This is a genomic window from Streptomyces dioscori (assembly GCF_003024195.1).
GTDB classification, from domain to species: domain Bacteria; phylum Actinomycetota; class Actinomycetes; order Streptomycetales; family Streptomycetaceae; genus Streptomyces; species Streptomyces dioscori.
In genome coordinates this window covers 229,530-286,524 of sequence record NZ_KZ679045.1, presented here as the reverse complement: position 1 = coordinate 286,524, position 56,995 = coordinate 229,530, and the positions used below count along the sequence as shown (strand labels likewise).

Sequence of the window (56,995 nt, the reverse complement as noted above, 5' to 3'; positions counted from 1 at the left end):
CGGTGGCGAGGAAACGGCCGAGACCACTCGAACCGACAGCTCCCGCGGCCGTTCGCACGCGCCGTGGGCGCTCAACAGGCGCCATGTGAAGGGGAGTTGACACGTATGCCGGACAACACCACGGCAGGACCTTTCAAGGACCGGCGGGACGAGCGCGAGGAGCGGGGCGAAGTGACCAGGACGCCGGGAACGGGTGGCGCGGCGCACGGCGGCGGGTCCGCGGCCGGGCGGCTCACGGGCAACGCGGGTGCGACGGGGCCCGAGGCCTCGGCGCGGACGGGCTCCGCGGCGCGTGACGATGTGCTCGGCGGCCGGGACACGGCGGCCCAGGAGCGGGTGCGGGACGGCCAGGACACGATGGTCGGCGGGCGGATTCCGGCCGCCACGGGCCCGCGTACGCCGGAGCAGGAGCGCTCACCGGCGCGCGAGGGCATCGCGGGCAGCGGGGGCAAGGCCGCGGCGGGCACCCCCAAGGCGGCCCCGGCGGCCGGCCGGAGCGGCGCGTCCCGCGAGGGCGTCCTCGGCGCCGAGGCGCGGGTGAACGCCGGGAGCAGGACCGGTACGGACTCCGGCGGGCGGCTCATGCCGCACGACGAGGGCGACAAGTGGTCGCAGCAGCTGCACCACGCGGTCGCCGGGTTCGTCGACGGGCCCCGCGGCTCGGTCGAGGAGGCGGACCGGGTGCTCCAGGAGGTCGCCGAACGGTTCACCGAGGCCGTCACCCAGCGGCGCCGCGCCCTGAGCACGTCCTGGCAGGGCTCCGCCGACGACAAGGCCGACACGGAGCAGTTGCGGCTGGCCCTGAAGGACTACCGCGAACTGACGGAACGGCTGCTGAGGATCTGACCCCGGCGTATCCGCGCAACTGGCTTGCGTGGTCGGTCGGTCGAGCTGAGCTGACTGAGCGGACAGGCCCCGCCCGGCACATGTGCCGGGCGGGGCCTCACTCATGGGCGCACCCGCGCGCTGGATGCGCGTCGCGGGTCCGGGGCGCCGCGAGGGCCCACGACGGGCACGGCGTGCCCACCTCGCCGCTTGCCGCTCGTTCCGGCGCATCGGAGGGCGTGACGGCGGCCGGGCGCCGGGCCGCCCGGTGGACGGGCTCCGGCGGCATTGGGCGTGTGGTGGTGGCGGGCGGTCGGTGAGCCGATCGGCCGTGGCCGTCGGAGGTCAGGCCGCCCGGCGCTCGTGCCACGCGCGGACGATCTCCTCCACGTCGTACGGCTTGAGACCCAGGGGCGGCCCCGGTGGCGGCTTGAACATCATGTCGCGGATCTTCGCGTTGATCTCCGTGACGATCCGCCGCACCACCCGCTCCGACGGCGCCGCGGCGGCCTGCTCCAGCGCCTCCTCCGCCTCCTTGCGCAGCGCCAGCGTGGGAGGCAGCACGGACATGCCCTCGCGCGCCATCTTCTGCTTGATCCACCACAGTTCGTCGTACGACGTGTCGGGGCCGCTCGGCAACGGCTTGCCCGCACCGACGAGTTCGGTGAACTCGCCGCGTGCCTCCGCCTCGCGGATCTGCCGGTCGACCCAGGACTCGAAGCCGACCCCGGGAGGTTTGCGCTCGGTCATACGTCCATTGTGCCAAAGCCGTTCGGGAACCCCGTTCCGGAACCTCGTCCAGGAACCCCGTTCGGAGGCCGCGCGCGACCGGCGAGCGGTATGCAACCGTGCCGCACGGTATGGACGGTGCGGAGCGGTATGCGACTGTGCCGGACGCCGTACGTCTCGGCGCTCTATCATTCGGCGGCGATACGTCGCCGGGAATCGAACACGTCCCGGCGCGGGACAATCGGTACGTCGGAACGCGGAACGCGGGACGCGCGGGAACGAAGGAGCGCACGTGCTCGAACTCACCATGGCCTCGGTGTCCGGGACGGACGCCGGCGCGACGGCCGGAATGCAGATGGCCGACGCGCCGAGCGACCCCGGCGCCGTGCTGCGGGTGGGGCGCGACCGGGGCGCGTGCCGCCTCGCGACGCCCGACGACTGGCTGTTCGTCTCGCGGGTCCACCTGGAGTTCCTGTGCGGGCCCGAGGGGACCTGGCAGGTGACCTGGCTGCGGGGCACGCACGACGACCCGTCGTCCGAGGTGCGGTTCTCGCTGGTGGGCGGAGGCGGCGGAGTCCAGCAGCCGCTGCCGTACGGCGGGACGGCGCAGCTGCCCAGGGGCGGTTCGGGCGAGCTGGTCATCCACGACCGCACCGGCCCGCGCAGCGTGAACGTGGGCTTCTACCACGAGGTCTGACGCCCCCGGGTGCGCGCCGGGTACGCGCCAGGTACGCGTCGGTACGCATGCCGCTCGTGGCGCCTGCACCGGGTCCGCAGCTCGCGGCGCCTACGGCAGTACGCGTGCCAGCGCGAACCCGTCGTACCCCTTGACCCCCACCGTCTGGATCGCCGTGGCGCTCACCTTGGGGTGCGCGGCGAAGAGGTCGAGCGCCTCGCGGGTGCCGCGCACGCTCGGGTCGTCGCTGGTGGCGTCGGTCACGGCGCCCTCGCGGACGACGTTGTCGAGGATGATCAGGCTGCCCGGCCGGGTGAGCTTCAGCGCCCACTCCACGTAGCGCGGGTTGTTCACCTTGTCCGCGTCGATGAACACCACGTCGAAGGGTGCCGGGTCCTCGTCGGCCAGCGTCTGCAGGCCGATCAGGGCCGGCCCCACCCGGACCTCGGTGATCTTGTCCAGACCGGCCCGTGCGAGGTTGTGCCGGGCCACTTCGGCGTGTTGTTCGCTGTACTCCAGGGTGATCAGCCGGCCGTCCTCGGGGAGGGCGCGGGCCAGCCAGATGGTGCTGTAGCCGCCGAGCGTGCCGATCTCCAGGATGCGGGTCGCGCCCTGGATCACGGCGAGGAGATGCAGCAGTTTGCCCTGGTTCGGGGCGACGTTGATCTGCGGAAGTCCGGCGGCGTCGCTGTCGTGCAGCGCCTCGGTCAGGGCGGCGTCCGGCGGGGCGAGGAGCCCGGTGAAGTAGTCGTCCACATCGCGCCAGAGCTGCGGCTCGGTCATGCGGCAAACCTTTCGTTCATCTAGTTAGACGTGCTAACTAGTTCCGTAGCCGAATATAGCCGGTTCCCGGCAAGTCGGGTGGTTGTATTCCCGTCACGGCCTCGCGTGGCGACGTGACGGGCACGCTCTTCGGCCTTACAACACCTCCATCGGGACAAAAGAATGGAGGACGTCAGGTGAAGAGGGGGTTGCCCGCGTCTCACATCGGGGGTGGTGCGAGCCTCTTAGGGTTCGAACAGGAAACAGACGCACGGGACCCCCGGGACTCTTGGGGCTCATGGGGCGTAGAGGACGAACGGGGCGGGAGGGCCGACGGCACGTGGCAAATGTGGAGCACGGCGGACGACCAGGTGATCCCTTCGGGGCGACGGCGCCCGAGGCGGCCAGAGCGCGGCTGGGCCTGGTCCGCGCGGGCCTGTGGCTGATCGCCGCAGTCCTGGCTGTACGACAGGTCGCCGTCGTCCTGAGTACGCCGAGGGGTGAGCGCCTGACGGATCTGGAGACCTGGGTCGGGCCCGACGGCGTGCTGCATGTGAACGGTTCGCTGTACGACTCGACGCGCTTCACGGGCACACCCTTCGGCGGACTGGTCCTCAAGCCTCTCACCAAGGCGGCCGAGCAGGCCCTCGGCTGGGGCTGGACCTTCGGCACCCTGCTGCTGGTGGTCGCCCTCGGTCTCGTCGCCGCCCGCGCCCTGCCACACCCCGTGAGCCGCCGTACGGCGTTGCTGGCCGCCCCCGTCGCGATCAGCCTGCTGATGCTGTCGCTGCCCGTGCGCAACACCCTGTACCTCGGCCAGACCAGCATCATCCCGGTCCTCCTCGTGCTCCTCGCCTGCTTCGCCGTGCGCGGGGAACGGGCGAGCGGGGTACTGATCGGCCTCGCCGCCGCCCTGCAGCCCACCGTCCTGCTGTTCGCGCCGCTCCTGTGGTTCACCGGCCGCCGCCGGGCCGCCGTCTCCTCCGCGCTCACCTTCGCCGCGCTCACCGCCCTCGCGTGGGCGGCGATGCCGCACGACTCGTACACGTACTGGGTGCATCACCTGGCCGGGGTCGGGCTCGGGCGGCCCGCCGACGATCTCGCCAACCAGTCGCTGCACGGCGCGCTGCTGCGGCTCGGCGTCGAGGGGCCGCTGGAGATCGGGCTCTTCCTGGTGCTCGGCACCGCCGTCGCCGTCCTCGGTCTGCGCCGCGCCGTGCGCTACGCCCGCGACGGGCAGCTGCTGCTCGCCGTCGCGGTCACCGGCTGCGTCGCCGTGGCCGTCGCGCCGACCACCTGGCAGCACCAGCTGCTGTGGGTACTGCTCGCACTGGTCGGCCGCGTCGGCAAGAAGGCGGGCGACCGGTACGTGTGGCCGGTCGCCGTCATCCTGGTGATGACCCTGCCCGCCAAGATGATGCTGCCGAACATGGAGTCGCTCTACCCGCTGCGCGACAACGTCGTCCTGCTCGCCGCCCTCGCCGCCGCGACCGTGGTTCCGTTTCTGTCCCGTACGTCGGAGTACTACCGCTCACCGGTCCCGACCGAGTACGCGCGGCCGGTGCCCACCCGTTGGAAGCGCGTCCCCCTGCTGCCTTTCCTGCGCCGGGTCCTCACCCGGCCGAATCTGCTCCTCGAACTGCTCCTGATCCGCGTCGGCTACTCCGCGTACCAGCAGGTCAGGCTGGCGGCGACCGGTGGTACCAACACCGGGGGCCGGGCCACCGCCGAACAGCACGGCGAGCAGATCCACTCGATCGAGAAGTTCCTCTTCATCGACATCGAGCACTGGGTCAACCACGCGGTCGTGGGGATCGGCTGGCTTGAGGACTTCTTCAACTTCTACTACACGTCGTTCCACTTCGTCGTCCCGCTGACCGTGCTCGGTGTCCTGTACGCCCGCAGGCCCGCCGAGTACCGCTGGGCCCGCTCGGCGCTCGGCTTCGCCACGCTGTTCGCGCTCGTCGGCTTCTGGCTCTACCCGCTGGCTCCGCCGCGGCTGATGCCGGGCCTCGGGTTCATCGACACCGTGCACGGCGTGCAGGACTTCTCCCAGCCCGACTACGGGACGCTGACCGCCCTCACCAACCAGTACGCGGCGATGCCCTCGCTGCACTTCGGCTGGTCCCTGTGGTGCGGGCTCGTCATCGCGATCATCGCCCCCAAGTGGTGGATGAAGGCCCTCGGTCTGCTGCACCCGCTGTTCACGGTCTCCGCGATCGTGGCGACCGGCAACCACTGGGTGCTGGACGCGGTGGGCGGCGCGGCCGTCGTCGGCGCCGGCTTCGGGCTGACCTACCTGCTCCAGGGGCCGAGGCCCCGGCCGCACACACTCACGAAGACCGCGACAGTCTCCTCCGGGGAAGCCGCGAACGCGGAGAAGGACGAGGAAGGCGGGGACGCGGAGAAGGGCGCGAAAGGCGGGGACGCGGAGGCGGTCAGCACCGCGGGGCCGGGCCCGGCGAAGGGCCGTACCCCGAGCTGATCCGGTACTCGCCCGGCTCGGTCACCGTCAGCCGTGTGAACTCGCCCTCCTTTTCGAGGCAGCCCCCCTCGGCCCACAGCCAGGGCGAGAACGCGACACGCACGGTCACCGGGCCGGGGCGCGGGACCCGCACCACGACCGCCGCGCTGTCGGCCCGCACGACCGAGGCGGGCGCCGACACCAGCGGTACCGCCCCGCGCACGCGGTAGACCCGCCAGTTCGGGTCGCGCCACACCGGCTCCAGCCACGGCGTGCCGTTCCTGACCAGGCGCGCCTCGTCCTCCGCGAAGCCGTCCGGCTTCCCCGAGGGCAGCACCACGAAGCCGACGGCCCACCGGTCGAGCCAGGCCCGGTACGTCTTCTCCGAGAACGTCCCGTCGTAGAAGAGCCGGCCCCGCTCCATGTCCAGCTGCCGGTTCCAGCCGCGGGCCAGGTTCACGTGCGGGGCCAGTGCGGTGGCCTCGCGGTGATTGCGGGCCGGGACCACCTCGACGCGCGTACGGTCCGCACCGAGCCGGTCCAGGGCCTCCACGACGCTGGTGGTGTCATGGGCCCAGGCGGGCACCACGGTCGACACCGCCAGATCGTCGACGGTCTTCTTGCCGACCCAGCCCACGGAGAACACCAGCGCCATGGTCAGCGCGACACGCCGCCGGCCCTGGGTCGGCCCCGACCGCGGCACCGCGAGCAGCGCGGCCAGCAGCGCCGCCGGGGCGAACAGCTCCGCCAGCCGCTCCACGTTCGTGCCGACCGGCGAGGGCACCAGGTAGGTGAGGACCGTCCCCGCCGCGTACACGACCGCGCCCCAGCGCAGGACCCGCCAGCCGCGCGGGGCCAGCGTCAGCACGACGAGACCGATCAGGACCGGCGGCCAGATCCGGGAGGCGGGCATCAGCTGCTCGCCGGTGAACGGGAAGAGCAGGGTCGTCGCGCCGACCACCAAAACAGGCGGTGCGATCAGCGCGGCGGCCCGCGCCCGGTCCCGTACGAGGGCGTGACCGGCCCCCGCGACGACCAGGAACAGGCCCGCGACCGGGCTGGCCATGGTCGCGAGCGCCGCGTACGCCCACGCCAGCGGCAGGCGCCGCTCCCGGGTCAGCAGCACACAGGCGGCGAGTCCGAGGGCGACGCCGAGCGCGAACGTCGTACGCCCCGACGCCACGTTGCACCACAGGGCCAGCGACGCGAGCAGCGCCGGGCCCAGGGGGCGGCGGATCCCCGTACGGACGATGAGGGCCGCGGCCAGCCAGGCGGCCAGCAGCCCGGCCGCCACGGTGACCGTCCGGACACCGAAGGCGGCCATCAGATACGGCGAGATCAGGCTGTAGTTGGCGGTGTGCATCCCGCCGTACCAGAACAGGCTGTACGCCGAGCCGCCGTGCCGGGACGCGAAGTCGGCCCAGGCCTCCTGCGCGGCCAGATCGCCGCCGCCGGTGGCCAGGAACAGCCACCACACCACGTACAGCGGGACGGTCGGGAGGGTGGCGAGGAGCGGCACGCGGTGGCGTGTCCACACCGGCCCCCAAACCGGTCGGAGGCCCCGCTTCCGGGCGGCCCGTGCGCCCTCCTGTCGGACGGGGGACAGTTCGGCTGGGACCACGGCTCGGCGTTTCCGTTCGAAGTCTTCGAAGGTGTGGGTTGGCTGTGCCACCTGTGAAGACGCTCGGCGGATCGAAATCGTTCACCGAGTCCCGAAATGTTCGCCGATCGGGGGGAGGTCGGGTCGGGTCCGGTCCGGAATGATCGGCTCAGCTCGATCGGTTCAGCTCGGTCGGCTCGGCGGGATTCTTCGGCCGGCACTCCTCAGTCGACGCCGACCTGGAGTTCCTTCACTCCGTTGATCCAGGCCGAGCGCAGCCGGCGCGGGTCGCCCGCCAGGTGCACCCCGGGCATCGCGTCGGCGATCGCGTTGAAGATGAGGTCGATCTCCAGGGTGGCCAGGGACTTGCCGAGGCAGAAGTGCGGGCCGCCGCCCCCGAAGCCGAGATGCGGGTTCGGGTCGCGGTCGACGTCGAAGACCTCCGGTGTGTCGAAGACCTCCGGGTCGTTGTTGGCGGACGAGTAGAAGAGGCCGACGCGGTCGCCCTTCCTGATCTGCTTGCCGCCCAGTTCGGTGTCCTGGGTCGCGGTGCGCTGGAAGGCGACGATGGGCGTGGCCCAGCGGACGATCTCCTCCGCGGCGGTCGCCGGGCGCTTCCGCTTGTAGAGGTCCCACTGGTCGGGGTGGGTGAGGAAGGCGTGCATGCCGTGCGTGATGGCGTTGCGGGTCGTCTCGTTGCCCGCGACGGCCAGCATCAGTACGAAGAAGCCGAACTCGTCGGAGGCGAGGTTGCCCTCGTCCTCGGCGGCCACCAGCGTGGTGACGATGTCCTTGGCGGGGCACTGCTTGCGGTCGGCCGACATGTTCATCGCGTAGGCGAGGATCTCGGTGGCGGCCTCCTGGCCGATCTCCTCGGTGATCGCGTACTCCGGGTCGTCGTACGCGATCATCTTGTTGGACCAGTCGAAGATCTTGGCGCGGTCGTCCTGCGGGATGCCGATGAGTTCCGCGATCGCCTGCAGGGGCAGTTCGCTGGCGACCTGGGTGACGAAGTCGAAGGAGCCGCCGGGGCCGGCGCTCGCGAGGGCGGTCTCGACGATCCGGGTCGCGCGGTCGTGCAGGTTCTGCTCCAGGGCGCGGATGGCGCGCGGGGTGAAGCCGCGCTGGACGATCTGGCGGACCCGGGTGTGCTCGGGCGGGTCCATGTTGAGCAGGATCAGCCGCTGGGCGTCGATCGCGTCCCGCTCCATGTGCGGGCCGAAGCGGATGATCGCGGTGTTGAGGGTGGAGGAGAACAGCTCCGGGTGCGTGGAGACGTACTTGACGTCGGCGTGCCGGGTCACGGCCCAGTAGCCCTCGTCCTGGAAGCCGGCGACGTTGGCCGGCTGGGGGATCCAGCGGACCGGCTCGGCCTGGCGCAGCTCGGCGAACTCCGGGAGGGGTACGCGGTGGTGCAGCAGATCGGGGTCGGTGAAATCGAACCCGTCGGGCAGCGCTGGACAGGGCATCGGCAACTCCAGGTCGTGAAGTCCAGGTCGTGGAGTCCAGGTCGTACGGCGGTCAAGAACTGACGGTCCATCAGCACCGGGAATTGCCGTGAAGGTAGTAACGGGTTCTACAAGAGGCAAGAGGTGCGGCACCCCGAATCTCGATGTGTGCCGCCTTTCCGTTCGGGGTCCACTTCTGTGCAAGGTCCGTGCAGATCGCGACTTCGGGAGCTGCACGACCCTTGCGGTGGCGGACGACGGGTCAGCAGACTGCACACAGAACTAGAACGCGTACTAGTTCAGCGTGGCGGGTGGGCCGGGACGCCCGCGCCGCGCGGGTGACCCGAGGAGAGGAACTCCCCATGGCCGCGGAACCCGTGATCGTCGAAGCCGTACGCACCCCCATCGGCAAGCGCGGTGGCGCGCTCGCCAACCTGCATCCCGCCTATCTGCTGGGCGAGACCTACCGTGAACTCCTCGGCCGCACCGGCATCCACGCGGACTGCGTCGAGCAGATCGTCGGCGGCACGGTGACGCACGCCGGTGAGCAGTCCATGAACCCCGCCCGCACGGCCTGGCTGACGATGGGACTGCCGTACGAGACGGCGGCGACCACGGTCGACTGCCAGTGCGGGTCCTCGCAGCAGGCCTCGCACATGGTCGCCAACATGGTCGCGGCCGGCGTGATCGACGTCGGGATCTCGTGCGGCGTCGAGGCCATGTCACGGGTGCCGCTGGGCTCCGGCTCCAAACACGGGCCGGGCAAGCCGTTCCCCGACGAGTCGAACGTGGACCTGCCGAACCAGTTCGAGGCCGCGGAGCGGATCGCCCGCCATCGTGGCCTGACGCGGGAGAACGTGGACTCGCTCGGGCTCATCTCCCAGGAGCGCGCGGCCGTCGCCTGGTCGGAGGAACGCTTCAAGCGCGAGACGTTCGCCGTGCAGGTGCCCACGACGGAGGACGAGCAGCGCGCCGGGCAGGGCATGTGGCGGCTGGTCGACCGCGACGAGGGCCTGCGTGACACGTCCATGGAGGCGCTGGCGAAGTTGAAGCCGGTGATGCCCACGGCCGTCCACACCGCCGGCAACTCCTCGCAGATCTCCGACGGCGCCTGCGCGATCATGTGGGCGTCGAAGCGGATGGCGCGGGCGCTGAAACTGCGCCCCCGCGCCCGGATCGTGGCCCAGGCGCTGGTCGGCTCCGACCCGCACTTCCACCTCGACGGCCCGATCGACGCGACGAAAGCCGTCCTGGGCAAGGCCGGGATGACCCTGAAGGACATCGACATCGTCGAGATCAACGAGGCCTTCGCCTCCGTGGTGCTGAGCTGGACCCAGGTCTTCGACCAGGACCTGGCGAAGGTGAACGTGAACGGCGGCGCGATCGCACTCGGGCATCCGGTGGGCGCCACAGGGGCGCGCCTCATCACCACGGCACTCCACGAACTGGAGCGCAGGGACAAGGAGTTCGCACTGATCGTGATGTGCGCGGGTGGGGCGTTGTCCACGGGGACGATCATTCAGCGGCTCTGAGCGGGGGCTCGGAGCGGAGGGAGCGTCGGTCGCTGGGACCAGGTCCCGCGCCTCATGCGGACCGCGGGCCCCCTTGGTTAGGGTCGGCAGCCATGCGGATCATGGGAACGGAGCCTCGCCGGACGCCGGAGCGCACGCGCGACACGCTGGAACGCCTCCGTACGGAACGGGACGTCTGGGTGTCGACGGCTCATCCGGAGCGCGGGCCGCACCAGGTGCCCCTGTGGTTCTGGTGGGACGGGCGAGCGGTCTGGATGTGCACCGGCGCGACCTCCGTGACCGCCCGGAACGTGAGTGCGGAGCCGCGCGTGCGCCTCGCCCTGCCGGACACCTTCGACGTGGTGCTGCTCCAGGGCGAGGCCGAGTGCTTCCCCGGCGAGCGGGTGCCCCCGGACGCCGCGGAGGGGTTCGCCGGCAAGTTCGGCTGGGACCCGCGCGCCGAGGAGGGGCCCTTCGTGTACGTACGTGTGGTGCCGAGGACCGTGCGCGCCTGGCGCGGCGAGCCGGAACTGCGCGGCAGGGTCGTCATGCGCGACGGGACATGGGTGGGTCACCCCCGCCCGGGCGAGGGTGACCCACGGACCGGCGGCCAGGTCTCGAATCCGGCCTAGGCGCGTGGCAGTGAGGTGTTGATGACGGGGAGGGGCTCGGTCGTGCCGGAGACGTACATGTCCCTCGGGGCCGAGTGCAGTGTGAACGTGTCGTCGTAGTCGCGGACTCGTGCGAGCAGCATGAAGGTGCCGTCGGCCCTGGTGGTCGTCTTCACGCGGTACTGACTCTCCCAGTAGGTCTGCAGAAAGACCTCGGTGCCGCCGGGCCCGACTCCTTCGGGGAGGGCGACCCTGCCCTGGACGATCAGGATGTCGCCTGCCTTCAGTCTCTTCCTGTTGACCGTGTAGGTGACGGAGCTGGGCCTGGCGTCGGTGGTCACGGTGGTGTCGGCGAAGTAGCCGTCCTGCGGGGTGTTCAGGTCGCCGTCCTCGTCGTAGAAGGCCGTGATCTGCACCCCCTGCTGGACGTTGAGCAGACTGCTCGCGCCCACGTGGTCGATGGCGACGTCCGGGATCGTGAACCTGCCGTCGGCGTCGCTGACCGGCCTGCCCAGCTCGCGCGGCTCGTAGTAGGTGGGGTCGATCGGGTCGCCCCACGGGTTCCAGGTGGTGAAGCGGACGACCTCCTCGACGGTGACGGGGATGTGGGGCGCCGGGGTGCCGTCCGCCTTCGTGACGGTGCCGGTGACGTCGACACGGCGGTGGTCGTGGTCGGTGGTGGCCGGGTCGGTGCTCACGGTCAGCACGTAGGCGTCGCCGGGAGCGGCGTCCGCGGCGTTCGCGGAGACGGTGGGCGCGGACAGGGCTCCGGCGGTGAGCAGGAGCGCGGCGACGGTGGCGAGCCGCGTCGGCAGGGACTTCCTGGGCACAGGTCAACTCCTGGTTCGGTCGGGACAGCGAGAACGGTCGGGGCTGCGGATCGGGGCTGCGGATCGGGACTGAAGGAGTCGCGCCGGGCGGCACCGGTTCCGCCACGGCGCAGTTGTGCGACGCACCGGGTTCGACCGGCCGGGCGGAACGGGAGTTGTACCTGTGCGGGGCCCGTTACAGGGCTGTCGCAGGGGGCTGATTTGTACGGGTTTCGAGTTCACCTGGATGACGGCTGCGGGACGCCGGGCGTGCCCCGGGCGCACGCGGGGCGCCGAGGGTGAAATCCGGCAGGCGTGTTCCTGCGAATGCCCAGGGGTGGCGGCGAGGCGCATGGCTGACATGGGCATGACCCGCTGCCGGGAGTCACGGCAAGGGTTACGGCAGGAGCTACGCAGCCTACGGAGGAGCGATCGTGCGGGATGATTTCGAAATCCCGGAGACCCCGGAGACCCCGGAGACCCCGGAGACCCCGGAGATCCTGAAGAGTTGGGTCACGGAGAACGCCAAGAACGCAGTCGAGATGTACGCGAAGGAACTCCCCGAACACCACCGCGCGCGCAATGACGCGAGACTCTACGACGCGATCATGGAATTCGCGGTGTCCGTCCGCCGCCGCACCACCTCCCTCACCCGGGAGGGATCCCCGCTCTCGGACGACGACCTCTCCCACATCTCGACGATCGGACAGGACCGCGGGGCGAAGAGGTTCTCCGAACCGTCCCAGCGGAGCGCCCTCACACCACACACCGGCTCCATGCTGCGGGAGATCGGCGAGGCCCCCGCCACCCACGACTTGGACGGCCTGCTGCGGATGGTCACCTGGTTCTCCGCGCAGGCCGGCACGGCTCGCGGCGCCTATGCGCTCGCCTTCGAGAAGGGGCGCTCGCGCTCCCCTGCGCTGTCGGCGGTGGCGCGGGTCCAGGCGTGCGCGAAGCTGCTCCTCGCCGACGACCCCGCGGCCCCCGAGGCCACCCGGAACCTGGGGCTGCCCACTCCAGGCCGCTACGCCGTCACCGTGCTCCGCTTCCCGGCGTCAGGCACCCTGCCGGACAGCGGGGCGCGTGGCGCGCTGCTCGAACCGTTCCTCCTGAGCCATCGGGTGCCCATGATCTGGCGGCGGCCGGAGGAGTTCGTCGCGCTGGTCCCGGCCGACGACACCGACCCGGCCGCGGTGGACCGCCGCGTGCTCGCGCTCGCCCGGGACTTCGCGGCGGCCGTCGGACTGCCGTGCGCGGTCGGCACGGCCACCGGGGCGGTCTCCGCGCTGGCCGAGACCGCGCGGACGGCCCGGCTGGTCAGCAGGGCCGCGCCCGTCGCCGGTTCCCCCGACCGGGCCTGCACGGCCGCCGACGTGTTCGTCGAGATGGGACTGGTGCAGCTGCCCCAGCTCGACGACTGGTTACGCGACCTCACCGGGCGTCTGGCGGAGGGGCCCGATCTCGTGGCGACGCTGGACGCCTACTATCGCGCCGACATGAACCGGCTGCGGGCTTCTGCCGTGCTGCACGTCCATCCGCGCACCCTGGACTATCGGCTGCGCCGGGTGCGGGCTCTGACCGGTGTGGACCCCGGTTCCACCAGGGGTGTGCGTCTTCTCAGCAGCGCTGTGGCGCGGGTGCGGGCTGGGGCTTGGGGCTGAGTTTGGCGCGGGGCGCGGAGCGCGTGCGCGGGGCATGCGTGGTGCGGCGCGGCGCGGCGCGTGCGTGGCGCCGGGCATGCGTGGCGCCGGGCGTGCGCCGGGCATGGCGGAGGCGGCGGCCCGGGGATCGGGGTCGCCGCCTTCGCGTACGGGGGTTTTGCCTTGCCGGGCGGGCCGGTGTCGGCCCCGCGCCCCGCTGGGAGGCCGGTGGTGTGGCTGCGGGTGCGTCGTGGCTGGTCGCGCAGTTCCCCGCGCCCCTGACGGGGCGCCCGTGTCGGGCCGGGACCCATGATGGGCCGGGACCCTGATGGGGCCGCGCGACTCTGACGGGCTGCGGCCCTGACGGGTCGGGGCGCTGACGGGCTGCGGCCCTGACGGGTCGGGGCGCTGACGGGCTGCGGCCCTGACGGGTCGGGACGCTGACGGGCCGCGGCCTTGACGGGTCGGGGCGCTGTCGGGGCGGGATCTAGTGGGTTGGGCTCAGTACCAGCCGTTGGCCTGCCAGAAGTTCCATGCGCCCACCGGGCTGCCGTAGCGGTCGTTCATGTAGTCGAGGCCCCACTTGATCTGGGTCTTCGCGCTCGTCTTCCAGTCGGAGCCCGCGGAGGACATCTTCGAGGCGGGCAGGGCCTGGACCAGGCCGTAGGCGCCGGAGGAGGAGTTCGTGGCGTCGACGTCCCAGCCGCTCTCGTGCTCGACGATCTTCGAGAACGCCTTGTACTGGGCGTCGTCGTGGATCATCTTCTGCGCGATCGTCTTGGCCGACGCGGAGGAGGCCACCGTGGGGGTCGCGGCCTGGGCGGGGCCCGCCGCGACGACCATGCCGGCGGTGGCGGCCGCCACGGCGGCGCCGGTGAGGGCCTTCTTCGGGGTGGCGATGAGACGAATACGGGTGGAGAAGGACACGGAGAACCTTTTCTTCGGGGACGGGACGGTCGCTCGTACGCCCTGACGTCCAGCCCTGGCATGCGGCGGCGCCGAGGCCCTGAGGGGCACGTCGGCGCCTTGCGACTCCACCAATGAACCAGGCCGGAAGCCTGTCCGCAATGACCCCTTTTGCTAGTTGTGGTCGTACCCGTCGCGAAAGGTCCCTCTGTGATGTGGCTCTCAATCCGCAGGTCAGAGGCGGTTGGACCGTGGGCATGACAAGAGTCGCGGTCTACGGTCGCCCGTAGTGGAGGACCAAGGTCCTGTGGGCCGCCTCACGAGCTGAGCACGGTCCGCGTGACAGCATGTAGTTGCTGTTTCTACAGAGTGCGGCCGGGTGGTGTGACCGGCGCCGCACCATCGTGCTCGCCGGCGTTGGTGCCATCATGGTCACCGTCGCGGTCACTGTCTGGGGCCGCGAACGTGACCGGCGTCTCGAAGGCCGCCCTGCGCGTGGCCCGGCGGAGCGCCTTGAGGACCGTCGCGCCGAGAGTGAGGGTCAGGACGACCGTCACCGTGGCCCGGCCCAGGTCCCAGCCGAGCGAAGTGGCCAGGCAGTACGCGACGAACCGGGCCAGATTCGTGTGCATGGCGTCGTGCGCGTCGAAGGCCACGTTCGACGACAGCGCGTCCATGAAGGGCCAGCCCGCCAGATTCATGAAGGTGCCGTACGCGAAAGCCGCCACGAAGCCGTACGCGGCCAGCATCGCCAGCTCGCCCCGGCCCCGCAGCCGGTCCGGGCCCGGAAGCAGCCCCGCGCCCATGGTGAACCAGCCCATGGACAGCATCTGGAACGGCATCCACGGCCCGACCCCGCCCGTGAGCAGCGCGGACGCGAACATCGTGACCGACCCGAGGACGAAGCCGAACCCCGGCCCCAGTACCCGTCCGCTCAGCACCATCAGGAAGAACATCGGCTCGATGCCCGCCGTACCGGCTCCGATCGGGCGCAGCGCGGCCCCGGTCGCGGCCAGCACCCCGAGCATGGCCACGGCCTTGGGGCCGAGACCCGACTCGGAGATCGTCGCCGCGACGACCCCGACCAGCAGCACGAGCAGCCCCGCGAACAGCCAGGGCGCGTCCTTCGAGTGGGCGCCCACCTGCGAGGACGGCCCGCTGAAGAAGGGCCAAGTCAGCGCTGCCAGCCCGACGGCACCGACCAGGGCGAGGGCGGCGACGGAACGCGGGCCCAGCCGGATGGGTCGGGCCTGGGCCTGGGGCCGGGTCCGGGGCCGAGGCTGGGCTTGGGGGCGGATGTTCATGAGCGTGCGCCCCCTGCCGCCGGCCCTGACGCGTTCAGCGCCTCGCGCACCTGGGAGACCGTGAGCCACTTCTGCGGGGAGAGGATCTTGGTGACCTGCGGGGCGAAGGACGGGGAGGCGACGACGACCTCCGCCGTCGGGCCGTCGGCGACGGGTTCGCCGTCCGCGAGGATGACGACCCGGTGCGAGAGCTCGGCGGCCAGCTCCACGTCGTGGGTGGCGAGGACGATGGCGTGGCCCTCGGCCGCGAGCGCCCGCAGCAGCGTGACCAGACGGGACTTGGCCGCGTAGTCGAGGCCGCGGGTCGGCTCGTCGAGGAGGATCAGGGGCGGCCGGGCCGTCAGTACGACCGCCAGGGCCAGCGTGAGCCGCTGCCCCTCCGACAGGTCGCGCGGATGCGTGTCGTCCGCGATGCCCGGAAGCAGTTCGGACACCAGGGCCCGGCAGGTGCCCGCGCCGGCCCCGGCGTCCGAGTCCGCCGCCGCGCACTCCCCGGCCACGGTGTCCGCGTACAGCAGGTCCCGGGGCTCCTGCGGTACGAGGCCGACGTGGCGGATGAGGTCACCGGGCGCCGTGCGATGGGGCTGGAGCCCGCCGACGCGGACCGAACCCGCCGACGGGGGAACGAGACCGACGAGGGCGGAGAGCAGAGTCGACTTGCCTGCGCCGTTGCGGCCCATCAGTGCGACGGTCTCGCCGGGGGCGACGGACAGGGTGACGTCGTGGAGCACCTCGGTGCGCCCACGGCGGACGGCGAGGCCGGTGACCACGGCCGGGTGGGCGGTGGTCACCGGTGTCCCGGGCGGGCGTCTGCGGAAGAGCCGGGGGCGGCGGGCGGGGGCCGTGGCACCCACCGGGGGCGCGGGTACGGGGCCGGGGGCGCCCGGTCCCTCGTACGGGAGTGCCCGCAGGCGGTTCCGCAGGTCTCCCGCTCTCCGGCGGGCGTCCCGGACCGTGAGGGGCAGGGGGGTCCATCCGTCGAGCCGGCCCAGGGCCACCACGGGTGGGTACACCGGCGACACGGCCATGACCTCGGCCGGTGTGCCCAGCAGCAAGGGGGCGCCGGGGGAGGTCAGGAGGGCGACCCGGTCGGCGTACTGCACGACGCGTTCCAGGCGGTGTTCGGCCATCAGGACCGTCGTGCCGAGGTCGTGGACGAGACGCTGGAGGACCGCGAGGACCTCTTCCGCGGCGGCCGGGTCGAGGGCCGAGGTCGGTTCGTCGAGGACCAGGACCTCGGGGTGCGGGGTGAGGACCGAGCCGATCGCGACCCGCTGCTGCTGTCCGCCGGAGAGCGTGGAGATGGGGCGGTCGCGCAGGTCTGCGAGGCCCAGCAGGTCCAGGGTCTCCTCGACGCGGCGGCGCATCACGTCCGGCGCGAGGCCCAACGACTCCATGCCGTAGGCGAGTTCGTCCTCGACCGTGTCGGTGACGAAGTGCGAGAGCGGGTCCTGCCCCACCGTGCCGACCACGTCGGCGAGTTCACGGGGTCTGTGCGTGCGCGTGTCACGGCCCGCGACCGTCACGCGCCCGCGCAGGGTGCCGCCCGTGAAGTGCGGGACCAGTCCGCTCACGGCACCGAGCAGCGTCGACTTGCCGACCCCGGAGGGGCCGACCAGCAACACCAACTCACCCTCGGGAACCGTTAGTTCGATGTCGCGGACGGTGGGCTCCGGCGCTCCGTCGTACGTCACGGAGACATCCTCGAAGCGGATCATGAGGGCTCCTTGACGGTGGTACGGATGTCCGAGAGGGCGGGGGCGGGCGCAGGGGCGGGGGCGACGAAGGCGGGGAGGAGGCCGAGGAGGATCGCCGCCGCGGGCCACAGCGGAAGCGTCGGCGCGATGAGGGGGACGACACCGGGGTGCAGGGCCGCGTAGGCGTACGCGTCGGTCGAGGCGTACAGGACGATGAGCGCGGCGACGGCGGCCCCGGACCCGGCGACCAGCCACGCGCGTACGCCCCAGGAGTCCGGCCGGTAGCGGGTGCGCAGCGAGCGGCGACCGCCCAGCCACAGGCCGCCCAGGGAGGCGGCGAGTCCGGTGAGCAGCACGGGCAGACCGTAGGTGCCGCCCTCCGCGGTGAGCAGGCCGTACGTGCCCGCGCAGACCCCGACCAGGCCGCCGAGCGTGAGGGCGGCGGTGGTGCGGCGTACACCCGCGGGGACCTCGGCGGAACGGCCGTACCCGCGCGCGTCCATCGCCGCCGCGAGCGCCACCGAACGCTCCAACGCGCCCTCCAGGACCGGCAGTCCGACCTGGAGCAGCCCGCGCAGACCGTGGTCGGGACGGCCGCGCAGCCGCCGGGCCGCGCGCAGCCGCTGGACGTCGGCGATCAGGTTCGGGGCGAAGGTGAGGGCGACCACGACGGCGACCCCCGCCTCGTACAGGGCGCCCGGGAGCGATTTGAGGAGGCGGGCAGGGTTCGCGAGGGCGTTCGCGGCGCCCACGCAGATGAGGAGCGTGGCGAGTTTCAGGCCGTCGTAGAGGGCGAAGACCAGGCCTTCGGCGGTGACCCGGCCACCGACGCGAATGCCCTGCGCCCAGTCGGGGAGCGGGAGTTCGGGGAGGGTGACGAGGGTGTGCGTGCCCGGAATGGGCGAGCCGAGGAGGACGGCGAAGGCCAGCCGGATGCCGAGCACGGCGAGCGCGAGCTTCACGAACGCGCCGTACGAACGGGCCCAGGGAGCCTCCGTCCGGCGCGCCGCCACCACGTAACCGGCGACGCCGACGAGGAGGGCGAGGAGGAGGGGGTTGGTGGTGCGGGACGCGGCGGTCCCGAGGCCCAGGGCCCAGATCCACCAGGCGCCGGGGTGGATGGCGTTGGTGCGGGTCGCTCGGGGGGCGCGCAGGCGCGACCAGGGCAGGGCGGTGCGCATCGCGGGGGCTCCGGGGGTCCCTGGGGTCCCTGGGGTCCCGGCCCTGTGCTCCTGGCCGGTGTTTTCGCCGTTGGTCTTGCTGTTGGTCTCGCCGCTGATCTCGCAGTTGATCGCGCCGTTGGTCTCACTGGTGGTCATCGTCCGTGCCCCGTCGTCAGCCGCGGCGACGGCGGGCCTGCCAGGTCGCTGCCGCGCCCAGGACGGCCACGGCGGCGATTCCGGTCAGCAGGCCCACCGAGGGTCCGCCGTCTCCGTCTCCGTCCCCGTTTCCGCTTCCGTCCCCGTTTCCGGGTTCGCTCGCCGCGCGTGGCGGTGGGGAAGCCCCGGGGCTTTCGCCCGACCCCGTGTCGTCCGACACGGCCTCGCCGCAGCCCGTACGGGGGTAGCCCGCGATGGCGCACAGCAGGGCGTTCGTGTCGTAGCGCAGGGGCTTGGCGACGGCGGCGAGGGCGTCCGCGGTCGTCGCGTCCTCGTCGACGCGGGCGCAGACCGTACGCGGGCTCGGATCCGGCGGGGTCGAACCGGACGGCGCGTCCTCCGCCGTACCGAAGTCGAGGACGAGCGCGACCCGCTTGGCGCCCTCCCGCGCGGGCGTCTTCGCGCAGATCGCCGCGAAACCGCTCTCCCCGCGAGGCTTCGCCGAGTGCTTCGAGTCCTCGCTCACCGAGAAACGGAAACCCTGGACGTCCCCGTCGGCAGGGCGCGCGGTCGACGGGCCCTGGGTCGCGTACACCCACGTACCGCCGGCGGAATCGCGGTCCCAGAAGGACCAGTAGCGATAGCCGACCGCCCGGGCCTGCCCCGCCGTGCCGAGTACGGCGAGCAGGAGGCCCAAGACCAGCAGGGCGCGCAGGGCCGGGCGGTTACGGGTCACGGCTGCTGCTGCTTCCTGGTCCGGGTGCTGAGGAGGAAGCCGACGCCGATGCCGCCGACCAGGCCGACACCGACGATCCACCAGACGCTGACCCCGCCGTCGTCCTCGTTCGCGCCCTCGGAGGCCTGCTTGTCGTCCCTGTCGTCCTTGTCGCTCTTGCCGTCCTTGGCGGCGGGTTCTGCCGCCGGGCCGGTCGCGCCGAGCTGCTTCACCAGGTCGGCGCCGCCGAAGTCGCGCGGGTCCGTCCCCGTGGCGTGCGCCGCGAAGATCAGCTGCGCGTACGCGGCCGGGCCGCTCTCCGCCGCCCAGGAGCCGGAGTTCTTCTCCAGCCAGGCCAGCGGCTTGCCGGCGTCGGCCGGCCGGCCCGCCGCCGCGAGCGCGACGACCGTGTCGGCGGTGTTGCCGTAGTCGGGCTGGTCCTCGGCGCCCGCGAGGGCGGACTCCAGGTGACCGGTCTTGGCGACCGCGCCGACGAGGTACGCGGCGCCGTTGGCCGCGGCCTGCTCCGGGGTGGGGGAGTCGCCGCCCGCGCACTCGGCGGCCTTGCCGGTGTCGGTGCCGGTGCGGGAGGGCGTGGCGGACGGCCCGTCGTCCTCGGGGTCCGTCACCAGACCCTCGCCGAGTGCGCCGAGCACGCCCGCGGCCGTGGCGTCGGCGTTCGCCGCGAGCTTGCCCTTCTTGTCGGGCTGGAAGGCGAAGGCGCCGCCGTCGCTCCCGCTGTCCTTGTCGCCCTTGCCGCAGGGGAGGGCGAGGCCGAGCAGGGCGTCGTACGGTGTCCGGTCGTCCTTGGACCGCAGGTCCTCGGTGTCGGTGTCCGCGGCTTCCAGGGCCCCGATGACGACGGACGTCGAGTTGGTGTCGCTGGCGCCGCCGGGGAGATAGCCCCAGCCGCCGTCCTCGTTCTGCACGGACTTCAGCCACTTCACGGCCGCACCGGTCACCGCGTCGTCGGCGTCGAGCGCGGTCAGGGCCTGGAGTGCGGCGCCGGTGCTGTTCGTATCGGTCTGCGTCTTGGTGTCGCACTTCGTGGCCGGGTCCGCGCGGTAGGCCGCGAAGCCGCCGTTCGCGCACTGCTGGCCGGTGAGCCAGTCGACGGCCTTCGCCGCGGGCCGCACGCCCACGGTGTGCTGGGCGAGCAGCGCCAGCGACTGCCGCCAGACACCGTCGTACGTCGGGTCGGTGCTGCCGTACAGGCCCGAGGGGAGCGCGGGGGCCGACGGGGACGGGGACGCGGAGGGTGACTCGTCGGCGAGGGCGGCCGGCGCGAACGCCGTACCGATCACGGCGGTGGCGGCCAGTACCGCGGCGCTGCGGCGGACAAACATGATCGGCGGGTGCCTCTCTGTACTCAGCGGTTCGCCGACGGGGGTGCCCCTTCGGCTCTCCCGGTGCGGGAGGAGCCGGGCAGCCCGGAGCCCCGGGCGGCTCGGCTCCGTATGCCTCGACGGTGCCGGTCACCGGGGGTCCCGGTGACGCGAGCCGGTCACGTTCGGTACGGGGCAATCCGGCTTGCCGCCCGCGGCGGACGGGGCGGCACACGGCTGCGGGTCAGCGCCGGATTTGCACCGGCTTCCCCCCGTACGAGTGTGATGACGACCTGCTCACTGTACCGGCCCGTAGGAACGCGGGTGCGTGCCGGCGGGGTGGTTCGGGAGTGGCTTGGCTGCGGGCCGGTGGGGGCTGGCCGCGCAGTTCCCCGCGCCCCTGGGAGGCGGGCTGCGCCCTGGCCTGATCCCCTTGGCTGCGGGCCGGTGGGGGCTTGTCGCGCAGTTCCCCGCGCTCCTGGGAGGTTGGGGTGGGGGTTGGATGGATCGGGGCGTAGCCCCGGCTTGTAGGGGCGCGGGGAACTGCGCGGCCAGCCCCCACCGGCCCGCACCCGGGACGCACCCCCCTGCCCCCCTAACCCCCTAGCCCCCCACCCGCGCCGGCAAGGCGGACGCGTGGGTGGGTTGGCAGAGGATCAGGGTCAGGTCGTCGGTCGGGGGGTGGGTCGTGTGGGTGAGGAGGCGGGCGTACAGGGTGTTCAGAGCCTCGTCGGGGAGGGGCTCCCGTAGGGCGTGGGTCGCTTCCGTGAGGAAGGGGAAGAGCGTGCCGTCGGGGGCGCGTGCCTCCGTCAGGCCGTCGGTGTAGAGGAGGAGGCGGTCGCCCGGCTGAAGGCGTACGCGGTACTGGAGGGGGTCGGGGCTCAGCCCCAACGGGAGTGCGGTGACGGCCGGTTCGAGCAGTTCCACCCGCTGGCCGGAGCGCAGCGGCGCGGGATGGCCGCAGTTGACCAGCCGTACCTCGCCCGGGGCGAACTCCGCGAGGAGCGCGGTGACGAAGTCCTCCGGGCCCAGGTCCGGCGCGAGGCGTTCGTCCAGGCCGGTGGCGAGGGACGGCAGGTCGGGGACGGTGTGGGCGAGTTCGCGGAAGGCGGCCACCGTCTCGGCGGTCAGCCGGATGGCCTCCAGGCCGTGTCCGCGTACGTCACCGACGAGGACCCGCAGACCGAAGGAGGTCACGGCGACGTCGTACAGGTCTCCGCCGAGCGCCGACTCGCGCACGGCGCAGTGGTAGCGCGTGGAGACGTGCGTGCCGGCGAGGTCGCGGGAGAGTGGCCGCACGATGGCCTCCTGGGTGATCCGCGCGACCTCGCGCACCTCGGCGAGCTGTGCGAGGAGCCGGTCCCGCTGCCGGACGGCGTGCACGGTGAGCCCGCAGCCGAGCAGCAGTTGCGTGAAGGTGACGGCGGGCGGGACCTGGTCCAGCAGGAGCGCCGGGGCGGCGATGAGCACGCAGATCGCCGAGGGAGCGAGGAGCCGCCCCTGCGAGAGCTTGCGGAGGTCTCCGGACGAGCCGCACCGGGGAGGCCGGCCCCGGTCGCGTAAGCCCCGATCGCGTAAGCCCGGGTCGCGTAAGCGTCGCCACCGGCCGCGTCGCGTCTCCTTGCTGTCGCGGGTCATCCGCTCGCTCCGCTCTCTCCCCGCCCCGCTCGACGGCCTTCGCGACGGCCTTCGCGCGACGGTCTCCGAATATCCCCTTCCGCTCCCGCCCGGACAGGGTGTTGATCGGATCTCGACGCAATGTGCTCGGAAGCGACGGCGTGGGACCGACTTCGTCCGCGGCTCGGGGGAGCGGTTCGAAGTGGCGCGCCGGCCGCGTCAGACTGGCCGGGTTGCGCGATCCCGCGGGGCTCGCTCGTATGCCGTGCAGGGGACCGTGCGGGGAGGGGCGTTGCCGTGCCGGAGAACACGACGGCCGAGGGACGGTCGGGGAACCTGCCACCGGAGACCCGGAGCTTCGTCGGCAGACGACGGGAACTGGCCCGGCTCGACGAGCTGCTGGATCCGGCGCGTGCGGGGCAGGGGCGTCTGGTGACGCTCGTCGGGACCGGTGGCGTCGGCAAGACCCGGCTGGCCCTGAACGCCGCCCGCCGCGCCTCGCCCCGGTACCCGGACGGCGTCTGGTTCGTCGAACTGTCGCCGCTGCGCGCCCAGGGCCTGGTGGGCTTCGCCGTCGTGGAGGCGCTGCGGCTCGCCGACCGGTCGACGTCCCCAGTGACCGAGGTGCTCGCCGACTGGCTCGCGGACAAGAAGGCGCTGATCGTCCTCGACTCCTGCGAACACGTGCTCCCCGACTGCGCGGACCTCGTCCGCGCCCTGCTGCCCGCCGCGCCCGGCCTGCGGTTCCTGGCCACCGGCCGGGAGCACCTCGGCCATCCGTCGGAAGTCCGCGTACAGATCGACCCGCTGCCGGTCGGCGACGAGGACGGGGCCGCCGGCCCGGGAGGGCTTCCGGGTGACGCGCTCGACCTGTTCGCCCAGCGGGCCGCCGAGGCGTACGCCGGCTTCGTGCTCGACGAGGACTCGGCCGGCCCGGCCGCGGCCGTCTGCCGCCGGCTGGACGGCATCCCGCTGGCCATCGAACTGGCCGCCGCCCGCCTCGGCGAACTCTCCCTCGGCGAACTCGACGAACGGCTCGGCGAGCGGCTGCCGTCCCCGCTCGACCTCCTCGCCACCGGGACCGAGGAGGGGCCACTGCGCCACCGCACCCTGCGCACGGCCATCGGCTGGAGCCATGAACTGTGCGCCCCCGTCGAGCGGTTGCTGTGGGCGAGGCTCTCCGTGTTCACCGGCGGCTTCGACCTGGCCGCCGCCGAGGACGTCTGCTCCGGCGGCCCCCTGCCCGCCGGACGGATCGCGGCCCTGCTGGAACGGCTGGTCGAGCAGTCGATCGTGCTGCGCCACCGCACGGACGAGCGGCGCTTCCAACTCCTGGACAGTGTCCGGGACTTCGGCGGCGACTGGCTGCGCGCCCTCGGCGAGGAGCGCACCCTGCGGCTGCGTCACCTCGACCACTACCGCAGCCTCGCGCGCACCGGCTGCACGCAGTGGAACACCGGCCGTCAACTGCTGTGGTGCGAGCGCGTGATCGCCGAACACGACAATCTCCGTACCGCCATGGACTGCGCGCTGGCCGAGCGCGACGGCCCCACCGCCCTGCGCACGGCGGCCGACATCGGCTTCCTGTGGCGTCACTGCGGCTATCTGCGGGACGCGCAGCACTGTCTCGACCAGGTGCTCACCGCCGATCCGGCGCCCGGCCCCGACCTCGTACGGGCCCTGTGGGCGAGGGCCGCGGTCGCCCTCCTCCAGGGCGACCTGGACAGCGCCGAACGCTGGGCGGCGGTGTGCTCGGCGGCGGCCGTGGAACAGGGCGACCCGGTGGCCGTCGTCGGCGCCGCGTACGTCACCGGCGGGCAGCTGCTCCTGCGCGGACGGCTCGGCGAGGCGCTGGTGGTGCTCTCCGCGGCCGATCTGCTGCCGGTCCGCGACGACTGGCTGGGCTCCGCCCAGCTCCAGGTGCGGCTCGCCCTCTCGATGACCCACCTGCTGCGCGGGGACCTGCCGGGCGCCAGGGCGGTCGCCGACGAGGTCCGCGCGGAGAGCGGGCGGCGCGGCGAGCGCTGGGCGGGCGCCTTCGCCGAGTGTTTCCTCGCCCAGATCGACCTGGCCGAGGGAGACCTGGCCGCGGCGGCGCGCAACGCCCGTACGGCCGTCGTGGCGCACTCCCTGCTGAACAGCACGCTCGGGGTCGCCCACACCCTCGACATCCTGGCCTCGGCGGTGGTGGCGACCGGTGACGGGTGGCGCGCGGCCCGGCTGCTCGCGATCGGCCAGCGCATCTGGGAACGTCTCGGCAGTGCCCAGATGCAGTCACCGGACCTGATGTCCGCCCGCCGCGCCTGTGAAAACCTGGTCCAGGAGAAGATCGGCACCGAGGCCTACACGCGGGCGTACGCGGAAGGGCTGGCCATGTCGTACGCGAGGGGTGTCGCGTACGCGGCGGAGGACCTGCACGGTGTCTGATGTTGCGTCACACGACGGTGTACGTCACCGGATCGCTGCCCGGCACCTGCTCCGCGCGGCCCAGTTTCACCAGGCGGCGCAGATGGGCCTCCGCCTCCGAGACGGCGATGTTCCTGGAGCCGTACGGGATGTCGGCCCAGGGGCGGTTCCACTCCATCCGCCGGGCGACCTGCCACACGGTCAGCGGGGTGGAGAGAAGGGTGAGGAGGCCGGTGAGGCGTTCCTCGTGGTGGTCCAGCAACTCCCGTACACGGGACGGGGCGTCGGTGAAGGCGTGCAGATGGGCGGGCAGCACCTCGGCCGGTTCCAGGCTGCCGATCCGCTCCAGCGAGTCGAGGTAGTCGCCGAGCGGATCGGGCTCGCTGTCGTCGTCCGGGTCCTCGTACAGCCCGATGTGCGGGGTGATCCTCGGCAGGAGGTGGTCCCCGGAGAACAGCCGTCCATTGCCCGGCAGTTGGGCCGGATGCCTCTCCTCCAGGTGGAGGCAGACATGGCCGGGCGTGTGGCCCGGGGTCCAGACCGCGCGCAGCCGCCGGCCGGCGAGGTCCAGGAGTTCCCCGGGGACGATCTCCCGGTCGGGAAGCGCGGGGGTCAGGCCGGGGAGCCGTGAACGGGCGGTGCGCAGCGGTGCCACGTGCTCCTCGGGCGCGCCCGCGGCGGTCAGCTTGTCCGCCATGTACGTGAACCAGCGGCCGGGTCTGGTCTCGCGGGTCCGCCGCACGATGGCGATGTCGGCGGCGTGCATGGCCACCCAGGCGTCCGACGCCTCGCGCACCTTGGCGGACAGCCCGTGGTGGTCCGGGTGGTGGTGGGTGATCACCACGCCGTGGATCTCCGCGACAGCCGTTCCGCAGGCTGTCAGCCCCTCGGTGAGCGCGTCCCAGGAGGCCGGATCGTCCCAGCCCGTGTCGATCAGCACCGGTCCGCGGTCGGTGTCCACGACGTACACGAGGGTGTTCCCGAGGGGGTTGTCCGGGATGGGTACCTCGATGGACCGTACGCCCCCGCCGTGATCGGTCACCTGTGGCATGGGCTCCCCTGTCGACGACTCCCGACTCCCGGCCACTATAACTAGAACCGGTTCCAATGGGAGTGCTGTGCGCTCCGTGGACTCCTCCAAGTGGAACTGGTATCAGTTTCAGAGTCTGATGCACCGTCAGGAGTAGTCCCCGTTCCTTTCGTTGTCCTCGTTGTCCTCGTTGTCTTCGTCGTCCTCGGAGAGGCAGTCGGTCATGACCGAACTCGTGGAACACGCACAGCTGTTCATCGGCGGCGAGCTGACCGCCCCCAGCGGCCGGGACGTCATCGAGGTGGTCTCCCCGCACACCGAGGAGGTCATCGGCCGGGTGCCGCACGCCGCGCGGGAGGACGTCGACCGGGCCGTCGCCGCGGCGCGCACCGCCTTCGACGAGGGGCCCTGGCCGCGGATGTCCCTCGACGAGCGCATCGAGGTGGTCACCCGCATCAAGGACGCGATCGCCGTACGCCACGAGGAGATCGCCCGGGTCATCTCCTCCGAGAACGGCTCCCCCTACTCCTGGAGCGTCCTCGCGCAGGCGCTCGGCGCGATGATGGTGTGGGACGCGGCGATCACGGTCGCGCGGGACTTCACGTACGAGGAGACGCGCGACGGAGTGCTCGGGAAGATCCTCGTGCGGCGTGAGCCGGTCGGGGTCGTCGCCGCCGTCGTCCCGTGGAACGTGCCGCAGTTCGTGGCCGCGGCCAAACTCGCTCCCGCGCTGCTGACCGGCTGCACGGTCGTCCTCAAGCCGTCGCCCGAGTCGCCGCTGGACGCGTACATACTCGGCGAGATCGCCAAGGAAGCCGGGCTGCCGGACGGCGTCCTGTCGATCCTGCCCGCCGACCGCGAGGTGAGCGAGTACCTCGTCGGGCACCCCGGGATCGACAAGGTCTCCTTCACGGGGTCGGTCGGGGCGGGCCGGCGCGTCATGGAGGTCGCCTCGCGCAACCTCACCCGCGTCACCCTGGAACTGGGGGGCAAGTCGGCGGCCGTGGTCCTGCCGGACGCGGACATCGCGACCTCCGTGCCGGGCATCGTCTCGGCGGCCTGGATGAACAACGGCCAGGCGTGCGTCGCCCAGACCCGCATCCTGCTGCCGCGCTCCCGCTACGACGAGTTCGCCGAGGCGTTCGCGGCGGCGGCGAACGCGCTCGTGGTCGGCGACCCGCTGGATCCCGCGACCCAGGTCGGCCCGCTGGTCGCGAGGCGGCAGCAGCAGCGCAACCTCGACTACATCCGCATCGGCCAGGAGGAGGGCGCCAAGATCCTCACCGGCGGTGGCCGGCCGGCCGGTCTCGACCGCGGCTGGTACGTCGAGCCGACGCTCTTCGGCGACGTCGACAACTCCATGCGGATCGCCCGCGAGGAGATCTTCGGGCCGGTGATCTGCCTCCTCCCGTACGGGGACGAGGCGGAGGCCGTGAAGATCGCCAACGACTCCGACTACGGGCTGAGCGGGAGTGTGTGGACGGGGGATGTGGAGCGCGGGATCGATGTGGCGCGGCGGGTGCGGACCGGCACGTACTCCGTGAACACCTTCAGCCTCGACATGCTCGGGCCGTTCGGCGGCTACAAGAACTCCGGGCTGGGGCGGGAGTTCGGGCCCGAGGGGTACGGGGAGTACCTGGAGCACAAGATGATCCATCTGCCGGCCGGGTGGGAGGCCTGAGGATGGGGGACCGGTGGCATGTGGAGGTCGACCGGTCGCTGTGCATCGGGTCGGCCCAGTGCACGCACCTCGCCGCCGCCGCCTTTCGTCTCGACTCCGCGATGCAGTCGCATCCCGTGGAGGCCGAGACGGACGCGAACGAGGAGATTCTGGAGGCGGCGGAAGGGTGCCCGGTGGAGGCGATCATGATTGCGCTGCTGGGGAGCGGAGAGGTGGTTTTTCCCCCGGAGGAGTGAGGTCCCGTCGGGGCGGGCGTTGCGTGTCGGCCGCCGGCCGGTGGGGGCGGACCCAAAAGATTGCGCAGTTCCCCGCGCCCCTGGGGGGTGGGGGGCGAGGTGGGTTGTCGGGTGCGGGTGCGTCGTGGTTGCTCGCGCCGTTCCCCGCGCCCCTTGAGGGCGCCGGTGGTGCGGGTGCTGGTGGGCGCGAGCGGTCACGGCGTACTCGCGCCCCGTCAGGCGCGCGGGGAACCGCGCGACCAGCCCCCACCGGCCCGCACCCGGCAACGCGCCATGGGCGCAGCCCCGCAGTGTCAGTCCTGTGGGGATGTCAGGTCGATGAGGCGGCAGACCGTTTCTATGTCGATCTTCACCTGGGCGATCGACGCCCGGCCGGAGAGCCAGGTGATCAAAGCCGAGTGCCAGGTGTGCTCGATCACCCGGACCGCGGAGAGCTGGGCCGGGGTCGGGTCGTCGAGGCCCATCGCGTCGAGGATGATCACCGTCGTCTGGCGGGAGACCTGGTCGACCTCCGGACTGACACTGCGGTCCGCGAACGTGAGCGCGCGGACCATCGCGTCGGCCAGATGCGGCTCGCGCTGGAGGGCACGGAAGGCGCGCATCAACGTCTCCGACACCCGCTCCGCCGCCGTGTCCCCCGACGGCGGCTTCTTGCGGAGCGTGCCGTGCATATGGGCCAGCTGGTCCTGCATGGTCGCGACCAGCAGATGCACCTTCGACGGGAAGTAGCGGTAGAGCGTACCCAGGGCCACCTGGGACGACTCCGCGACCTCCCGCATCTGTACCGCGTCGAAACCGCCCCGGCTCGCCAGCTGCGCGCTCGCGTGCAGGATCCGCCGCCGACGCGCCTCCTGGCGCTCGGTGAGCGGGGGATTGACCGGCTGCGCGGCCCGTACGGGCGGCTGCGCGGCCTTCGCCGCAGTCTTGGCTTCCGCAGGCATGGATCCCGTTCCGTGACGTTCGTACAACAGAGGGCGGTGGGGCGGGCGGGGGCGGGTCGGGTGACAGCAGAGTAGAGGTCCCGCCGTGGCGTGAATCACCCGATCCACCGCTCACAGGAGAGCTACCTGCCGGTAGATTCAATGCTCCCTGAACGATCAAGTCTGAAACTTGTTCTAGATTACCGTCCCGAAGTAATCTCGCGGGAAAGTGCTGGAAGAAGGGGGCCGAGAGTGACCCATGAGGCCATGGAGGCAGGCCTCCACGAGGGCTCGGCCGCCGACGCCGACCGACCGCTGCGCATCGCGCTCCTCACCTATAAAGGGAACCCGTTCTGCGGCGGCCAGGGTGTCTACGTACGTCACCTCTCGCGCGAGCTCGCCCGGCTGGGCCACCACGTCGAGGTGATCGGCTCGCAGCCCTACCCCGTGCTGGACGAGGGCGAGGGCCTGGACGGGCTCTCCCTCACCGAGCTGCCGAGCCTCGACCTGTACCGCTCGCCCGACCCCTTCCGCACCCCGAAGCGCGACGAGTTCCGCGACTGGATCGACGCGGTCGAGGTCGGCACGATGTGGACCGGGGGCTTCCCCGAGCCGCTGACGTTCTCGCTGCGCGCCCGCCGCCATCTGCGCGCCCGGCGCGGCGACTTCGACGTCGTGCACGACAACCAGACGCTGGGGTACGGGCTGCTGGGGGACGTGGGCGCGCCGCTGGTCACCACCATCCACCACCCCATCACCGTGGACCGGCAGTTGGAGCTGGACGCCGCCGGGAGCCGCCGCAAGCGGGCGTCCGTGCGCCGCTGGTACGCGTTCACGCGGATGCAGAAGCGGGTCGCGCGCCGACTGCGGTCCGTGCTCACCGTCTCCGGCACGTCCCGCCAGGAGATCGTCGACCACCTCGGCGTACGCGACGAGCGGATCCACGTCGTCCACATCGGCGCCGACACCGACCTCTTCTCGCCCGATCCGTCCGTGCCGAAGGTTCCCGGCCGGATCGTCACGACCTCCAGCGCCGACGTCCCCCTCAAGGGGCTCGTCTTCCTCGTCGAGGCGCTCGCCAAGGTCCGTACCGAGCACCCCGCCGCCCACCTCGTCGTCGTCGGCAGGCGCGCCGAGGACGGGCCGGTCGCCCAGCTCATCGAGCGGTACGGGCTCGAAGACGCCGTCCAGTTCGTGAAGGGCATCTCGGACGCGGAACTCGTCGACCTCGTACGGTCCGCCGAGGTCGCCTGTGTGCCGTCCCTGTACGAGGGTTTCTCGCTGCCCGCCGCCGAGGCGATGGCCACCGGTACGCCCCTGGTGGCCACCACCGGCGGAGCCATCCCCGAGGTCGCGGGGCCCGACGGCGAGACGTGCCTGGCCGTTCCGCCCGGCGACGCGGGCGCGCTGGCCGCTGGGCTGAGCAGGATGTTGGGCGACCCGGGCCTACGCGAGCGGCTCGGCGCGGCCGGGCGTGCGCGCGTACTGGAAAAGTTCACGTGGGCCCGCGCCGCGGAAGGGACGGTAGCCCGCTACCGCGAGGCGATCGCGACCACCCACCGCTCCGCGCCGGGAACGCACAGCCGCTCCGCGACAGGAACGGACAGCCGCTCCGCGGCAGGCCCAGACCGCTCCGCGGTCCAGACTCCCGGCCGCTCCGCGGCCCGACCGGCGGCGGAGCAGGCCCCCGCCGCGGGCCCGTCGGCGGCAACCGAAGGCAGCCGCTCCGCGGCCCAGCAGGAGGGGGAGCAGGCCCTCGCCGTCACCCCCGTGGACACCCCTCACCGTGAAAGCAGGACCACGTGCTGACCGTCGACTTCTCCCGGTTTCCGCTTGCCCCGGGGGACCGTGTGCTGGATCTCGGGTGCGGGGCCGGACGCCACGCCTTCGAGTGCTACCGGCGCGGCGCGCAGGTCGTCGCGCTGGACCAGAACGGCGAGGAGATCCGCGAGGTCGCCAAGTGGTTCGCCGCGATGAAGGAGGCGGGCGAGGCACCGGAGGGCGCCACCGCCACCGCGATGGAGGGCGACGCGCTGCGGCTGCCCTTCCCCGACGAGTCGTTCGACGTCGTCATCATCTCCGAGGTGATGGAGCACATCCCGGACGACAAGGGCGTACTCGCCGAGATGGTCCGCGTGCTCAGGCCCGGCGGGCGCATAGCGATCACCGTGCCGCGCTACGGGCCCGAGAAGGTCTGCTGGTCGCTCTCGGACGCGTACCACGAGGTCGAGGGCGGCCACATCCGCATCTACAAGGCGGACGAACTGCTCGGCAAGATCCGTGAGGCGGGCCTGCGGCCGTACGGCACGCACCACGCCCACGCCCTGCACAGCCCCTACTGGTGGCTCAAGTGCGCGTTCGGCGTGGACAACGACAAGGCGCTGCCGGTCCGGGCGTACCACAAGCTCCTCGTCTGGGACATCATGAAGAAGCCCCTCGCGACCCGGGTCGCCGAGCAGGCGCTCAACCCGCTGATCGGCAAGAGCTTCGTGGCGTACGCGACCAAGCCGCACCTGCCCGCGGCCACCCTCACGGACGCTTCGTGACGACTCCGCGCACCGAACACCTCGTCCTGACCGGGGTGCTCACCGCGGAAGAGGCCGCGCAGACCGTCCGGGGCATCCTGGCCGTACAGCGCCCGGACGGCGCCATCCCGTGGTTCCGCGGCCACCACCTCGACCCGTGGGACCACACCGAGGCCGCCATGGCCCTGGACGCGGCGGGCGAGCACGAGGCCGCCGCCCGCGCGTACGAGTGGCTGGCCCGCCACCAGAACGAGGACGGCTCCTGGTACGCGGCCTACGCCGACGGGGACGCCGCCGAGGTCACCGACCGCGGACGCGAGACCAACTTCTGCGCGTACATCGCCGTCGGCGTGTGGCACCACTACCTGGCGACCGGCGACGACACCTTCCTGGACCGGATGTGGCCTTCGGTGTTCGCGGCGGTCGAGTTCGTCCTCGAACTCCAGCGGCCCGGCGGACAGATCGGCTGGAAGCGCGAGGACGACGGCCGGGCCGTCGAGGACGCGCTGCTGACCGGGAGTTCGTCCGTCCACCACGCGCTGCGCTGCGCGCTCGCCATCGCGGAGGAGCGCGAAGAGCCGCAGCCCGACTGGGAGTTGGCGGTGGGCGCGCTGCGCCACGCGATCCGCCGGCACCCCGAGCGGTTCCTCGACAAGGACCGCTACTCGATGGACTGGTACTACCCCGTGCTGGGCGGCGCGCTCACCGGTGCCGAGGCAAAGGAGCGCATCGAGCGGGACTGGGACCGGTTCGTGGTCCCGGATCTCGGCGTGCGCTGCGTGGTGCCCAACCCGTGGGTGACGGGCGGCGAATCGGCCGAACTCGCCCTGGCCCTGTGGGTCGTGGGCGAGTCCGACCGCGCACTGGAGATACTGCAGTCGATCCAGCACCTGCGTGACCCGGCGACGGGCCTGTACTGGACCGGTTATGTCTTCGACTCACGGGCGATCTGGCCGGAGGAGCTCACCTCGTGGACGGCGGGCTCCCTGCTCCTCGCCGTGGCCGCACTGGGCGGGGACGAGGCGACCTGCGCGGTCTTCGGCGGCGACCGCCTGCCGTTCGGACTGGACCCCGACTGCTGCCAGTAGGGGGTGGGGCGCGTACGCGAGCCGAGGGGGGTCGGTCGCGTACGCGAGAAGGAGGGGATCAGCTGCGTACGCGGTTGGCGATCGCGTGCCCGATGAAGAGGTACACGACGGCTGCGAGACCGTAGCCGGCGACGACCCGTGCCCACTGCTCGTCGAACGTGAACAGGTCGTGCGACCAGCCGGCGAGCCAGCGTGCGGAGTCATGGATGAACTGGACGAACGAATTGCCCTGGTTGGCGTCCAGTAGGTACATGAGGATCCAGAGGCCCAGGATGAAGGCCATGATGTCGGCAACGATGGCTATGACGCGGCCGGCTGAGTGGGAACCGTTGCGAGATCTAGGGGACATGCCGTACGGGTTGCCCTTGAATCTCGTATGAAACCTCCGGCTCTCCTCATGATGGTTCGTCAGCCCTTACCCTGAATCTCAACTGCCGTTCACCGTGAGGTGGTTCGGCGGTAAGCGCGGTCACCGACGATCCTGCCCCACAGTAGGGGGAGACGCCGGTGCCCGCGAACAGAGCCGAGAGACCCGCAAGATCCGCAGCACGGCCCGCCAGATCCGCAGCACGGCCCGCAGGACCCGCCGTGCCGCCCGCGGGACCCGCCCGGTCCGATCCGTCCACCGGCCCGCTGCGACCGGCGCGACCCGCGGAGGAACCCAGACTCGCGGTCGGCGGACCCGTCCGCAGCCGGCTGCGGCGCACGCTGGCCCTCGCACTGCCCGCCCCCGTCATCGGCCTCGTCCTGCTGCTGGCCTCCGGCCATCTGACGCTGCCGCTCGACCGGATCGTCACCATCGAGGCGAAGATGGCCTCCAAGCGGGACTTCTTCGAGAACCCCGAGGTCCGGCGCATCCTCATGAAGCACGGCTTCCGGGTGCACATCACCCGCATGGGATCCCGGGACATCGCCACCCAGGACGTCGCGGGGTACGACGTCGTCTTCCCCTCCGGACAGCCCGCCGCGGACCTCATCACCCGGCAACGCGCCAGGGCCGGCCACCCCGCCCTCACCTACCGGCCCTTCGTCAGCCCCATCGTCCTCGCCACCTACCGGGAGTACGCCGAGACGCTGGACGACGCGGACATCGCCGAACCCCAGCCGGCCGGCACCCCAGGCGGCTCCGCCGAACCGCTGTACTACACGCTCGACATGGGCAGGTTCCTGCAGCAGACGAAGCAGGGCAGGCGCTGGGACGACCTGGACATCGAGAAGCACGGCGTCCACAACGGCAACAAGATCCTCGCCCAGACCTCCGACGTGTGCGACTCCAACTCCGGCGGCACCTACCTCGGCCTCGTCTCCTTCGTATGGCACGGCAACGACGCCCCCGGCAACGACAAGGACGCCGACAGATACGCGCGGGACATCAAGGACCTGCTCATCGAACAGGGCCTGCCGGGCTCCGAGCGGGCCGAGACCTACCTGTCCGTGGACGGCAAGGGCATCGCGCCGATCTCGGTGATCTACGAGCACCAGTACCTGGCCCACCAGATCCGGTACGAGGCCGAGCACGGCAAGCCGGACGCCGGACGCGTCCTGCTCTACCCCTCGACCCGGTTCGTCACCGAACCCCAGCTCGTCGCCCTCACCGGGGACGGCGAACGGCTCGGCGAGCTGGTCACCGAGGACCCCGAACTCCAGCACAAAGCGATGGAGTTGGGGTTCCGGGTCCGGGACGCCACCAGTGGCTCGACCAGCGACCAGCTCGCGTCCTTCCTGGCGGACCGCGGTATCCAGGTGCCGGTCACCTCGGCCGACGACACCAAGGCGGTCCTGCCACGGCTGCCCCTGCTGGAACGGATGATCCAGACGGTCGGCGAGTGCCCGCCCGCGCAGTCGCCCCAGCAGGGCGCCAAGTGAGGCGCGCGGTAAGCACTCTGACGCTGCGTCTGTTCGTCGCCGTCACGCTCACCCTCGCCACGACCGTCGCCTGCTCCGGCGGCGACGACGACCCGACCACCCTGCACGTCCTGGCCGGCCCCGATCTCGCCGTACTGGAGCCGCTGCTCGACGAGTTGAGGTCCGAGACCGGGGTCGAGCTGAAGATGGACTACCGGGCCGACGCCGACACCGGAGAGGCACTGGCCGCCGCCGGAGCCGCCGCCGCCGGAAAGGCCGCCGCCGGTGCTGTCACCGGAAAGGCCGGCGGCGGTCACGAGGCCGCCTGGCTCTCCACCGACCGCTCCTTCCAACTGCGCCACAAGGACACCGCCCGGGGCCTGCTGCGCACCCCGACCATGCTCTCGCCGGTCGTGGTCGGCCTGCGCCCGGACGCGGCACGCGCCCTCCACGCCAAGTCGGGCGAGCAGCACCTCAGTTGGGCGGACCTCGCCGCCGCCGCCGCCACCGGCACCGTACGCTTCGGCATGGCCGACCCGCGGCGGACGGGAACCGGCCTCGCCGCACTCGTCGGCGTCGCCACCGCGGCGGCCGGCACCGGCGGCGCCCTGCGCGAGGAGGACGTCTCCTGCGACCGGCTGCGCGGCTTCCGCTCAGGACAGCGGATCACCGCCGCCTCCACCCGCGACCTGCTCGACGACTTCATCGACCACCCCGGCACGGCGAACGCGCTCATCACCTACGAGTCCGACCTCCTCGCCCTCAACTCCGGCGGCCGGCTGACGGAGAAGCTGGAGATCGTGCGGCCCAAGGACGGCACGGTCCTCGCCGACTTCCCGCTGCTCCTCCTCGACCCGGGCCGACGGGCCACCTACGACAAGGTCGTGCGGTGGCTCCGGCAGGACTCCGTACAGCGGAAGATCATGCGGACGGCACTGCGGCGCCCGGCGAACCCGTCGGTCGCCAGGGAGGGAGAGCTGCGGGCGCAGGTCGGCAACGCGCTCTACTTCCCCGACCGCCCCGACGTCCTGGAGCGCCTCCTCGACGACTACGGCGATCCCGCCCACCGCGTCGCCCACCAGGTCGTCTTCCTGCTCGACTTCTCCGGCTCGATGCGCGGGGAACGCATGGCGGAGCTGCGCGAGGCCTTCGCCGACCTCAGCGGCGCGGACTCCTCGGCGACGGGCGCCTTCGCCCGCTTCCACCAGGGCGAACGGCTGACCGTCGTACGGTTCGGAGGCCGCGTCCTGGAGGAACGGACCGTCACCGTCCGGGGACAGCGGGACCTGCGCACCCTCGCCGACATCGTCGCCCACGGTGGCTACGGCGACGCGACCGCCGTCTGGACCGCGCTCGACCACGGCTACCGCACGGCGTCCTCCGCGCTGACCGACGAACCCGAACGGTCCGTGTCCATCGTGCTGATGACGGACGGCGAGAACAACGCGGGCATCGCGTACGAGGAGTTCGTACGCCGTTACGAGGCGCGGTCCGCCGAGACCCGTACCGCGGTCCACACCTACCCCGTGCACTTCGGGGAGGCCGACGCCGAAGCCCTCCGGCGCGCCGCCGGGAGGACGGGCGGACGCATGGTGGACGCGGACGCGCGGGGATCGTCCCTTTCCGAGGCGTTCAAGGAGATCCGTGGCTGTCGTTGACGCGCAGTGGTGGGGTGTGTGGTGGCCGTGGATGACGGTGTGGCTCGTCACCGCGGCCGGTCTGGTGACGCTCGGGGCCGTGCTGGTGCGGCACGTGCGGGAACGCGGGCGCGGGCGCCTCGGCCGGCGCGGCGTGGGGCAGCGGTCCGCGTACAGCGTCTGCTTCTACCTGGACGAGAAGGCGGTGATGGACCTCTACCGGATCGGCAACTACAGCGCGGCGCTGGAACAGGCCGTCGAGCACCGCACCAACGTCAACACCAGCGTGGGGCTGTGGGGCCGGCTGCTGCCGTGGACGGTCAAGGCGAACCGGGACGTCACGCAGGAGAAGTTCAGCAGTTACGTGGCCAAGAGCGAGCCGATCTCGGTGATCGGGATGCTGCTGGACGCGTTCGAACGGGCCGATGTCATCGTCCACGCGGATCTGCGCACGGGGGATGTCGTTCCGAACCGCGCCCTCGCCGAAGCGCTCGGGGCCGGGGCCGGGGCCGACGGGGGTGGTGTCGCGCTCAGCGACATCGAGGAGTTCGTGTCGCTCAGAGGGCGCTTCCTGGTGGAGCCGCAGTCGGAAACCGGGGCGGCGGAGGGGATCGTGCTGCGGGCCCCCTACGGCTCCGACCCGGAGCGGCCGGCGCACGTCCGTGTCACCTGCGCGGCGGGAGGCTTGCGCAACGAACGCCTCAACGATGGCACGTTCCAGGCGCGCTGCCTCGGCAAGATGACGGGTTGGCGGGAGGACACCCGCGAGGTCACGCTGGAAGCGATAGCCATATTCCGCTGACAACAACGTCGTGACCTGCGGGTGAGTGGGGGCTGGCGGCGCAGTTCCCCGCGCCCCTAAAAGCCAAAAGACTGCGCAGTTCCCCGCGCCCCTAAAAGCGTCGTCTGCGGGTCCGCTGTGGCTGGTCGCGCCGTTCCCCGCGCCCCTAGGGGCTGGCGCCTTTGGCGGGCCCCGTTAGGGGCGCGGGGAACTGCGCGAGCAACCACGACGCACCCGCAGATGGCAGCGCACCCCCACACCCCAAGGGGCGCGGGGAACGGCGCGACCAGCCCCCACCGGGCCCGCAGGTGAAGGAACAGCCGAGCCCAGCGCAGCTGTCAGTTCAGGTCTGCCAGGACTCGGAGCGTGTGGGGGTCCGGGGACAGGAGTAGCAGGTCCGTTATCGGGCCCTTGCGCCACAGGTCCAGGCGTTCCGCGATCCGTTCGCGCGGGCCGATCAGAGAGATCTCGTCCGCGAAAGCGTCCGGCACGGCCGACACCGCCTCCTCCCGCCGCCCCGCAAGAAACAGCTCCTGCACCCGCCGAGCCTCCTCCTCGAACCCCATCCGCCCCATCAGATCCGCATGGAAGTTCCGGGCCGCATGCCCCATCCCCCCGATGTAGAAGCCGAGCATCGCCTTCACCGGCAGCAGCCCCTCGGCGACGTCGTCACACACTTTCGCCCGGACCATCGGGGCGACGAGGAACCCCTCGGGCGCCGCGCCCAGGGAAGCCTCGTACACCGCCGTCCGCATCGGCGACCAGTACAACGGCAGCCAGCCGTCCGCGATCCGTGTCGTCTGGGCGATGTTCTTCGGCCCCTCGGCCCCCAGGAGCACCGGCAGGTCGGGGCGGAGCGGGTGGGTGATGGGCTTGAGGGCTTTGCCGAGTCCGGTGCCGTCCGAGCCCCGGTACGGGTGTGTGTGGAAGCGGCCGTCCAGTTCGACGGGCCCCGCGCGCCGCAGGACCTGGCGTACGACGTCGACGTACTCCCGGGTCGCCGTCAGCGGTGACTTCGGGAACGGGCGCCCGTACCAGCCCTCGACGACCTGCGGCCCGGACAGCCCGAGGCCGAGCATCACGCGCCCGCCCGAGAGGTGGTCGAGCGTCAGCGCGTGCATCGCCGTCGTGGTGGGGGAGCGGGCCGCCATCTGGGCAACCGCCGTACCCAGCTTGATCCTTGAGGTCTGCGCGGCGATCCAGGTGAGCGGGGTGAAGGCGTCCGAGCCCCAGGACTCGGCGGTCCACACCGAGTCGTAGCCGAGCCGTTCCGCCTCCAGGGCGAGGGGCACATGGTCGGCGGAGGGGCCGCGGCCCCAGTATCCGAGGGCGAGTCCGAGCCGCATACACCACTCCTGACGGTTCGTCAGATGTCATCCGGGCCGGGCCGACTGTACGGGAACGGCCCCCCGCCCGGAAGGGCTCCGAGGAGCACCCTGGGCGGAGGGCCGTGAAGGACCGGCGGTGACGGGGTCAGCCGCGCTGGATCCCGGACGTGTCCTGCAGTACACCGCGGCGGCCGTCCTGCGTCTGGGCCACCAGGCTCGGACCGCGCTGCTCGACGGCCAAGTACCACGTACCCGGCGCCAGTTCGGCGATCGGCGTGGGCGAACCGTCCTCCGCGAACAGCGGACGGGCCACCGGCACCGCGAACCAGAACGGGGCAAAGTCCCCGGCGGGCTGCTGCGCCTGCGGAGCCTGCGCCTGATGGGGCTGGCCCGGCTGAGTGCCGAACGGCTGGCCCTGCTGCGGCTGACCGGGCTGACCGGGCTGACCGGGCTGGCCGCCGAAGGACGGGCCGGGCTGCTGGGCGCCCGGGTAGCCGTAACCACCCTGCGGCTGACCGCCGTAGGGCTGCGGGGCGGCCGGCTTCGGGGGCGGCAGGAGCGCGCCCTTGAGGGCCGGGACCAGCGGGGTGGCGATCGCCGCACCGGCGAGCACCAGAGTGGCGATGAAGCTGAGGATGAGGCCGGTACCGCTGCCGATGGCGTCACTGCCACCGTTGTTGTCGAAGCCGCCGGCCGGGTCGAAGATGTTCCCGAGGGCGCTCCACGCGGCGAACACCGTGAAGGCGACACCGAACGGGCCGAGGTCGAGACCGGCGACCTTCGGCGCCTGCGGCAGACCGCGGGCGACGACGATCAGCGCGGCGCCGATGATGCCGGCCAGGGTGACGCTCAGGAGGACCGGGCCGCTGCCCCAGGCGTTCGGGATGTCGGCGCTGTCGGGGGCCCCGTCGATCGAATAGATTTCGAGGAACGACGCGATCAACAGCAGAACCGCTGCTCCGATCACCACGCCGTCGCCCCTAGTGAGGGAGCGGATATTCACTTCAGGTCCTTCGTCAGTCGTCTCGTCATCGGTAGAGGCGTCGCTCTCGCCACGTCGCCGTCAGGTCGTGGTGTGAAGCGCAGGGGTGGCCCCTTATCGTAGGGACGACACTATCGCCCGCCCTACACGGGTGTCCGCCCGGATGTCCCCTCTGATCGCTACCCGCGCAGGAAACTCACGATTCCCTCAGAGATTCCCTCCGCCGCCTTCTGCCGCCAAGTGCCGCTGGTCAGCTGCGCGGAGTCCTTCGTGTCGCGCATGTTGCCGCACTCGATGAACACCTTCGGAACCGTTGACAGATTGAGACCGCCGAGGTCTTTGCGCACATCGAGGCCGGTGCCGTCACCGATGTAGTTGGAGGGCGGCCCGCCGGTGGTGCGCAGGAAACCGCCGGCGATGCGTTCGCCCAGCGCCCGGGACGAGGCCACGATGGGGCGGGTGTCGGCGGCGCCGGAGTGCACCGAGCCGGGCAGGATCACATGGAAGCCGCGGTTGCCGGCCGCCGAGCCGTCCGCGTGGATCGACACGACGGCGTCCGCCCCGGCCTTGTTGCCGATCTCGGCCCGCTCGTCCACGCACGGGCCCCAGGCGCGGTCGCCGTCCTGGGTGAACTTCACCGTGGCGCCCTCCTTCTTGAGGATCGCGCGCAGCCGGTGCGAGACGTCGAGGGTGAACTCGGCCTCGGTGTAACCGGCGTTGGTCGACGTACCCGTCGTGTCGCACTCCTTCCAGTTCGTCCCGATGTTCACCTTGCGGTTGATGTCGGACGGGTGCCGGAAGTTGCCGGGGTTGTGACCGGGGTCGATGACGACGACCTTGCCCTTGAGGGGGCCGGAGCCCGCGGGGGCGGAAGCGCCGGACTCGTCACCGCCGCCGGACTGCTCCTTGCCGTCCTCGGAGGGGCCGGGCAGTTCGGACGAGGGCGCGGATGCGGATGCGGATGCGGATGCGGACGCGCCGGCCGAGGCCGACGTCCTGGCTGCCGCCGATCCGTCCCCGTCGTCGGAGTCGCCGACCGCCTGCCACACCAGCCAGCCCACCAGGGCTCCCGGTACGAGCGCGGCGACCGCGACGGTCAGGGGTCCGCGCAGGGGGTGGCGCGGGGGGCGTGGGGGTTCGAAGTCCGGGCCTACGTATGACACGGCCAACACCTTACGGGTCGGCCGGGCCCCGCGCGGTGAAGGAGGTGCCGGGGCGCCGACTCCTGCCGTTTTGGTCCCTCAGACGCCCTTGCCGGTGCGACGCAGCACCCGCAGGGAGTCCGTCGCCGAGACCTCCGTGAACGCGCCGGACTCCAGCGCCCGCAGATACACGCGGTACGGCGCCTGTCCCGTGAACTCGTCCACCGGATCCGGGAACACGTCATGGATGAGCAGCAGCCCGCCCTCGGCGACGTGCGGCGCCCAGCCCTCGTAGTCGCCGCTCGCGTGCTCGTCGGTGTGGCCACCGTCGATGAAGACGAGGCCGAGGGGGGAGTTCCAGAAGGCGGCGATCTGCGGGGAGCGGCCGACGACCGCGACCACGTGATCCTCCAGACCGGCGCGGTGGAGCGTACGGCGGAAGGCGGGGAGCGTGTCCATGCGGCCGAGTTCCGGGTCGACCGTCGACGGGTCGTGGTACTCCCAGCCGGGCTGCTGCTCCTCGCTGCCGCGGTGGTGGTCGACGGTGATCGCCGTGACACCGGCCTCGCGGGCGGCGTCGGCGAGCAGGATCGTGGAGCGGCCGCAGTACGTCCCGACCTCCAGCAGAGGCAGGCCCAGCCGTCCCGCCTCGACGGCGGCGGCGTACAGGGCGAGCCCCTCCCGTACGGGCATGAACCCCTTGGCCCCTTCGAAGGCGGCGAGAACCGAGGGCGCGGGGGCCGAGGGCATGAAGTTCCTCCAGGTCGTCCGTACAGATGCCCCGCCATGGTGCCCCACGCCCGCCCCGGCGCCCCGTCAGGGGCGCGGGGAACGGCGCGAGCGACCACGACGGTCCCGCACGCGACGATCCGGCCCGTTTTTAGGGGCGCGGGGAACTGCGCGGCCAGCCACGACGGTCCCGCACCCGACGATCCGGCCCCTTGGGCTTGCGGGAGATTCGTCTGCGGGTCCGCTGTGGCTGGCCGCGCAGTTCCCCGCGCCCCTGAAGGGCGCCCTTCGGGCTGCCCAGCCCGGGGTTTTGGCTGCGGGTCCGCTGTGGCTGGCCGCGCCGTTCCCCGCGCCCCTTAAGGGCGCCCTTCGGGCTGTCCTGCCCGGGGGTTTGGCCGCGGGTGCGTCGTGGCTGGCCGCGCCGTTCCCCGCGCCCCTTAGGGGTGCCCTTCGGGCTGCCCCGCCGGGGCGCCGCGCGCTATGCCAGGACCGTGGCGCCCGGGAGCGCGAGGTCCATTTCTATCGATCGGTCGTCGCCCGGGTGGCTCGCGCCGGACGCCAGCGGGCCGTGGCCGCCCGCCGTGACGGCCAGGACGTACGCACCTGCCGCCGGCACAGCGAGCGCGTACCCGCCGTCCGCCGAGGACAGCGTCGCCCCCGCCTGCCGCCCCCGCCGGTCGATCAGCGTCACCTTGGCGCGCGCGACCGGCGAACCCTCGGAGGTGAGGACCCGGCCACGGAAACCGGTCGTCACCAGGTCCGCAGACGTAGACGTAGACGTAGAGATATATGCGGGCGCGGACGCGGACGCGGGCGCAGGCTCGGACAGAGGGTCGCTGGAAGCGACCAGATGCGGCTTCGCCGCGTTCGCCGCCGCCCGTCGCCCCGGCAGGAACGCCGCGAACACCAGCCCGAGCAGCACCGCACCCGTAGCGATCATGAACGACACCCGGAACCCGTGCATCGTGGGAACGGCGACGCCACCCACCTGGTTCGCGGTGTTCGCCAGGACCATGCCGATCACGGCGCTCGACACGGACGTACCGATGGAGCGCATCAACGTGTTGAGCCCGTTGGCCGCCCCGGTCTCGGACGCCGGAACGGCGCCGATGATCAGTGCGGGCAGCGAGGAGTACGCGAGTCCGATGCCCGCGCCCAGCACCACCGCGATGATGATGGTCTGCCAGGCGGCGCTCATCAGGCCGAGCCCGGCCCCGTACCCGACCGCGATGATCAGCATGCCGGTCATCAGGGTGACCTTGGGTCCGTACTTGGCGGAGATACGGGCGTACACCGGCGCCGTGAACATCATCGTCAGGCCGAGCGGCGCCACGCACAGGCCCGCCACGACCATGGACTGGCCGAGGCCGTAACCGGTCGAAGCGGGCAGCTGGAGCAGCTGGGGCAGGACGAGGGAGACGGCGTAGAAGGCGACACCGACCATGATCGAGGCGAGGTTGGTGAAGAGGACGGCCGGGCGGGCCGTGGTGCGCAGGTCGACCAGCGGAGCCTTGACGCGCAGCTCCATCACGCCCCACAGGAGCAGGACGGCCACCGCGGCGCCGAACAGGCCGAGTGTCGTGCCGGAGGTCCAGCCCCAGTCGCTGCCCTTGGTGATCGGCAGGAGGAAGAGGACGAGGCCGGCGGAGAGGCCGAGCGCGCCCGGGGCGTCGAAGGTGCCCACCGCACGCATCGGCGACTCGGGTACGAAGATCAGGGTGAGCACGATCGAGACGACGCCGAGGCCCGCCGAGCCGAAGAACAGCGCGTGCCAGTCGGCGTGCTGTGCGACCAGTGCCGCGACCGGCAGCGCGAGTCCGCCGCCGACGCCGATCGAGGAGCTCATCAGGGCCATGGCCGAGCCGAGCTTCTCGCGCGGCAGGCCGTCGCGCATCAGGCCGATGCCGAGCGGGATGGCGCCCATGGCGAAGCCCTGCAGGGCCCGGCCGACGATCATCACGAGCAGGTCGCTGGTGAAGCCGGCGACGAGCGAGCCCACGACCATGACGGCGAGGCTGGCTATCAGCATGCGCCGCTTGCCGTAGAGGTCACCGAGGCGGCCCATGATCGGCGTGGACACGGCGCCCGCGAGCAGGGTGGAGGTCATGACCCAGGTGGCGTTGCCGGGGGAGGTGCCCAGCAGCTCGGGGAGGTCCTTGATGACCGGCACGAGCAGGGTCTGCATCACCGCGACAACGATGCCCGCGAAGGCCAGTACGGGAACGATTCCGCTGCCGTTCGGCCTTCGAGTGTGCGGATCCGTCGTTGTCCGGGTCATACGTGCGGCCTCCAGAGGCATGGGACAGGTAGCTGCGTACGGGTACGGCTACAGGTAGGTGCTGGGTGAACCCCGTGCGCCCAGGCAACTATTCCGTTGCTTCGAGCCGCTAACGAATTCTTGACCTTCTCATTACATCCACCCTTCCGTCCGCCCTCCCGCCCGCCCTCTCATCCGCCCCGCCCCGGGCCTTCCCTCGAAATGGAACGTGTTCTAGTCTCCGGCCGGACAGGACCCGGACCGTGGGGAGAGCCATGAGGACGAAGGCGTACGTCGTCGGTGTGGGCATGACCAGGTTCGAGAAGCCGGAGACGCGGGACTGGCAGTACTGGGACATGGCGCGGGAGGCGGGCACCGGCGCCCTCGCCGACGCCGGGATCCCGTACGAGGCGGTGGAGCAGGTCCCCGTCGGATACTGCTTCCAGGCCTCCACGGCCGGGCAGCGGGCCGCGTACGAACTCGGCCTTACCGGTGTGCCCGTCCACAACGTCAACAACAACTGCGCGACCGGCGCCACCGCGCTGATGCTCGCGCGGCAGTTCGTCGAGGGCGGCGCGAGCGACTGCGTACTGGCGCTGGGGTTCGAGAAGATGGCGCGCGGCGCACTGGGCGGCGGAGCCGACGGCGGGGACTTCGCGACCTCGCCCGTCGCCCGCCACTACGCCGTCATGGCGGCCCGGCACGGCTTCGAGATGACGCCGCCCACCGCCCAGATCTTCGGGAACGCGGCGCGCGAACACATGGAGAAGTACGGCACGACCCAGGCGCAGCTCGCGGCCGTGGGCGCCAAGAACCACCGGCACTCGGCGAACAATCCGTACGCGCAGTTCCAGGACGCCTACACGGTCGACGAGATCCTCGCCGCGCGTACCGTCCACTCCCCGCTGACCAAGCTCCAGTGCTCGCCCACCTCGGACGGGGCGGCGGCGGCCGTCGTCGTGTCGGAGCGTTTCGTCGAGCGGCACGGGCTGGGGGAGCGGGCCGTGGAGATCGTCGCGCAGGCGATGACGACGGACACGGAGGAGTCGTTCGCGTCCGGGTCGTGCATCGACGTCGTCGGCCAGCCGATGTCACGGGCCGCCGCACGGCAGGTGTACGACAGCGCGGGGCTCGGCATCGACGACGTCGACGTCGTGGAACTGCACGACTGCTTCTCGATCAACGAACTGCTGACCTACGAGGCCCTCGGCATGTGCGAGCCGGGGGAGTCCGGCAAGCTCGTCGAGTCGGGCGCCACGACGTACGGCGGGCGGTGGGTGGTGAACCCCTCGGGCGGGCTCATCTCGAAAGGGCATCCGCTGGGGGCCACCGGCATCGCGCAGATCGCCGAGCTGACCTGGCAGCTGCGGGGCGAGGCACGGGCCCGGCAGGTGGCGGACGCGCGCGTGGGCCTCGCGCACAACATCGGGCTCGGGGGCGCGGCGGTGGTGACACTCCTCAGGCGTGCCTGAACGGGCACCGGACCGGTAGGCACGCGGACTGTCACCGGGCCTAGGTCCTGCGGCGGACCGGCCGTGCGGCGAAAATCTGATGTACGGGGCAAGGAGCCGCTGCGACCATGACTCCCATGCCTTCGCCCAGAGCCGCCGCAGGCGCAACCACAGCCGCAGAGATACCCGGGTCCCGCCGCCCCGCGCCGCCGACCTGGGTGGTGGTCGCCCTGGCCTGCGCGGGCCAGTTCCTCGTCGTCCTCGACGTGTCGGTCGTCAACGTGGCGCTGCCGTCGATGCGGGCCGACCTGGGGCTGAGCGCGTCAGGACTCCAGTGGGTCGTCAACGCGTACACGATCGCCTTCGCCGGCTTCATGCTGCTCGGCGGCCGGGCGGGCGACCTGTACGGGCGCAAGCGGATGTTCCTGGTCGGGCTGGCGCTCTTCACACTGGCCTCACTGGCGGGCGGGCTCGCGCAGGCGGAATGGCAGTTGCTGGCCGCGCGAGCCGTGCAGGGGCTCGGCGCGGCCGTGCTCGCCCCCTCGACACTGACCATCCTGACCTCGGCCGTGCCCGAGGGGCCCCCGCGTGCGCGTGCCATCGCGACCTGGACCGCGGTCGGCGGAGGGGGCGGCGCGGCGGGCGGACTCGTCGGCGGACTCCTCGTCGACACGCTGAACTGGCGCTGGGTCCTGCTGATCAACGTGCCGGTCGGGGCCGTGGTGCTGGCCGGCGCGCTGTTCTGGCTCGCCGAGAGCCGGGTCGGCGGCAGCCGGCGGCTCGACCTGCCGGGTGCCGTACTGGTGACCTCGGGCCTCGCGACCCTCGCGTACGGGATCGTGCAGACCGAGGCCGAGGGGTGGGCGTCGGCCGCGACGCTCGTCCCGCTGGCCGGCGGTGCCGTCCTGATCGGACTCTTCCTGCTCGTCGAGGCGCGCACGAAGGTACCGCTGATGCCGTTGAAGCTGTTCCGGCTGAGATCCGTGGCCTCGGCGAACGTGTCGATGTTCCTGTGCGGTTCGGCGATGTTCTGCATGTGGTTCTTCATGACGCTGTACGCGCAGAACGTACTGGGCTACACGCCTCTGGAGGCCGGGCTGGCCCTCGTGCCCAGCTCGCTCGCGGTGATCCTCGGCTCGAAGGCGGCGCCCAGGATCATGCGGGCCGTCGGAGCGCGCGATGTCGCGGTGGCCGGGGTGGTGGTGGCCGCGGTCGGGGTCGGGTGGCAGTCGAGAATGACCGCCGACGGGCCGTACGTCACCACGATCATGCTGCCCGGGATCCTGATGATGCTCGGCGCGGGCCTCGCCACGACGCCGCTCGCCTCGGTGGCCACGTCGGGGGCGGCGGTGGAGGACGCGGGGCTGGTCTCCGGGCTGGTGAACACGTCCCGCACGATGGGGGGTTCGCTCGGGCTGTCCGTGATGGCGACGATCGCCGCGGCGCGGACGGGCGGGAGCGCTTCGCCGGAGGCGCTGACGGAGGGGTACGCGCTGGTGTTCCGGACGGGGTGCGGGGTGCTGTTGGGCGGGGCGGTGCTGATGCGACTGTGGCTGCCGGGCGGCTCCGCCGGGGGGCGTGGTCGGCTGCGGGCGCGTCGTGGCTGGCCGCGCAGTTCCCCGCGCCCCCAATAACGGGGCTGCGCCCCCGAAAAGCCAAAGACAAAAGACTGCGCTGTTCCCCGCGCCCCTGAAAGCGGGGCTGCGCCCCTGCCTTCATCCTCTGGGGCAGGGGCCGCACCTCTGCCTTTCAGGGGCGCGGGGAACTGCGCGGCTCGCCCCCACGCGCCTGCAGCCGACCACGCACCTCGGCCCCCGCGGCGCCCCCCCAGAAGCGCTACAGCCACCCCTGGTGGCGGGCCTCCCGCATCGCCTCCATGCGGTTGCGCGTCGCCGTCTTGCCGATCGCGGAGCTGAGATAGTTGCGCACGGTCGACTCCGACAGGTGCAGCTTCGACGCGATGTCGGAGACCGTCGCCCCGTCCACCGAAGCCTTCAGCACATCGCACTCACGCGCGGTGAGCGGACTCGGCCCCGCGCCCAGCGCCGCCGCCGCGAGCGCCGGATCGATGACGGTCTCCCCGGTCAGCACCCGGCGAATCGCCTGCGCCAACTCCTCCACGGGCCCGTCCTTGACGAGAAACCCCGCGGCACCCGCCTCCATCGCCCGCCGCAGATAACCGGGCCGCCCGAACGTGGTGAGGATCAGCACCCGGCAGTCGGGTGTCTCCTCCCGCAGCAGCGCGGCCGCGTCGAGCCCGCTGATCCCGGGCAGTTCGATGTCCAGCAGTGCGACATCGGGCCGGGACTCCAGCGCCGCTCCCACGATGGCGTCCCCCGTCCCGACCTGCGCCACCACCTCGATGTCGGCCTCCAGCCCGAGGAGCAGCGCCAACGCGCCCCGCATCATCCCCTGATCCTCGGCGAGCAGCACACGGATGGACTTGGCGGGCCGATGATCCCGGGGCATCTCGTTCACGCCCCAACATTAGGCCGCTCCGGCTCCGGAGTTCAGGGGGCGCGGCCCCGCAAGGGGCGCGGGGAACTGCGCGGCCGGCCCCCACGCACCCGCACCCGAAAACCAACCCCTGGCCCCCTCACGCGGCAGCCACCCCCACCGGAAGCTCCGCCGTCACCACAAACCCGCCCCGAACCCCAGGCCCCGCCTCCAGCAGACCCCCCGCCGCCGCAAGCCGCTCGGTCAGCCCCGTGAGCCCGGTCCCGCCGATACCCGGCAGAACGGCCGGTGAGGCCCCCGCGGGCGCGGACACACCCGCGCCGTCGTCCGACACCCGTACCCGAACCCGCTCCGACCCCCCGTCCACCGTGATCGAACAGCGGCGAGCGCCACTGTGCCGCACGGCGTTGGTGACGGCCTCCCGCACGACCCACCCCAGCAGCGCCTCCGCCTGCGCGGACAACGGCGGTCCCGACTGCCGTACGACCGGTTCGATCCCCGCCGCCAGCAGTGCCGACCGCGCCCGGTCCAGGTCCGTGGCCAGGCTGCCTTCGCGGTACCCCGTGACCGCCTCACGGATCTCGGTGAGCGCCTGCCGGCCGACGGACTCGATGTCGGAGACCTGGACGAGCGCCGCGTCCAGGTCCCGGGGGGCGAGGCGCCGGGCCGCCTCCGACTTCACGACGATGACGGAGAGCGTGTGGCCGAGCAGGTCGTGCAGGTCGCGGGAGAAGCGCAGCCGCTCCTTCTCGACGGCCTGGTGCGCCAACTCCTCGCGCGCGGCCCGCAGTTCACGCACGGCGTCCGACAGGGACAGGATCGCGGCGGTCACCATGGTGGACAGGAACGTGCCGTACGCGACGTTCACCGCGCCCCAGCCGTCCCGCAGCCCCGCCACGACACCGGCGAGCACGCTCAGTCCGATTCCGGTCCTGCCGAGCCACGGTCCCCGGACGATCGCGCCCGCGGCGAGCCCGAGCAGCGGGAAGAAGAGGAGCCAGCTGCCCCCGTACAGGCCGCCGAGGAGGCAGGTCACCACGCCCAGTGCGATCAGTGCGCCCCGGGTGGAACGGGCTTCGCGGGCCTCCTTGGTGAAGGCGCGGAACACCACGTGGATGTAGAGGGAGTTGAAGACGAGGAGTCCGATGCCGCCGATCCACGGGTTCGGGGTCCGGCCTTGGAAGAGGTTGGAGAAGGCGCCCATCCCCATGAGGAGCCAGGGCAGCAGCGCGAAACCGCTGGGCGGCGGCCCCAGGTGTTCGGGGAGCCTCCCGGTCCTGTGCCCGGTCCGCCCCTCACGCCGCCCGGCCGTCCGGCACCTGAAGCTCCGCAACCAGGACATCTCCCCGGCCCCCGTTCCCGATTTCGTTCCGGTTCCCGTTCCCGTTCCCACTCCCGCTTCCGTTCCCGTTTCCATTCAGGCGGTCCGTGCGGTCCTGCGGTACGAGACCACAGCGTACGAGCCGAAGAGCAGCAGCCAGCCGGTCAGCACCAGCACGGCCGCGAGCGTGGGCGCCCGCCCGTCGGCGACGGCCGTACCGAGCTGCGCGAAGCGGTTCGTGGGGGTGTAGGACGACAGCGAGCGCAGCCAGCCGGGGAACAGGGCCAGGGGGAACCACAGCCCGCCGACCACCGCGAGCGTCAGGTTGCACACCATGTTCACCACGCCGGTGGCCTGCGCGGTCAGCCGGTAGCCGTTGCCCAGCCCGAGCAGGGTGAAGGGGACCGAGCCGAGCCACAGCGACAGTGCGATCACCGCCCACTTCCAGGCGTCCAGCCGTACGCCGTTGACCAGACCGCCCGCCGCGAGGACCGCCACGATCGCGGGCAGGACCGTCACCGCGCCGGTCAGCGCACGCCCGGCGACCACCTGGCGCGGACTCATCGGAGTGATCCGCAGTTGTCGCAGCCAGCCGGTCGAGCGGTCCTCGGCGACGCCGCCGCCGGTGTTCAGGGCGGAGCCCATCGCGCCGTACGCGGCCATGCCGATCATGGACGCGGTCCTCCAGTCGCCGTCGGCGCCGCCCCCGAGGTTCGTGAACAGCAGATACATGACCACCGGCATCACGACCCCGCCGATCATGAAGCCGACGTCACGCAGCGTCCGGCGTACTTCGAGCCGCAGATAGTCGAGCGTCATCACACCGTCTCCAGGGGAGCGAGCCGGGCCACCGGGTCGGAGGCCGCGCCGGAAGCCGTGGCCGGAGCCGCGTCGGAGGCCGTCGCGGTCAGGGCCAGGAACGCGTCGTCCAGCGAGGCGGGAGCGACCTCCAGGCCCCGTATCGCACCGCGTTCGGCCAGCGCGATCACCGTCGCGTCCGGGTCGTCGGTCCGCAGCCGGGCCCGTTCTCCGCGGACCTCCAGGGAGACCACGCCGGGCAGCAGGGACAGCCCGTCCGTACCGGCGCCCGCGAGGTCGAAGGCCGTGCCCGCCAGGTCGAAGGCGACCAGGCTGCCGCCCGCGGCCCGTCTGAGCTGCTCGCCGGTGCCGTCGGCGACGATCCGCCCGTGGTCGACGACCACGATCCGGTCGGCGTTGGCGTCCGCCTCCTCCAGGTAGTGCGTGGAGAAGAGGACCGTGTGGCCGTGGCGCGCGTACGACCGCATCGAGTCCCAGAAGGCGTACCTGGCCTCCACGTCCAGGGCGGCGGTCGGCTCGTCGAGCACGATCAGCGCGGGGTTCCCGACGAGGGCGACCGCGAACCGCACCCGCTGGGCCTGGCCACCGGAGAGCCGGTCGAAGCGCCGCCCGGCCAGTTCGGCGATGCCCGCCAGCGCCAGCGCCTCTCCGGCGGGCATCGGCGAGGGGTAGGTGCGGGCCACGAATCCGACCAGCTCACCCACCGTCACCCGCGGCACGGGCCGCCCGTCCTGCAGCATGGCACCGACCCGGCCGGCCCGTACGGCGTGCTCCGGAGCGGCGCCGAAGAGGCGGACGGTGCCCTCGTCGGGCTCGTCCAGGCCCAGCAGGAGGGAGATCGCGGTGGACTTTCCCGCGCCGTTGCGGCCGAGCAGCGCGACCGTCTCGCCGCGGGCGATCTCCAGGTCGACCCCGTCCACGGCCCGTACCGCACCGAAGACCTTGACCGCCCCCGTCATCCGCACCGCCGCAGCGCCCGTCCCGCTCGGTGTCCCCGCCATCGTCCCCGTCCCCGTTTCCGTCCCCGTCTTTGTCATGGGGACGACGCTACGGAGCGGCGGGCGGGGCGCGGCAGATGCGCATGTACGGACTCGGGCAGGACAAATGTCACTGCCGGGGTACAGCCAAGGCGCTGCCGGGGCACTGTCAGGGCGCTGCCAGGGTGCTGCCGGGGCTCGGGATCGCGTGCGGCCCCGGCAGCTATCTGACATGGCGTCAGGAGTCTTCACATGTGCCCGGGGCTCGGCTATACAGGGGATCGCCGGTACTGGAACGCGTTCTAGAACGGGCGGGTTCCAGGCCCCCGGCCCAGAGTCGACCTCGGTGCGACCGACGGTGCGGACGGCCGCACCGAGGTCTTCGTTCTCCGCGCGGCAGTCAGGAGCCCCATGCCCATCGACGTTGCCCAGGCCCTCGCGGCCGAGCCCCGGTCCGCCGGGATCGCCTGGGGGCACAAGGACGTCCAGCTCTACCACCTCGGCCTCGGCGCCGGCGCGAACCCCGACCGGGACACCCCCGCGACCGACCCCGACGAACTGCGCTACACGCTGGAGTCCCGGCTGCACGTCCTGCCGAGCTTCGCGACCGTCGCGGGCGCGGGTTCACCGGGCGTGATCAGCGGCCTCTCCATGCCGGGCGTCGACGTCAACCTCGCGCACGTCCTGCACGGCGGCCAGACCGTCACGCTGCACCGGCCGATCCCGGTCGCGGGGGAGGCGGTCGCCACCGCGCGGATCGCCGCCGTGTACGACAAGGGCAAGGCCGCCGTTCTCGTCGTACGCACCGAGGTCGCCGACGCGGACGGGCCGCTGTGGACCAACGACGCCCAGATCTTCGTACGCGGCGAAGGCGGTTTCGGCGGCGAGCGGGGCCCCTCCGCGCGCCCCGAACCGCCGACGGGCACCCCGGACCGGACCGTCGAACGCCCGATCCGCGCGGACCAGGCACTCCTGTACCGGCTCTCCGGCGACTGGAACCCGCTGCACGCCGACCCCGAGTTCGCCAAGCTCGCCGGCTTCGACCGGCCCATCCTGCACGGGCTGTGCACGTACGGGATGACGCTGAAGGCGGTCGTGGACACCGTGCTCGGCGGCGACGTCACCCGGGTCCGCTCCTGCGCCACGCGCTTCGCCGGCGTGGTGTACCCGGGCGAGACCCTGCGCGTGCGCATGTGGGAGGAGGACGGCCGGGTCCGGGTGACGGTGGGCGCGGCCGAACGCGACGACGCGCCCGTCCTCACCGACACCGTCGTCGAACACACCTGAGCGTGAGCGTCCCGAGGACGAGGGGCGCGTGTCGTCCATACGTTTCGCAGGTCTGACAGGTCTGGCAGGTCTGGCAGGTCCGGCAGGTTTGGCACTTTTCGTACGTTTCCGAGGGGAGCCGCATCATGCGCGCAGCCGTACTGCACGAGATCGGGCAGGACAAGCTGGAGATATTCGACGACGTCGAGGCGACGGGCTTCGGACCGGGCCGGGTGCGCATCCGTGTGCGGGCCACCGGCCTGTGCCACTCGGACCTCTCGGCGATGGCCGGGGTGCTGCCGCAGCCCGCGCCCTTCATCCCCGGGCACGAGGGGGCCGGCGAAGTCCTGGAGGTCGGCGAGGGCGTCACGAACGTCAAGGCCGGTGACCGGGTCGTCGTCTGCTGGCTCCCCGCGTGCGGCGCGTGTCCGGCCTGCAAGCGCGGCCAGACCGAGCTGTGTCTCGCCGGGTTCATGAACGCCGGTACGCCCAACTTCAAGCGGCCCGGCGGCGATGTGTTCGGCTTCGCGGGCACCGGGACCTTCACCGAGGAGGTCGTCGTCGACGCGGGCTGCGCCGTACCGATCCCGGACGACGTGCCCTTCGACATCGCCGCGCTCATCGGCTGCGGCGTCACCACGGGGCTCGGGGCCGCCCTCAACACCGCGGACGTGGAAGCCGGTTCGTCGGTCGCCGTCATCGGCTGCGGAGGTGTCGGCGTGTCCGCGATCCAAGGCGCCCGGCTCCGGGGCGCGGCGGAGATCGTCGCCGTCGACCCCGTGCTCTCGCGCCGCGAGGCCGCGCTGCGGTTCGGCGCCACCCGGGCCGTATCGCCCGACGAACTCCCCGACGCCAAACAGTCGGTGACCGCGGGCGAGGGCTTCGACTACGTCTTCGAGGTCGTCGGCCGCTCCGCCACCGCCCGCACGGCGTACGAGAACACCCGCCGCGGCGGCACGCTGGTCGTCGTCGGCGCGGGCGCCATGGACGACTTCCTGCAGCTCAACATGTTCGAGCTGTTCTTCGACGAGAAGCGGATCCTGCCGTCCATGTACGGCGGAGGGGACGTCCTGCGGTCGTACGAGCGGACCATCGCCCTGTGGCGTGCCGGGCGCATCGACCTGGAGGGCCTGATCACGCACCGGGTGCCGCTCGCCGACATCAACGAGGCGCTCGACCAGATGCGTACGGGAGTTTCGCTGCGTACGTGCATCGAGATCTGACGACGCCGGCCGTCCCGCACAACCGGAACGCACGGCCTGCCGAGCGGTACGCACGGCCTGTCGAGCAGAAAGGACCTCGATGCCGATGTCAATGCCAAAGCCAATGCCACTGCCACTTGAAGGACGGTCCGCGGTCGTCACGGGTGCGGCCCGCGGGCTCGGCCGGGCGGAGGCGCTGGAACTCGCCCGGCTGGGGGCCGCTGTCGTCGTCAACGACTACGGACAGCCCGGCCGGGACGGTTCCGGTGACGCGTCGGCCGGGCCCGCCGAGGAGGTCGCCGCGTCGATCCGGGCGGCGGGCGGACGCGCGCTCGCGCACACCGGGGACGTGGCCGACCACGAACAGGCGCGGGAACTCGTGGAGTTGGCGATCGCGGAGTTCGGGCAGCTGGACATCCTCGTCAACAACGCGGGCATCCTGCGGGACCGGATGGTCTTCTCCATGTCCGAGGACGAGTGGGACTCGGTGATCCGCGTCCATCTGAAGGGCCACTTCAACACCACGCACTTCGCGTCCGCGCACTGGCGGGCACGGTCCAAGGCGGCGGACGCGCCGGTGTACGGGCGGATCGTGAACACCTCCTCGGAGGCGTTCCTCGCGGGTTCCGCGGGACAGCCCAACTACGCTGCCGCGAAGGGCGGGATCGTCGGACTGACGACGTCGACGGCGCTGGCGCTGGCCAAGTACGGCGTCACGGCGAACGTGATCTGCCCACGCGCCCGGACCCGTATGACGGCGGACGTCTTCGCGGGCTTCAAGGAGCCGGGGGAGGGGCAGGAGGCCGGGGGGCGGGACGCGCTCGATCCGCTCGCGCCCGAGCATGTCGCCCCGCTCGTCGGCTATCTGGCCTCGCCGGCCGCGCGACACGTCAACGGCCAGCTGCTCGTCGTGCACGGCGGGATGGTCGCCGTCGTCGAACGGCCGCGGGTGGCGGCGAAGTTCGACACGAAGCAGGACGCCTTCACGTACGACGAACTGGACGCGCTGCTCACGCCGCACTACGCGGGCCGGCCGCGGGGGGAGACGTTCGCGGCGGCGGAGGTACTGGGCTTGCGGCACGAGTAGCTCTCGCAGCACGAGCAGCCAAGGATCTGGTGCCCCCATGCGGAACGGCCCCGCCCGACGAGTGTCGGACGGGGCCGTGTCGTGTCGCGGCCCGTGGTGTGTCAGGCCCCTGTGCCGTGCTGCTCGGCCGGCCTGCGGTGCCGGCCACGGGGGATCGCCCCGTCCTCCTGTGCGGAGACGGGCCCCCGGTGCCGGCCCTGGTGGCCACCGTCGTCGTCGGCCTGCGCCGACGTCCCCCGCGGGTCGGTGGCCGTCGTCTCCATGGTGTTCGTTTCGCTCATCTGGAATTCACCCCGTCAGCAAGATCCTTCGGTACAGCGCCGGAGATTCTAACGGTCGCCCGTGACCGACCTGAGGGGTGGTCGGGGCTACTCGGTGGTCACTTTGAGAGGACCCGAAGCCGAGCCACCGCCGGCCCCCACCCGAAGCCCCCAGAAGTCGGCCGGCGCCTCCCGACTGACCCGCTCGACACGTAGTGGCTGCGCCGGCTCGCCGCGCGTGGTGCCCGCAGCCGCGTCCCGGCCCTCCTCCGGAGCTACGGCCGGAGCCTCGCTCGGAGCGGTTTCCGGAGCGGTTTCCGGAGCTGGATCGGACTGCGGGTCCGGAGCCTGTTCCGGCGCCCGATCCAACGGCCGGTCCGGTGCTCGCTCCGGCGCCCGATCCAACAGCCGGTCCGGTGCTCGCTCCAGCAGCCGATCCAGTGGCCGGTCCGGTGCTCGCTCCAGCGGCCGATCCAGCGGCCGGTCCGTCGACTGGGCCAGTGGGCGGTCCGGCGCCCGGTCCGGTGCTCGGTCCGGTGCTCGATCCTGTGGCCGGTCCGGCGACTGGTCCGGCGCTCGGTCCGGCGCTCGGTCCAGCCGCTGTTCCGGGGCCCTGTCCGGAGCCCTGTCTGGAGCCCGTTCCGGTGGCCGGTCCGGTGCTCGGTGGGGCGCCCGGTGGGGCGCCCCCTCCGGTCCCCGCCCCCTCCCCGCCGCCTGTGCCGCCCTGCGGCCCGCGAAGGCGCTTGCGACCGCTCGGGCTGTCAGGGGGGCCTGTTGGAGCGGTACCGGGCGGGTCACCTCCGGTTCGGGTGCCGACGGCCCCCGCGGGGCCTCCCCCGTGCCGGGCGGGTCCCCCGGGCCTGCCCCGGCGGACGCCTCGACCCGTGCCACCCCGCACCGCACCGCCCCCGTCGCGTACGGCAGTTGCAGGACACCGTCCCTGGTCCAACGGCCGGAGCCGGTCAGCCAGCCCTCCGGCGGCGGGAGCTGATGGAGGTGGCGTTCCGCCGGGCGCCACACTCCCAGCCAGCTGCCCGAGCCACCGGCACCGCCGTCGCCGTCGATCCGCAGCGCGACCCCGCAGCTCTCCGGCGTCAGCACCAGACCCGGCTGGATCGCGAACGGCGTGACCGTGCAGCCGGCCGGCTGGAGGCACTCCGGGAACCGGACCGGCAGCGTGCTCCCCAGCACACCCCAGCCCAGCCGCTCCTGCCCCGGAGAGGGCGCGTCCGAGCGGATCAGGAGCAGCCCGCTGTCCGCGTCCGCGAGCAGGAGCCGGTCATTGCTCTCCTCCGCGATCTGCAGCAGCGGCGACAGTTCGCCCCCGCGCTCCAGATCGACCACCACCGTCTTCGTCCTGCCCTGCGACTCCCGGTCCAGCGCGAGCAGCCGGTCCCCGCCGCCCAGCCACACCCCGCCCGAGCAGCGCCCCGGGATCTCCGCGAGATGTTCGGGCCCGAACGCGCCGCCCGCCACCAGCCACACCGCGGTCGAACCGGGGCCGACGGCAAGCGCGTACGCCCGTGTGCCGCCCGGAGCCGGTGGCAGCAGCCGCAGCCCCGTGCCCGGCTCGGGGCACTCCACCGCGCCGAGCGGTACCTCACCCGTCCCGGGACCCGTCGGGTACAGCAGGGAGAACGCGTGCCGCCCGTCGGTGAACCGGTGGATGAGCACCCGCCCGTCCGCCATCGGCAGCACCTCCGTACCGGGTTCCTCCGGCTGGTTGCCCGGCAGGGGCACGGCGTAGGGCTCAGGGCCGTCCAGCGTCCAGCGTTCCGGGAACCAGGACTCGCCGCTGCGGGCCAGCCGGGCCGCGTACGCCCCGTCGACGGTGATCACGCACCCCGCCCGCGTGGCCCTTTCGTTCTCGGACGCCGCGGACTCGATCGCACAGGCCGCCATCGTTCGGTCACCTCCGGCGACGAAACTAGTTTTCGCACGCACAGACGTGGGACCTGCGGGCAGCCCCTTCACACATAAGAGTGGCCACCTTCCGATTCGCCTGAGGGAACGGGGGCGGATGTGCTCCACGGGAGCGGAGGTGCTGATGGACAGCCTCACGGCGGAGACCGGTCCGGAGAGGATCGACGAGGCGGGCGCAGAGGTCCTGGACGACCTCAGGGCCAGGGACCACCTCGCCGAGCAGACGTGAGAGGCGGGATGCGAGACGTAAGACGCGGGACGCGGGACGTGAGACGTGAGACGTGAGGCGCGGGACGCGTGGGCGTCGTGGGGTCGCGGCTGGTCAAGTCACCCGCGACCGGTAGGGCACGGACACAAGGCAGGTAGCCTTTTGTTCGTGCCCCGTCTGTCTGAAGCAATCGCCGCGCTCGACGCCCTCTGGCCCCCCGGGAGCGCGGAGGCATGGGACGCGGTCGGGACGGTCTGCGGAGACCCCGACCAAGAGGTCTCCCGTGTCCTGTTCGCCGTCGACCCGGTCCAGGAGATCGTGGACGAGGCGGTGAAGCTGGGCGCGGACCTGCTGGTCACCCACCACCCGCTCTACCTGCGCGGTACGACGACGGTGGCGGCCTCCACCTTCAAGGGCCGGGTCGTGCACACCCTCATCAAGAACGACATCGCGTTGCATGTCGCCCACACGAACGCCGACCGCGCCGACCCGGGGGTGAGCGACGCCCTCGCGGGCGCGCTGGACCTGCGGGTCGTACGTCCCCTGGTGCCGGACCCCGCCGACCCGGAGGGCCGCCGAGGCATCGGCCGGGTCTGCGAACTGGACCACCCCGTCACGGTCCGCGAGTTCGCCGCCCGCGCTGCCGAACGGCTGCCCGCGACCGCGCAGGGCATCAGGGTGGCAGGCGACCCGGAGGCGCTCGTGCGGACCGTCGCGGTCAGCGGCGGCTCCGGCGACAGCCTCTTCGAGGACGTACGCGCCGCGGGTGTGGACGCCTTCCTCACCGCGGACCTGCGCCACCACCCGGCGTCCGAGGCCCGCGCCCACAGTCCTCTCGCGCTGCTCGACGCGGCGCACTGGGCCACCGAGTGGCCCTGGTGCGAGCTGGCCGCAGCCCAGCTCGACGAGATTTCCGACCGTCACGGCTGGGACCTGCGGGTCCACGTCTCGAAGACGGTCACCGATCCGTGGAACTCCCACTCCCCTTCACCTGGAGCCCCCAACTGAACGCCGCGCCCGCCGACCAGATCCGACTTCTCGACGTCCAGTCCCTCGACGCCCGCCTCCAGCAGCTCGCCCACAAGCGGCGTTCGCTGCCGGAGCACGACGAGATCGAGTCGCTGACCAAGGACCTCACGCAACTGCGTGACCTGCTCGTCGCCGCCCAGACCGAGGAGAGCGACTGCTCCCGCGAGCAGACCAAGGCGGAGCAGGACGTCGACCAGGTGCGCCAGCGTGCCTCGCGCGACCAGCAGCGGCTGGACTCCGGCGCCGTCACGTCCCCGAAGGACCTGGAGAACCTCCAGCGCGAGATCACCTCGCTGGCCAAGCGGCAGGGTGACCTGGAGGACGTCGTCCTGGAGATCATGGAGCGCCGCGAGTCCGCGCAGGAGCGGGTCGGTGAGCTGACCGGGCGGGTCTCGTCCGTCCAGTCGAAGATCGACGACGCGACGAGCCGGCGGGACGCGTCCTACGAGT

49 protein-coding genes, 1 pseudogene and 1 riboswitch (2 of these 51 only partly in view) are annotated in these 56,995 nt (G+C 72.2%); of the genes and pseudogenes, 24 read left to right on the top strand and 26 right to left on the bottom strand.

The window, feature by feature from the left end; all coding sequences use genetic code 11:
• Positions 1-100: the 3' portion of a hypothetical protein gene (locus C6Y14_RS21880; protein WP_107018457.1), read on the top strand. 602 nt of this gene lie to the left of the window's left edge; only the last 100 of its 702 coding nucleotides appear in the window; its start codon lies beyond the left edge, outside the window; the stop codon is at positions 98-100.
• Positions 101-105: 5 nt separating this feature from the next.
• Positions 106-846 carry a hypothetical protein gene (locus tag C6Y14_RS44565; RefSeq protein WP_199854802.1) on the top strand — a complete coding sequence of 247 codons (741 nt, stop codon included), beginning with the start codon at positions 106-108 and terminating at the stop codon, positions 844-846.
• Positions 847-1,170: 324 nt separating this feature from the next.
• On the opposite strand, the gene C6Y14_RS21870 is transcribed toward C6Y14_RS44565, so the two are convergent.
• Entirely contained in the window at positions 1,171-1,575 is a 405-nt protein-coding gene (locus tag C6Y14_RS21870; RefSeq protein WP_107018456.1) for a DnaJ family domain-containing protein, read from the bottom strand.
• A 271-nt stretch (positions 1,576-1,846) separates the two neighbouring features.
• Here C6Y14_RS21870 and C6Y14_RS21865 point away from each other — a divergent pair, with 271 nt between their 5' ends.
• The gene (locus tag C6Y14_RS21865; protein ID WP_107018455.1) at positions 1,847-2,251 is read left to right on the top strand and encodes a hypothetical protein; all 405 of its coding nucleotides are present in this window, start codon (positions 1,847-1,849) and stop codon (positions 2,249-2,251) included.
• A gap of 90 nt (positions 2,252-2,341) precedes the next feature.
• Here C6Y14_RS21865 and C6Y14_RS21860 read toward each other — a convergent pair whose 3' ends face one another.
• Complete coding sequence (locus tag C6Y14_RS21860) at positions 2,342-3,013, bottom strand: O-methyltransferase (protein ID WP_107018454.1); 672 nt, start codon at positions 3,011-3,013, stop codon at positions 2,342-2,344.
• Positions 3,014-3,332: 319 nt separating this feature from the next.
• On the opposite strand from C6Y14_RS21860, the gene C6Y14_RS21855 reads away from it, so the two are divergent.
• The gene (locus C6Y14_RS21855; RefSeq protein ID WP_107018453.1) at positions 3,333-5,477 is read left to right on the top strand and encodes a bifunctional glycosyltransferase 87/phosphatase PAP2 family protein; all 2,145 of its coding nucleotides are present in this window, start codon (positions 3,333-3,335) and stop codon (positions 5,475-5,477) included.
• Here the strand turns inward: C6Y14_RS21855 and C6Y14_RS21850 are convergent.
• Together C6Y14_RS21850 and C6Y14_RS21845 are read right to left on the bottom strand one after the other, a co-directional pair.
• Positions 5,431-7,077 (bottom strand): hypothetical protein, encoded by a 1,647-nt coding sequence (locus C6Y14_RS21850; RefSeq protein WP_404828812.1) that lies wholly within the window; start codon positions 7,075-7,077, stop codon positions 5,431-5,433. The genes C6Y14_RS21855 and C6Y14_RS21850 overlap by 47 nt on opposite strands.
• 203 nt (positions 7,078-7,280) lie before the next feature.
• Positions 7,281-8,525: a cytochrome P450 gene (locus C6Y14_RS21845; RefSeq protein WP_107018451.1), complete on the bottom strand. Its 1,245-nt coding sequence runs from the start codon at positions 8,523-8,525 to the stop codon at positions 7,281-7,283.
• Positions 8,526-8,866: 341 nt separating this feature from the next.
• Between C6Y14_RS21845 and C6Y14_RS21840 the strand changes: the two genes are divergently transcribed.
• Together C6Y14_RS21840 and C6Y14_RS21835 are read left to right on the top strand one after the other, a co-directional pair.
• The gene (locus tag C6Y14_RS21840; RefSeq protein WP_107018450.1) at positions 8,867-10,036 is read left to right on the top strand and encodes a steroid 3-ketoacyl-CoA thiolase; all 1,170 of its coding nucleotides are present in this window, start codon (positions 8,867-8,869) and stop codon (positions 10,034-10,036) included.
• Between the two features lie 92 nt (positions 10,037-10,128).
• On the top strand, positions 10,129-10,647 hold the full coding sequence (locus C6Y14_RS21835; protein WP_107018449.1) for a pyridoxamine 5'-phosphate oxidase family protein: 519 nt from the start codon (positions 10,129-10,131) through the stop codon (positions 10,645-10,647).
• On the opposite strand, the gene C6Y14_RS21830 is transcribed toward C6Y14_RS21835, so the two are convergent.
• Positions 10,644-11,456 (bottom strand): acyl carrier protein, encoded by an 813-nt coding sequence (locus C6Y14_RS21830; protein ID WP_107018448.1) that lies wholly within the window; start codon positions 11,454-11,456, stop codon positions 10,644-10,646. The genes C6Y14_RS21835 and C6Y14_RS21830 overlap by 4 nt on opposite strands.
• Positions 11,457-11,869: 413 nt before the next feature.
• Here C6Y14_RS21830 and C6Y14_RS21825 point away from each other — a divergent pair, with 413 nt between their 5' ends.
• Positions 11,870-13,096, top strand: a complete 1,227-nt coding sequence (locus tag C6Y14_RS21825) for a PucR family transcriptional regulator (protein ID WP_107018447.1) — start codon at positions 11,870-11,872, stop codon at positions 13,094-13,096.
• A 480-nt stretch (positions 13,097-13,576) separates the two neighbouring features.
• On the opposite strand, the gene C6Y14_RS21815 is transcribed toward C6Y14_RS21825, so the two are convergent.
• From C6Y14_RS21815 to C6Y14_RS21785, 7 genes are all read right to left on the bottom strand, one after another.
• Positions 13,577-14,002, bottom strand: coding sequence for an aggregation-promoting factor C-terminal-like domain-containing protein (locus tag C6Y14_RS21815; protein ID WP_107018445.1), 426 nt, complete (start codon positions 14,000-14,002; stop codon positions 13,577-13,579).
• 341 nt (positions 14,003-14,343) lie between these two features.
• On the bottom strand, positions 14,344-15,285 hold the full coding sequence (locus C6Y14_RS21810; protein WP_107018444.1) for an ECF transporter S component: 942 nt from the start codon (positions 15,283-15,285) through the stop codon (positions 14,344-14,346).
• A complete protein-coding gene (locus tag C6Y14_RS21805) occupies positions 15,282-17,003 on the bottom strand; it encodes an ABC transporter ATP-binding protein (protein ID WP_107018443.1) in 1,722 nt (573 codons plus the stop codon). The genes C6Y14_RS21810 and C6Y14_RS21805 overlap by 4 nt, the downstream gene beginning before the upstream one ends.
• Positions 17,000-18,163: a CbiQ family ECF transporter T component gene (locus C6Y14_RS21800; protein WP_107018610.1), complete on the bottom strand. Its 1,164-nt coding sequence runs from the start codon at positions 18,161-18,163 to the stop codon at positions 17,000-17,002. Before C6Y14_RS21800 ends, C6Y14_RS21805 begins: the two co-directional genes overlap by 4 nt.
• A gap of 154 nt (positions 18,164-18,317) precedes the next feature.
• The gene (locus C6Y14_RS21795; protein ID WP_225891200.1) at positions 18,318-19,037 is read right to left on the bottom strand and encodes an SCO2322 family protein; all 720 of its coding nucleotides are present in this window, start codon (positions 19,035-19,037) and stop codon (positions 18,318-18,320) included.
• On the bottom strand, positions 19,034-20,362 hold the full coding sequence (locus C6Y14_RS21790; protein ID WP_107018442.1) for a prenyltransferase/squalene oxidase repeat-containing protein: 1,329 nt from the start codon (positions 20,360-20,362) through the stop codon (positions 19,034-19,036). The genes C6Y14_RS21795 and C6Y14_RS21790 overlap by 4 nt, the downstream gene beginning before the upstream one ends.
• A gap of 172 nt (positions 20,363-20,534) precedes the next feature.
• Positions 20,535-20,613, bottom strand: a riboswitch (cobalamin riboswitch).
• A 331-nt stretch (positions 20,614-20,944) separates the two neighbouring features.
• On the bottom strand, positions 20,945-21,811 hold the full coding sequence (locus C6Y14_RS21785) for a PP2C family protein-serine/threonine phosphatase (RefSeq protein WP_225891199.1): 867 nt from the start codon (positions 21,809-21,811) through the stop codon (positions 20,945-20,947).
• Positions 21,812-22,255: 444 nt separating this feature from the next.
• Between C6Y14_RS21785 and C6Y14_RS21780 the strand changes: the two genes are divergently transcribed.
• Positions 22,256-24,385 (top strand): ATP-binding protein, encoded by a 2,130-nt coding sequence (locus C6Y14_RS21780; protein ID WP_225891198.1) that lies wholly within the window; start codon positions 22,256-22,258, stop codon positions 24,383-24,385.
• A gap of 7 nt (positions 24,386-24,392) precedes the next feature.
• On the opposite strand, the gene C6Y14_RS21775 is transcribed toward C6Y14_RS21780, so the two are convergent.
• Positions 24,393-25,415, bottom strand: coding sequence for an MBL fold metallo-hydrolase (locus C6Y14_RS21775; RefSeq protein WP_107018439.1), 1,023 nt, complete (start codon positions 25,413-25,415; stop codon positions 24,393-24,395).
• Between the two features lie 202 nt (positions 25,416-25,617).
• Here C6Y14_RS21775 and C6Y14_RS21770 point away from each other — a divergent pair, with 202 nt between their 5' ends.
• Both C6Y14_RS21770 and C6Y14_RS21765 read left to right on the top strand, forming a co-directional pair.
• Entirely contained in the window at positions 25,618-27,075 is a 1,458-nt protein-coding gene (locus C6Y14_RS21770) for an aldehyde dehydrogenase (protein WP_107018438.1), read from the top strand.
• Between the two features lie 2 nt (positions 27,076-27,077).
• On the top strand, positions 27,078-27,311 hold the full coding sequence (locus tag C6Y14_RS21765; protein WP_107018437.1) for a ferredoxin: 234 nt from the start codon (positions 27,078-27,080) through the stop codon (positions 27,309-27,311).
• 293 nt (positions 27,312-27,604) lie between these two features.
• Here the strand turns inward: C6Y14_RS21765 and C6Y14_RS21760 are convergent, their stop codons facing one another.
• Entirely contained in the window at positions 27,605-28,252 is a 648-nt protein-coding gene (locus tag C6Y14_RS21760; RefSeq protein ID WP_107018436.1) for a TetR family transcriptional regulator, read from the bottom strand.
• Between the two features lie 231 nt (positions 28,253-28,483).
• Here C6Y14_RS21760 and C6Y14_RS21755 point away from each other — a divergent pair, with 231 nt between their 5' ends.
• From C6Y14_RS21755 to C6Y14_RS21745, 3 genes are read left to right on the top strand one after another with little or no spacing between them, the layout of a single operon-like run.
• Positions 28,484-30,040: a glycosyltransferase family 4 protein gene (locus C6Y14_RS21755; protein ID WP_199854801.1), complete on the top strand. Its 1,557-nt coding sequence runs from the start codon at positions 28,484-28,486 to the stop codon at positions 30,038-30,040.
• The gene (locus tag C6Y14_RS21750; RefSeq protein WP_107018434.1) at positions 30,034-30,777 is read left to right on the top strand and encodes a class I SAM-dependent methyltransferase; all 744 of its coding nucleotides are present in this window, start codon (positions 30,034-30,036) and stop codon (positions 30,775-30,777) included. The genes C6Y14_RS21755 and C6Y14_RS21750 overlap by 7 nt, the downstream gene beginning before the upstream one ends.
• Complete coding sequence (locus tag C6Y14_RS21745; protein ID WP_107018433.1) at positions 30,774-31,844, top strand: prenyltransferase/squalene oxidase repeat-containing protein; 1,071 nt, start codon at positions 30,774-30,776, stop codon at positions 31,842-31,844. Before C6Y14_RS21750 ends, C6Y14_RS21745 begins: the two co-directional genes overlap by 4 nt.
• A 58-nt stretch (positions 31,845-31,902) precedes the next feature.
• On the opposite strand, the gene C6Y14_RS21740 is transcribed toward C6Y14_RS21745, so the two are convergent.
• Positions 31,903-32,193: a hypothetical protein gene (locus C6Y14_RS21740; protein ID WP_107018432.1), complete on the bottom strand. Its 291-nt coding sequence runs from the start codon at positions 32,191-32,193 to the stop codon at positions 31,903-31,905.
• A gap of 239 nt (positions 32,194-32,432) precedes the next feature.
• Between C6Y14_RS21740 and C6Y14_RS21735 the strand changes: the two genes are divergently transcribed.
• The 3 genes from C6Y14_RS21735 to C6Y14_RS21725 are packed head-to-tail and all read left to right on the top strand — an operon-like array spanning position 32,433 to position 36,128.
• On the top strand, positions 32,433-33,710 hold the full coding sequence (locus C6Y14_RS21735; protein WP_225891197.1) for a hypothetical protein: 1,278 nt from the start codon (positions 32,433-32,435) through the stop codon (positions 33,708-33,710).
• A complete protein-coding gene (locus C6Y14_RS21730) occupies positions 33,707-35,347 on the top strand; it encodes a VWA domain-containing protein (RefSeq protein ID WP_225891196.1) in 1,641 nt (546 codons plus the stop codon). Before C6Y14_RS21735 ends, C6Y14_RS21730 begins: the two co-directional genes overlap by 4 nt.
• Positions 35,334-36,128, top strand: a complete 795-nt coding sequence (locus C6Y14_RS21725; protein WP_159074295.1) for a hypothetical protein — start codon at positions 35,334-35,336, stop codon at positions 36,126-36,128. The genes C6Y14_RS21730 and C6Y14_RS21725 overlap by 14 nt, the downstream gene beginning before the upstream one ends.
• A 317-nt stretch (positions 36,129-36,445) precedes the next feature.
• Here the strand turns inward: C6Y14_RS21725 and C6Y14_RS21720 are convergent, their stop codons facing one another.
• The 5 genes from C6Y14_RS21720 to C6Y14_RS21700 form a co-directional block, all read right to left on the bottom strand.
• Positions 36,446-37,453 (bottom strand): LLM class F420-dependent oxidoreductase, encoded by a 1,008-nt coding sequence (locus C6Y14_RS21720; RefSeq protein WP_107018430.1) that lies wholly within the window; start codon positions 37,451-37,453, stop codon positions 36,446-36,448.
• Between the two features lie 127 nt (positions 37,454-37,580).
• Complete coding sequence (locus C6Y14_RS21715) at positions 37,581-38,438, bottom strand: hypothetical protein (RefSeq protein ID WP_107018429.1); 858 nt, start codon at positions 38,436-38,438, stop codon at positions 37,581-37,583.
• A 158-nt stretch (positions 38,439-38,596) separates the two neighbouring features.
• Complete coding sequence (locus C6Y14_RS21710; RefSeq protein ID WP_107018428.1) at positions 38,597-39,580, bottom strand: N-acetylmuramoyl-L-alanine amidase; 984 nt, start codon at positions 39,578-39,580, stop codon at positions 38,597-38,599.
• 78 nt (positions 39,581-39,658) lie between these two features.
• Entirely contained in the window at positions 39,659-40,309 is a 651-nt protein-coding gene (locus tag C6Y14_RS21705) for a class I SAM-dependent methyltransferase (protein ID WP_107018427.1), read from the bottom strand.
• Positions 40,310-40,766: 457 nt separating this feature from the next.
• The gene (locus C6Y14_RS21700) at positions 40,767-42,566 is read right to left on the bottom strand and encodes an MFS transporter (protein WP_107018426.1); all 1,800 of its coding nucleotides are present in this window, start codon (positions 42,564-42,566) and stop codon (positions 40,767-40,769) included.
• Between the two features lie 254 nt (positions 42,567-42,820).
• On the opposite strand from C6Y14_RS21700, the gene C6Y14_RS21695 reads away from it, so the two are divergent.
• Positions 42,821-44,017, top strand: a complete 1,197-nt coding sequence (locus C6Y14_RS21695; protein ID WP_107018425.1) for a lipid-transfer protein — start codon at positions 42,821-42,823, stop codon at positions 44,015-44,017.
• A 116-nt stretch (positions 44,018-44,133) separates the two neighbouring features.
• The gene (locus C6Y14_RS21690; RefSeq protein ID WP_107018424.1) at positions 44,134-45,630 is read left to right on the top strand and encodes an MFS transporter; all 1,497 of its coding nucleotides are present in this window, start codon (positions 44,134-44,136) and stop codon (positions 45,628-45,630) included.
• 202 nt (positions 45,631-45,832) lie between these two features.
• On the opposite strand, the gene C6Y14_RS21685 is transcribed toward C6Y14_RS21690, so the two are convergent.
• The 4 genes from C6Y14_RS21685 to C6Y14_RS21670 all read right to left on the bottom strand — a co-directional run bounded on the left by C6Y14_RS21685 (position 45,833) and on the right by C6Y14_RS21670 (position 49,594).
• On the bottom strand, positions 45,833-46,465 hold the full coding sequence (locus tag C6Y14_RS21685) for a response regulator transcription factor (protein WP_107018606.1): 633 nt from the start codon (positions 46,463-46,465) through the stop codon (positions 45,833-45,835).
• Positions 46,466-46,592: 127 nt separating this feature from the next.
• A complete protein-coding gene (locus tag C6Y14_RS21680; RefSeq protein ID WP_107018423.1) occupies positions 46,593-47,795 on the bottom strand; it encodes a sensor histidine kinase in 1,203 nt (400 codons plus the stop codon).
• A 75-nt stretch (positions 47,796-47,870) separates the two neighbouring features.
• Positions 47,871-48,593 (bottom strand): ABC transporter permease, encoded by a 723-nt coding sequence (locus C6Y14_RS21675; protein WP_107018422.1) that lies wholly within the window; start codon positions 48,591-48,593, stop codon positions 47,871-47,873.
• Entirely contained in the window at positions 48,593-49,594 is a 1,002-nt protein-coding gene (locus C6Y14_RS21670) for an ABC transporter ATP-binding protein (RefSeq protein WP_107018421.1), read from the bottom strand. The genes C6Y14_RS21675 and C6Y14_RS21670 overlap by 1 nt, the downstream gene beginning before the upstream one ends.
• 387 nt (positions 49,595-49,981) lie before the next feature.
• Between C6Y14_RS21670 and C6Y14_RS21665 the strand changes: the two genes are divergently transcribed.
• The 3 genes from C6Y14_RS21665 to C6Y14_RS21655 all read left to right on the top strand — a co-directional run bounded on the left by C6Y14_RS21665 (position 49,982) and on the right by C6Y14_RS21655 (position 53,125).
• Complete coding sequence (locus tag C6Y14_RS21665; RefSeq protein ID WP_107018420.1) at positions 49,982-50,857, top strand: MaoC/PaaZ C-terminal domain-containing protein; 876 nt, start codon at positions 49,982-49,984, stop codon at positions 50,855-50,857.
• A gap of 125 nt (positions 50,858-50,982) precedes the next feature.
• The gene (locus C6Y14_RS21660; protein ID WP_107018419.1) at positions 50,983-52,059 is read left to right on the top strand and encodes a Zn-dependent alcohol dehydrogenase; all 1,077 of its coding nucleotides are present in this window, start codon (positions 50,983-50,985) and stop codon (positions 52,057-52,059) included.
• 103 nt (positions 52,060-52,162) lie between these two features.
• Positions 52,163-53,125, top strand: coding sequence for a 3-oxoacyl-ACP reductase (locus C6Y14_RS21655; RefSeq protein WP_107018418.1), 963 nt, complete (start codon positions 52,163-52,165; stop codon positions 53,123-53,125).
• Positions 53,126-53,226: 101 nt separating this feature from the next.
• Here the strand turns inward: C6Y14_RS21655 and C6Y14_RS21650 are convergent, their stop codons facing one another.
• Together C6Y14_RS21650 and C6Y14_RS21645 are read right to left on the bottom strand one after the other, a co-directional pair.
• The gene (locus C6Y14_RS21650; RefSeq protein ID WP_107018417.1) at positions 53,227-53,406 is read right to left on the bottom strand and encodes a hypothetical protein; all 180 of its coding nucleotides are present in this window, start codon (positions 53,404-53,406) and stop codon (positions 53,227-53,229) included.
• A gap of 741 nt (positions 53,407-54,147) precedes the next feature.
• A pseudogene (locus C6Y14_RS21645) lies at positions 54,148-55,287 on the bottom strand (hypothetical protein); the annotation flags it as partial.
• Positions 55,288-55,405: 118 nt separating this feature from the next.
• Here C6Y14_RS21645 and C6Y14_RS45545 point away from each other — a divergent pair.
• The 3 genes from C6Y14_RS45545 to C6Y14_RS21635 all read left to right on the top strand — a co-directional run.
• On the top strand, positions 55,406-55,537 hold the full coding sequence (locus C6Y14_RS45545; protein ID WP_263973085.1) for a hypothetical protein: 132 nt from the start codon (positions 55,406-55,408) through the stop codon (positions 55,535-55,537).
• Between the two features lie 147 nt (positions 55,538-55,684).
• Complete coding sequence (locus C6Y14_RS21640; RefSeq protein WP_107018604.1) at positions 55,685-56,524, top strand: Nif3-like dinuclear metal center hexameric protein; 840 nt, start codon at positions 55,685-55,687, stop codon at positions 56,522-56,524.
• On the top strand, positions 56,521-56,995 hold the 5' portion of the coding sequence (locus C6Y14_RS21635) for a zinc ribbon domain-containing protein (protein ID WP_199854814.1). Its footprint extends 269 nt past the window's final position; 475 of the gene's 744 nt are visible here — the first part of the coding sequence; its start codon is at positions 56,521-56,523; the stop codon falls past the right edge of the window. The genes C6Y14_RS21640 and C6Y14_RS21635 overlap by 4 nt, the downstream gene beginning before the upstream one ends.

Excerpts from the sequence above, each read along its gene's own strand:
- C6Y14_RS44565 (WP_199854802.1), top strand. The coding sequence starts at position 106 with ATGCCGGACAACACCACGGCAGGACCTTTCAAGGACCGGCGGGACGAG.
- C6Y14_RS21870 (WP_107018456.1), bottom strand. The coding sequence starts at position 1,575 with ATGACCGAGCGCAAACCTCCCGGGGTCGGCTTCGAGTCCTGGGTCGAC.
- C6Y14_RS21860 (WP_107018454.1), bottom strand. The coding sequence starts at position 3,013 with ATGACCGAGCCGCAGCTCTGGCGCGATGTGGACGACTACTTCACCGGG.
- C6Y14_RS21845 (WP_107018451.1), bottom strand. The coding sequence starts at position 8,525 with ATGCCCTGTCCAGCGCTGCCCGACGGGTTCGATTTCACCGACCCCGAT.
- C6Y14_RS21840 (WP_107018450.1), top strand. The coding sequence starts at position 8,867 with ATGGCCGCGGAACCCGTGATCGTCGAAGCCGTACGCACCCCCATCGGC.
- C6Y14_RS21835 (WP_107018449.1), top strand. The coding sequence starts at position 10,129 with ATGCGGATCATGGGAACGGAGCCTCGCCGGACGCCGGAGCGCACGCGC.
- C6Y14_RS21810 (WP_107018444.1), bottom strand. The coding sequence starts at position 15,285 with ATGAACATCCGCCCCCAAGCCCAGCCTCGGCCCCGGACCCGGCCCCAG.
- C6Y14_RS21805 (WP_107018443.1), bottom strand. The coding sequence starts at position 17,003 with ATGATCCGCTTCGAGGATGTCTCCGTGACGTACGACGGAGCGCCGGAG.
- C6Y14_RS21800 (WP_107018610.1), bottom strand. The coding sequence starts at position 18,163 with ATGCGCACCGCCCTGCCCTGGTCGCGCCTGCGCGCCCCCCGAGCGACC.
- C6Y14_RS21790 (WP_107018442.1), bottom strand. The coding sequence starts at position 20,362 with ATGTTTGTCCGCCGCAGCGCCGCGGTACTGGCCGCCACCGCCGTGATC.
- C6Y14_RS21775 (WP_107018439.1), bottom strand. The coding sequence starts at position 25,415 with ATGCCACAGGTGACCGATCACGGCGGGGGCGTACGGTCCATCGAGGTA.
- C6Y14_RS21770 (WP_107018438.1), top strand. The coding sequence starts at position 25,618 with ATGACCGAACTCGTGGAACACGCACAGCTGTTCATCGGCGGCGAGCTG.
- C6Y14_RS21765 (WP_107018437.1), top strand. The coding sequence starts at position 27,078 with ATGGGGGACCGGTGGCATGTGGAGGTCGACCGGTCGCTGTGCATCGGG.
- C6Y14_RS21760 (WP_107018436.1), bottom strand. The coding sequence starts at position 28,252 with ATGCCTGCGGAAGCCAAGACTGCGGCGAAGGCCGCGCAGCCGCCCGTA.
- C6Y14_RS21740 (WP_107018432.1), bottom strand. The coding sequence starts at position 32,193 with ATGTCCCCTAGATCTCGCAACGGTTCCCACTCAGCCGGCCGCGTCATA.
- C6Y14_RS21720 (WP_107018430.1), bottom strand. The coding sequence starts at position 37,453 with ATGCGGCTCGGACTCGCCCTCGGATACTGGGGCCGCGGCCCCTCCGCC.
- C6Y14_RS21705 (WP_107018427.1), bottom strand. The coding sequence starts at position 40,309 with ATGCCCTCGGCCCCCGCGCCCTCGGTTCTCGCCGCCTTCGAAGGGGCC.
- C6Y14_RS21700 (WP_107018426.1), bottom strand. The coding sequence starts at position 42,566 with ATGACCCGGACAACGACGGATCCGCACACTCGAAGGCCGAACGGCAGC.
- C6Y14_RS21695 (WP_107018425.1), top strand. The coding sequence starts at position 42,821 with ATGAGGACGAAGGCGTACGTCGTCGGTGTGGGCATGACCAGGTTCGAG.
- C6Y14_RS21690 (WP_107018424.1), top strand. The coding sequence starts at position 44,134 with ATGCCTTCGCCCAGAGCCGCCGCAGGCGCAACCACAGCCGCAGAGATA.
- C6Y14_RS21685 (WP_107018606.1), bottom strand. The coding sequence starts at position 46,465 with ATGCCCCGGGATCATCGGCCCGCCAAGTCCATCCGTGTGCTGCTCGCC.
- C6Y14_RS21680 (WP_107018423.1), bottom strand. The coding sequence starts at position 47,795 with ATGTCCTGGTTGCGGAGCTTCAGGTGCCGGACGGCCGGGCGGCGTGAG.
- C6Y14_RS21675 (WP_107018422.1), bottom strand. The coding sequence starts at position 48,593 with ATGACGCTCGACTATCTGCGGCTCGAAGTACGCCGGACGCTGCGTGAC.
- C6Y14_RS21670 (WP_107018421.1), bottom strand. The coding sequence starts at position 49,594 with ATGGCGGGGACACCGAGCGGGACGGGCGCTGCGGCGGTGCGGATGACG.
- C6Y14_RS21665 (WP_107018420.1), top strand. The coding sequence starts at position 49,982 with ATGCCCATCGACGTTGCCCAGGCCCTCGCGGCCGAGCCCCGGTCCGCC.
- C6Y14_RS21660 (WP_107018419.1), top strand. The coding sequence starts at position 50,983 with ATGCGCGCAGCCGTACTGCACGAGATCGGGCAGGACAAGCTGGAGATA.
- C6Y14_RS21655 (WP_107018418.1), top strand. The coding sequence starts at position 52,163 with ATGCCACTGCCACTTGAAGGACGGTCCGCGGTCGTCACGGGTGCGGCC.
- C6Y14_RS21650 (WP_107018417.1), bottom strand. The coding sequence starts at position 53,406 with ATGAGCGAAACGAACACCATGGAGACGACGGCCACCGACCCGCGGGGG.
- C6Y14_RS45545 (WP_263973085.1), top strand. The coding sequence starts at position 55,406 with ATGTGCTCCACGGGAGCGGAGGTGCTGATGGACAGCCTCACGGCGGAG.